The organism is Streptomyces sp. col6 (assembly GCF_008042035.1).
Classification (GTDB): domain Bacteria; phylum Actinomycetota; class Actinomycetes; order Streptomycetales; family Streptomycetaceae; genus Streptomyces.
Map to the genome: position 1 here is coordinate 1 of NZ_RDBL01000009.1, position 57,383 is coordinate 57,383.

At 72.7% G+C, this 57,383-nt stretch carries 48 protein-coding genes and 1 riboswitch (1 of these 49 running past the window's edge); of the genes, 13 read left to right on the top strand and 35 right to left on the bottom strand.

Annotated elements, in window-relative coordinates:
* Positions 1-35: 35 nt before the first annotated feature.
* From EAO73_RS12865 to EAO73_RS12895, 7 genes are all read right to left on the bottom strand, one after another.
* Positions 36-806, bottom strand: coding sequence for an SDR family NAD(P)-dependent oxidoreductase (locus tag EAO73_RS12865; protein WP_147971676.1), 771 nt, complete (start codon positions 804-806; stop codon positions 36-38).
* On the bottom strand, positions 803-1,480 hold the full coding sequence (locus EAO73_RS12870; RefSeq protein ID WP_147971677.1) for a TetR family transcriptional regulator: 678 nt from the start codon (positions 1,478-1,480) through the stop codon (positions 803-805). The genes EAO73_RS12865 and EAO73_RS12870 overlap by 4 nt, the downstream gene beginning before the upstream one ends.
* A gap of 77 nt (positions 1,481-1,557) precedes the next feature.
* Positions 1,558-2,775 carry a PP2C family protein-serine/threonine phosphatase gene (locus EAO73_RS12875; RefSeq protein ID WP_147971678.1) on the bottom strand — a complete coding sequence of 406 codons (1,218 nt, stop codon included), beginning with the start codon at positions 2,773-2,775 and terminating at the stop codon, positions 1,558-1,560.
* Positions 2,776-2,899: 124 nt separating this feature from the next.
* On the bottom strand, positions 2,900-3,616 hold the full coding sequence (locus EAO73_RS12880; protein ID WP_147971679.1) for a GNAT family N-acetyltransferase: 717 nt from the start codon (positions 3,614-3,616) through the stop codon (positions 2,900-2,902).
* Positions 3,613-4,530, bottom strand: coding sequence for an NADP-dependent oxidoreductase (locus tag EAO73_RS12885; RefSeq protein WP_147971680.1), 918 nt, complete (start codon positions 4,528-4,530; stop codon positions 3,613-3,615). Before EAO73_RS12885 ends, EAO73_RS12880 begins: the two co-directional genes overlap by 4 nt.
* Before the next feature lie 241 nt (positions 4,531-4,771).
* Entirely contained in the window at positions 4,772-5,677 is a 906-nt protein-coding gene (locus EAO73_RS12890; protein ID WP_147971681.1) for an NAD(P)-dependent oxidoreductase, read from the bottom strand.
* Positions 5,678-5,731: 54 nt separating this feature from the next.
* Positions 5,732-6,460 carry an adenosylcobinamide amidohydrolase gene (locus EAO73_RS12895; protein WP_412074589.1) on the bottom strand — a complete coding sequence of 243 codons (729 nt, stop codon included), beginning with the start codon at positions 6,458-6,460 and terminating at the stop codon, positions 5,732-5,734.
* Between the two features lie 268 nt (positions 6,461-6,728).
* Here EAO73_RS12895 and EAO73_RS12900 point away from each other — a divergent pair, with 268 nt between their 5' ends.
* Entirely contained in the window at positions 6,729-7,736 is a 1,008-nt protein-coding gene (locus EAO73_RS12900; protein WP_147971682.1) for a PRC and DUF2382 domain-containing protein, read from the top strand.
* A gap of 95 nt (positions 7,737-7,831) precedes the next feature.
* Here the strand turns inward: EAO73_RS12900 and EAO73_RS12905 are convergent, their stop codons facing one another.
* From EAO73_RS12905 to EAO73_RS12985, 18 genes are all read right to left on the bottom strand, one after another.
* Entirely contained in the window at positions 7,832-8,605 is a 774-nt protein-coding gene (locus EAO73_RS12905; protein ID WP_147971683.1) for an ABC transporter ATP-binding protein, read from the bottom strand.
* On the bottom strand, positions 8,602-9,687 hold the full coding sequence (locus EAO73_RS12910) for a FecCD family ABC transporter permease (RefSeq protein ID WP_412074590.1): 1,086 nt from the start codon (positions 9,685-9,687) through the stop codon (positions 8,602-8,604). Before EAO73_RS12910 ends, EAO73_RS12905 begins: the two co-directional genes overlap by 4 nt.
* Positions 9,684-10,721, bottom strand: a complete 1,038-nt coding sequence (locus EAO73_RS12915) for an ABC transporter substrate-binding protein (RefSeq protein ID WP_147971684.1) — start codon at positions 10,719-10,721, stop codon at positions 9,684-9,686. Before EAO73_RS12915 ends, EAO73_RS12910 begins: the two co-directional genes overlap by 4 nt.
* Positions 10,722-10,784: 63 nt before the next feature.
* Positions 10,785-10,972, bottom strand: a riboswitch (cobalamin riboswitch).
* Positions 10,973-11,032: 60 nt separating this feature from the next.
* A complete protein-coding gene (locus EAO73_RS12920) occupies positions 11,033-12,256 on the bottom strand; it encodes a beta-ketoacyl-[acyl-carrier-protein] synthase family protein (RefSeq protein WP_147971685.1) in 1,224 nt (407 codons plus the stop codon).
* Positions 12,253-12,495, bottom strand: coding sequence for an acyl carrier protein (locus EAO73_RS12925; protein ID WP_147971686.1), 243 nt, complete (start codon positions 12,493-12,495; stop codon positions 12,253-12,255). Before EAO73_RS12925 ends, EAO73_RS12920 begins: the two co-directional genes overlap by 4 nt.
* Positions 12,496-12,585: 90 nt before the next feature.
* Positions 12,586-12,741, bottom strand: a complete 156-nt coding sequence (locus EAO73_RS35895; RefSeq protein ID WP_191134041.1) for a hypothetical protein — start codon at positions 12,739-12,741, stop codon at positions 12,586-12,588.
* The gene (locus EAO73_RS12930) at positions 12,738-14,600 is read right to left on the bottom strand and encodes an acyl-CoA dehydrogenase (RefSeq protein WP_147971687.1); all 1,863 of its coding nucleotides are present in this window, start codon (positions 14,598-14,600) and stop codon (positions 12,738-12,740) included. The genes EAO73_RS35895 and EAO73_RS12930 overlap by 4 nt, the downstream gene beginning before the upstream one ends.
* Before the next feature lie 51 nt (positions 14,601-14,651).
* The gene (locus tag EAO73_RS12935; RefSeq protein WP_147971688.1) at positions 14,652-15,899 is read right to left on the bottom strand and encodes a beta-ketoacyl-[acyl-carrier-protein] synthase family protein; all 1,248 of its coding nucleotides are present in this window, start codon (positions 15,897-15,899) and stop codon (positions 14,652-14,654) included.
* 146 nt (positions 15,900-16,045) lie between these two features.
* Entirely contained in the window at positions 16,046-16,978 is a 933-nt protein-coding gene (locus EAO73_RS12940) for a carbohydrate kinase family protein (RefSeq protein WP_147971689.1), read from the bottom strand.
* A 206-nt stretch (positions 16,979-17,184) separates the two neighbouring features.
* The gene (locus EAO73_RS12945; protein WP_147971690.1) at positions 17,185-18,057 is read right to left on the bottom strand and encodes an ABC transporter substrate-binding protein; all 873 of its coding nucleotides are present in this window, start codon (positions 18,055-18,057) and stop codon (positions 17,185-17,187) included.
* A 119-nt stretch (positions 18,058-18,176) separates the two neighbouring features.
* Entirely contained in the window at positions 18,177-18,803 is a 627-nt protein-coding gene (locus tag EAO73_RS12950; protein WP_147971691.1) for a GNAT family N-acetyltransferase, read from the bottom strand.
* A 44-nt stretch (positions 18,804-18,847) separates the two neighbouring features.
* The gene (locus EAO73_RS12955) at positions 18,848-19,174 is read right to left on the bottom strand and encodes a cupin (protein WP_132902544.1); all 327 of its coding nucleotides are present in this window, start codon (positions 19,172-19,174) and stop codon (positions 18,848-18,850) included.
* Between the two features lie 112 nt (positions 19,175-19,286).
* Positions 19,287-20,912: a glycoside hydrolase family 13 protein gene (locus EAO73_RS12960; RefSeq protein ID WP_147971692.1), complete on the bottom strand. Its 1,626-nt coding sequence runs from the start codon at positions 20,910-20,912 to the stop codon at positions 19,287-19,289.
* Between the two features lie 110 nt (positions 20,913-21,022).
* Complete coding sequence (locus tag EAO73_RS12965; protein ID WP_191134042.1) at positions 21,023-21,982, bottom strand: carbohydrate ABC transporter permease; 960 nt, start codon at positions 21,980-21,982, stop codon at positions 21,023-21,025.
* Positions 21,983-21,997: 15 nt separating this feature from the next.
* The gene (locus EAO73_RS12970) at positions 21,998-22,957 is read right to left on the bottom strand and encodes a carbohydrate ABC transporter permease (protein ID WP_147971693.1); all 960 of its coding nucleotides are present in this window, start codon (positions 22,955-22,957) and stop codon (positions 21,998-22,000) included.
* A gap of 91 nt (positions 22,958-23,048) precedes the next feature.
* Entirely contained in the window at positions 23,049-24,473 is a 1,425-nt protein-coding gene (locus tag EAO73_RS12975; protein WP_147971694.1) for an extracellular solute-binding protein, read from the bottom strand.
* Positions 24,474-24,687: 214 nt separating this feature from the next.
* Entirely contained in the window at positions 24,688-28,965 is a 4,278-nt protein-coding gene (locus tag EAO73_RS12980) for a discoidin domain-containing protein (protein ID WP_147971695.1), read from the bottom strand.
* 400 nt (positions 28,966-29,365) lie between these two features.
* Complete coding sequence (locus EAO73_RS12985; protein WP_147971696.1) at positions 29,366-29,845, bottom strand: GNAT family N-acetyltransferase; 480 nt, start codon at positions 29,843-29,845, stop codon at positions 29,366-29,368.
* A 171-nt stretch (positions 29,846-30,016) separates the two neighbouring features.
* Here EAO73_RS12985 and EAO73_RS12990 point away from each other — a divergent pair, with 171 nt between their 5' ends.
* Positions 30,017-30,736, top strand: coding sequence for a 4'-phosphopantetheinyl transferase family protein (locus EAO73_RS12990; RefSeq protein WP_224756265.1), 720 nt, complete (start codon positions 30,017-30,019; stop codon positions 30,734-30,736).
* Positions 30,737-30,782: 46 nt separating this feature from the next.
* Positions 30,783-32,423 carry a phosphoglucomutase (alpha-D-glucose-1,6-bisphosphate-dependent) gene (gene pgm / locus EAO73_RS12995; RefSeq protein ID WP_147971698.1) on the top strand — a complete coding sequence of 547 codons (1,641 nt, stop codon included), beginning with the start codon at positions 30,783-30,785 and terminating at the stop codon, positions 32,421-32,423.
* Between the two features lie 53 nt (positions 32,424-32,476).
* Here pgm and EAO73_RS13000 read toward each other — a convergent pair whose 3' ends face one another.
* Complete coding sequence (locus EAO73_RS13000) at positions 32,477-34,366, bottom strand: rhamnogalacturonan lyase (RefSeq protein ID WP_147971699.1); 1,890 nt, start codon at positions 34,364-34,366, stop codon at positions 32,477-32,479.
* Positions 34,367-34,560: 194 nt separating this feature from the next.
* Between EAO73_RS13000 and EAO73_RS13005 the strand changes: the two genes are divergently transcribed.
* Positions 34,561-36,633 carry a SpoIIE family protein phosphatase gene (locus EAO73_RS13005; RefSeq protein ID WP_147971700.1) on the top strand — a complete coding sequence of 691 codons (2,073 nt, stop codon included), beginning with the start codon at positions 34,561-34,563 and terminating at the stop codon, positions 36,631-36,633.
* Positions 36,634-36,752: 119 nt separating this feature from the next.
* Here the strand turns inward: EAO73_RS13005 and EAO73_RS13010 are convergent, their stop codons facing one another.
* From EAO73_RS13010 to EAO73_RS13020, 3 genes are all read right to left on the bottom strand, one after another.
* Complete coding sequence (locus EAO73_RS13010) at positions 36,753-37,232, bottom strand: lamin tail domain-containing protein (RefSeq protein ID WP_147971701.1); 480 nt, start codon at positions 37,230-37,232, stop codon at positions 36,753-36,755.
* A 399-nt stretch (positions 37,233-37,631) separates the two neighbouring features.
* Positions 37,632-38,267 (bottom strand): DUF6629 family protein, encoded by a 636-nt coding sequence (locus tag EAO73_RS13015; protein ID WP_147971702.1) that lies wholly within the window; start codon positions 38,265-38,267, stop codon positions 37,632-37,634.
* 66 nt (positions 38,268-38,333) lie between these two features.
* On the bottom strand, positions 38,334-38,633 hold the full coding sequence (locus EAO73_RS13020; protein ID WP_147971703.1) for a dsRBD fold-containing protein: 300 nt from the start codon (positions 38,631-38,633) through the stop codon (positions 38,334-38,336).
* A gap of 228 nt (positions 38,634-38,861) precedes the next feature.
* Here EAO73_RS13020 and EAO73_RS13025 point away from each other — a divergent pair, with 228 nt between their 5' ends.
* Together EAO73_RS13025 and EAO73_RS13030 are read left to right on the top strand one after the other, a co-directional pair.
* Positions 38,862-39,695 carry a PP2C family protein-serine/threonine phosphatase gene (locus EAO73_RS13025; protein ID WP_147971704.1) on the top strand — a complete coding sequence of 278 codons (834 nt, stop codon included), beginning with the start codon at positions 38,862-38,864 and terminating at the stop codon, positions 39,693-39,695.
* A 61-nt stretch (positions 39,696-39,756) separates the two neighbouring features.
* Complete coding sequence (locus tag EAO73_RS13030) at positions 39,757-40,752, top strand: MASE1 domain-containing protein (protein ID WP_147971705.1); 996 nt, start codon at positions 39,757-39,759, stop codon at positions 40,750-40,752.
* A gap of 6 nt (positions 40,753-40,758) precedes the next feature.
* Here the strand turns inward: EAO73_RS13030 and EAO73_RS13035 are convergent, their stop codons facing one another.
* Entirely contained in the window at positions 40,759-42,018 is a 1,260-nt protein-coding gene (locus tag EAO73_RS13035) for a D-arabinono-1,4-lactone oxidase (protein ID WP_147971706.1), read from the bottom strand.
* A 423-nt stretch (positions 42,019-42,441) separates the two neighbouring features.
* On the opposite strand from EAO73_RS13035, the gene EAO73_RS13040 reads away from it, so the two are divergent.
* Complete coding sequence (locus tag EAO73_RS13040; RefSeq protein ID WP_147971707.1) at positions 42,442-43,938, top strand: sugar transferase; 1,497 nt, start codon at positions 42,442-42,444, stop codon at positions 43,936-43,938.
* An 88-nt stretch (positions 43,939-44,026) separates the two neighbouring features.
* Here EAO73_RS13040 and EAO73_RS13045 read toward each other — a convergent pair whose 3' ends face one another.
* A complete protein-coding gene (locus tag EAO73_RS13045) occupies positions 44,027-45,004 on the bottom strand; it encodes a GDP-L-fucose synthase family protein (RefSeq protein ID WP_147971708.1) in 978 nt (325 codons plus the stop codon).
* 112 nt (positions 45,005-45,116) lie between these two features.
* Here EAO73_RS13045 and gmd point away from each other — a divergent pair, with 112 nt between their 5' ends.
* The 4 genes from gmd to EAO73_RS13065 all read left to right on the top strand — a co-directional run bounded on the left by gmd (position 45,117) and on the right by EAO73_RS13065 (position 50,077).
* Positions 45,117-46,130: a GDP-mannose 4,6-dehydratase gene (gmd, locus tag EAO73_RS13050; protein ID WP_147971709.1), complete on the top strand. Its 1,014-nt coding sequence runs from the start codon at positions 45,117-45,119 to the stop codon at positions 46,128-46,130.
* 169 nt (positions 46,131-46,299) lie between these two features.
* The gene (locus EAO73_RS13055; protein WP_147971997.1) at positions 46,300-48,546 is read left to right on the top strand and encodes a LamG-like jellyroll fold domain-containing protein; all 2,247 of its coding nucleotides are present in this window, start codon (positions 46,300-46,302) and stop codon (positions 48,544-48,546) included.
* Positions 48,543-49,253 (top strand): hypothetical protein, encoded by a 711-nt coding sequence (locus EAO73_RS13060; RefSeq protein WP_147971710.1) that lies wholly within the window; start codon positions 48,543-48,545, stop codon positions 49,251-49,253. The genes EAO73_RS13055 and EAO73_RS13060 overlap by 4 nt, the downstream gene beginning before the upstream one ends.
* A complete protein-coding gene (locus EAO73_RS13065; protein ID WP_147971711.1) occupies positions 49,250-50,077 on the top strand; it encodes a glycosyltransferase family 2 protein in 828 nt (275 codons plus the stop codon). Before EAO73_RS13060 ends, EAO73_RS13065 begins: the two co-directional genes overlap by 4 nt.
* Here the strand turns inward: EAO73_RS13065 and EAO73_RS13070 are convergent.
* Complete coding sequence (locus EAO73_RS13070) at positions 50,049-51,239, bottom strand: glycosyltransferase (RefSeq protein ID WP_147971712.1); 1,191 nt, start codon at positions 51,237-51,239, stop codon at positions 50,049-50,051. The genes EAO73_RS13065 and EAO73_RS13070 overlap by 29 nt on opposite strands.
* Positions 51,240-51,352: 113 nt before the next feature.
* Here EAO73_RS13070 and EAO73_RS13075 point away from each other — a divergent pair, with 113 nt between their 5' ends.
* A complete protein-coding gene (locus EAO73_RS13075; RefSeq protein ID WP_191134043.1) occupies positions 51,353-52,846 on the top strand; it encodes a hypothetical protein in 1,494 nt (497 codons plus the stop codon).
* Here EAO73_RS13075 and EAO73_RS13080 read toward each other — a convergent pair.
* The 3 genes from EAO73_RS13080 to EAO73_RS13090 are packed head-to-tail and all read right to left on the bottom strand — an operon-like array spanning position 52,821 to position 57,048.
* Positions 52,821-54,059: a hypothetical protein gene (locus EAO73_RS13080; RefSeq protein WP_147971713.1), complete on the bottom strand. Its 1,239-nt coding sequence runs from the start codon at positions 54,057-54,059 to the stop codon at positions 52,821-52,823. The genes EAO73_RS13075 and EAO73_RS13080 overlap by 26 nt on opposite strands.
* Positions 54,056-55,789 carry a CpsD/CapB family tyrosine-protein kinase gene (locus EAO73_RS13085; protein WP_147971714.1) on the bottom strand — a complete coding sequence of 578 codons (1,734 nt, stop codon included), beginning with the start codon at positions 55,787-55,789 and terminating at the stop codon, positions 54,056-54,058. Before EAO73_RS13085 ends, EAO73_RS13080 begins: the two co-directional genes overlap by 4 nt.
* Positions 55,786-57,048: a glycosyltransferase gene (locus tag EAO73_RS13090; protein WP_147971715.1), complete on the bottom strand. Its 1,263-nt coding sequence runs from the start codon at positions 57,046-57,048 to the stop codon at positions 55,786-55,788. The genes EAO73_RS13085 and EAO73_RS13090 overlap by 4 nt, the downstream gene beginning before the upstream one ends.
* 224 nt (positions 57,049-57,272) lie before the next feature.
* Between EAO73_RS13090 and EAO73_RS13095 the strand changes: the two genes are divergently transcribed.
* Positions 57,273-57,383 carry the 5' end (the start) of an adenylyltransferase/cytidyltransferase family protein gene (locus EAO73_RS13095; protein WP_147971716.1) on the top strand. Its footprint extends 336 nt past the window's final position, so the window shows 111 of its 447 coding nt (coding positions 1-111); the start codon lies at positions 57,273-57,275; its stop codon lies beyond the right edge, outside the window.

The window sequence follows — 57,383 nt, forward strand, 5'->3', positions numbered from 1 at the left end:
CCGTTGTCCCCCGTCTCCCCCGTCCCTCTCCGGGCTCAGGCGGCGGAGTAGCCGCCGTCCACCAGGTGGTAGCTGCCGTGGATGAACGAGGCGCGGTCGGAGAGCAGGAACGCGGCCAGCTCCGCCACCTCCTCGGACGTGCCGAGGCGGCCCGCCGGGTGCAGCGAGATCAGGTGGTCGCGGGCCGGACCCTCCGTGTTGCGCAGCAGCGGCGTGTCGATGAAGCCGGGGCCCACCGCGTTGATCCGGATGTTCCGGGCGGCGTACTCGAGGGCCGCGGTCTTCGTGAGGCCGACGACGCCGTGCTTGGCGGCGACGTAGGCGGGCGAACCGGCGAAGCCGTTGGTGCCCAGGATCGAGGACATGTTGACGATCGCGCCGCCGCCCGCGGCGAGGATGGCGGGCAGTTCGTAGCGCATCGAGTAGAAGACGCCGCTGAGGTTGGTGGCGACGACGCGGTCCCAGTCCTCGACGGCGTACTCGCCGGTCGGGCTGCTGGGGCCGCCGATGCCCGCGTTGTTCACCGCGAGGTGCAGGGCGCCGAAGGTGTCGACGGCGAATCGCACGCCCGCCTCGACGGACGCGGGGTCGGTGACGTCCATGGCCACGGCGGCGGCCCGGCCGCCGGCGCTCTCCAGCGCGGTGGCCGCCTCGCGGGCGCTCGCCTCGTTGTAGTCGGCGACGACGACCGAGGCGCCCGCGCCGGCGAGCCGGTGGGCGAGGGCCAGTCCGATGCCGGAGGCCCCTCCGGTTACGAGGGCGGTGCGGCCGGCGAACTCCTGGTCGGCGGGGGTGGTGGTGCTCATGGTGTGCCGTTTCCTTCCGTGGTGCTGGTGGTGCTGTGCGGCGCCGGGACCGGGGGCCGGGTGAACAGCTCTCCGGACAGGGCGTCGAAGGCCCGCTCGACGAGCCGGGGCAGCTCGTCCGGGCGGTCGCCGCGGACCCAGGCGGCCTGGGCGGCGAGGAGGGCGCCGGCTCCCGCGGCGACCGTGACGGCGGGCCGCAGGTCGCTGAGGGGGTCGGTGCCGAGCCGGTCCGCGACGATGGCGACCGAGTCCGCCTGGGCGTCCACCCGGATGTGGTGGAACGCGGCATAGAGGGTCGGTTCGCGCTCGGCGAGGACGAGCAGCTCGTAGATCCGCGGGCGGCGGTGCCAGGCCGGCGTCCCGGGGTCGGCGAGCCAGTCCAGGACGGCCCGGCGGTAGGCGGTGAGCGGGGGCTCTTCGGCCGGCCGGGCGCGCAGGGCGTCGTTGATCCGGTCTCCGTCGCCCCGGACCGAGTCCAGGACGGCGTCCTCCTTGCTCGCGAAGTACCGGCTGAAGGTGCGGCGGTCGACGTCGGCGCGTTCGGCGATCTCCTCGACCGTGACCTCCCGGAGCCCCCGGTCGAGCACGAGCTCGAAGGCGGCCCCGGCCAGTGCGTCCCGGGTCCGGCGCGCCTTACGGCCACGCCGGTCCGGAGGCTTCTGTTCCGCTTGCATGTCTTTCACCGTACACCCGAAAATGTCCCGGCGCGACAGAAGTCTCGCCGGGACATGCAGGGCATGGTGTGCGCCTGCTACCGCCCGCTCAACGCCTCGATGGCCCGGGGCACCCCGTGCCCCGCGGGCCCGGCCGGGGCGGGCTCGTCGGAGGGGGCGGGGACCCGGCACAGGGCCAGTACGGCGATGTCGTCGCGCCGCACGCCGCCGGAGAACTCCTCCAGGTCGTGTGCGAGCGCGTCGAGCAGTTCGCGGGGACCCCGGCGCGCCCAGCGGCTCAGCCGGGCGTCCAGCGGATAGAAGTGCCCCTCGGCGTCGCGGGCCTCGGTCACCCCGTCGGTGAACATCAGCAGCGTCGCGCCGGGCGGGAAGTCGAGCCGTTCCGCGGTGCGGCCCTCGTTGCTGAGATCCGCCATGCCCAACGGTACCGACGTCCGGCGCAGCGGCACGGTGGCGGCGACCCCGTCGTGCACCAGGCGGGGCGGCAGGTGGCCGCAGTTGACGGCCTGCGCCCGGCCGTCCCCGTCGAACCCGAGGACGAGCGCGGTGACGAAGCGCTCCGTCTCGCCGGTCTGGGCGGAGAACGCGTTCTGCCGCGCGACGGCCTCCTCCAGGCGGTCGACGACGCCGACGAGGGACGGCTCACGGATGGCCGCCTCGCGGAAGGCGCCGAGAACGGCGAACCCCGCGCCGATGGCGGGGAGCCCCTTGCCCTGGACGTCACCGATGATCACACGGGTGCCGTAGGGCGACTGGACGACCTCGTAGATGTCCCCGCCGACGAGATGGTCCTCCTCGATCGGCGTGTACGAGCCGTGGGCGGTGATCTGGTCGGTGGGGATGGGCAGGGGGCGCAGGATCTGGCGCTGGAGCGCGACGGCGGCGGAGCGGAGCCTGGCGACCTCGATGGCGTGCCGGATACGCAGGACACAGGCGCCGATGCCGAGGAGACACGCCAGGACGGTGAAGACGACGCTGCTCCCGATGTCCCAGTAGCTCCCGCCGGCCACCAGGCGCGACGCGACGGCCACCACCGCGACGAAGGCGGCGACACCGGTGGTCTGGGCGATCGTGCCGAACACCGAGACAAAGGCCGGTACCACCACCAGCAGGGGCACCAGACGCAGATCCTGGCCCGACAGGACGTCCAGGCAGACGATCGCGGCGGTCAGCAGGGCCAGCGCTCCGAACAGCACCCCGTTCCCGACCCTGGGGGCGCGCACGGCGGCCTCTCCGAGGTCGGTGCCGGGAAGCGTCACGCGGGGCGCGGGCCGGCTCAGGAGTCCGAACGTCAAGGCCCTCTCCTTCCGGGATCTGCCGGCGGATGCCGGCGCTCACCTCCATTCGACCCGGTCAGCGGTGCGGCGCACACGAGGCTTACGGCCCCGAGGGCCCTGCCGAAGGTCCCGGAAGGGCCGCTCAGCGCGCCGCCGCGGGCACCCCGGCCGGTACGAGTGCGGCGAGGAAGGCGGTCCGGCGGCGGAGCACGAACCCCAGCGACTCGTAGAGGCGGACGGCCCCGGTGTTGGCGGCGGCCGCGTGCAGGAACGGGGTCTCGCCCCGCTGCCGGATCTCGTGGGCGACGGCGCGCACCAGCCCGCCGCCGAGGCCCTGGCCGCGTACCGACTCGTCGGTGCACACGGCGCTGATCTCGCTCCAGCCCGGCGGGTGCATGCGTTCACCCGCCATGGCGACGAGCACCCCGTCCCGGCGCACCCCGAGGTAGGTGCCGAGTTCGACGGTCCGCGGCTCGAAGGGGCCCGGCCGGGTGCGGGCGACCAGGTCGAGCATCTCGGGCACGTCGGCGGGGCCGAGCCGGACGGCTTCCGCGAGCGGGGCCGCGTCCACGCCGTCGTCCACGAGCTGGACGCCCTCGGCGTGGAAGGTGATCTCCCAGTCCTCCGGCGGGGGCTCCCGGAACGCGGTGATGGTGACGGCTCCCCCGGGGCCGGTGAGCGCCGCCACGTCGGCCCAGTCGTCGGGGCCCGGGTCCGGCGGGAGCGCGACCCAGGGGGCGACCGCGGCCGGGTAGCGCAGCACGCGGCCGCGGCGCTCGGCGAAGTGGGCGTGCGGGCCGCGCAGCGCGGTGCCCACCGGGTCGTCCAGCGGGTGGCCGGGGTCCAGGGGCGCGGTCACCCGGTCACCTCGATCACGATCTTGCCGAGCGCGTGGCCGTCCTCCACCGCGCGCAGCGCCTCGCCCGCCCGGCCGAGCGGGACGGTCCGGGTCACGTGGGTGTGCAGGACCCCGTCGACGACCAGCCGCGCCACCTCGTCGAGGACCGCCGCGGTGCGGGCCCGCCGGACGGGCTCGCCGCCCAGCTCGGTCACCAGGGGCTTGCCGCCGGCGCTGATGAGTGCGGCGGGGTCCACCAGGCCCGCCGCCTCGCGCAGGGTGTCGCCGCCGACCAGGTCGAAGACGGCGTCGACGCCCTCGGGCGCGGCTGCCCGCACCCGGCCGGCGAGGCCGGGTCCGGACGGGATGTGCTGCGCGCCCAGGGACTCCACGAAGTCCTTCTTGGCGTCGCTCGCGACCCCGAGGACCCGGACGCCCGCGTGGCGCGCGAGCTGGACGGCGGCGCTGCCGACACCGCCGCCGGCGCCGGTGACCAGGAGGGTGCTCCCGGGTGCGGGGTCCAGCTGGCGCACCCCGTCGTAGGCGGTGGCGGCGGCGACCGGCAGGACCGCCGCGTCGGTGAAGGACAGGGCGGCCGGCTTGTGGGCGGTGACCGCGACGGGCATCAGCGTGTACTCGGCGTACCCGCCGGTCAGCGGGTTGCCGAAGACCTCGTCGCCGGGCGCGAAGCCCTCGGCGCCGGGGCCGGCCACGACGACGACGCCGGCGGCCTCGCTGCCGAAGACGGTCGGGAACGGCAGCGGCTCGCTGCCGGGCCGGGTGTACCCCGTGCGCAGTTTCCAGTCCACCGGGTTGACGCCCGCCGCGCGGACGGCGACGAGCAGTTCGCCGGGGCCGGGTTCCGGCCGTTCCAGGTCGGTGAACCGCTCCGCCTCCGGACCGCCGTTGCGGGTGAACACGTACGCCTTCGGCATGAGCTCCTTCTCCCCTGTTCCCGTACTCCGGCGCCCGGCCGCGGGGCACCACAGCTGCGGCAAGGACGGGAGGCGCACGGGTATTCCCGTACCGTCGATTTCGACTCAACTACAGCCGTATATGAGCCGGTCGGTCCCTGCGGTGCGCCGTCGTGTGGCACGCTGGTGGCGGCCGTCCCACCGGGCTCCCCCGTACCGGTGGGGCGGTCTTCGCCGTACGGCGCCGACCGCCCCGGACCGGTCAGCCGTTGTCCCGCTCGGGGGCCCGGCCGGCGTAGTAGGTGGCGATCATGTCTTCTTCGCCGTGCCCGTCCGCCTCCGCGCGTTCGAAGCGGGCGGCCGAGGCGGCCGTCAGATCCAGCCGGACACCGGCCTGGCCGGCCGCGTCGAGGATGAGCCGGGTGTCCTTGAGGGCCGTGGACAGGGCGAAGCTCGGGGTGAGATCACCGTCCAGCACGGCCGCCGACTTGGTCCGCAGGTAGCCCGCGTCGAGCGGCCCGCCGGCGACGAGGTCGAGGAAGGCGCGCGGGTCGACGCCGAGCCCTTCGGCGAGGTTCAGGCACTCCGCGACCCCGCCCACCATGTTGATCACCCAGGCGTTGAGCACGAGCTTGAGCCGGGAGGCCTCGCCCGGCTCCTCCCCGGCCCAGATCGTGCGCTGCCCGATCGCGTCCAGCACGGGTTCGACCACCGCGCGGGCGGCGACGGGGCCGGAGACAAGGACGGTCAGCGCGCCCTGCTCCGCGGGCTGCCGGGTGCCCGCGACCGGGGCGTCGAGGTGGACGAGCCCCAGGTCTGCGGCGCGCTGGGCCAGTTCGACGGCCCCGTCCGGGCCGACGGTGGAGGTCTGGAGCAGCACCTGGCCCCGGTGCAGGCCCTCGGATGCGGCGGTGAGCGCGGCGGCGACGGCGGTCGTGTCGGTGAGCGCGGTGAGCACGACGTGGGCGCCGCGCACGGCCTCCTCCGCCGTCCCGGTGACGGTGGCGCCGTCGGCGGCGAGCGGGGCGGCCTTGGCCTGCGTGCGGTTCCAGGCCCGGACCTCCAGACCGGCGCGGAGCAGGCTGCGGGCCATCGCCGCGCCCATGATCCCGGTGCCGAGTACGGCGACGACCGGCCGCTGCGGTGCTGCGGGGACTGCTGAGGTCATGGGGTTCCCTTCGTCGGCCGCGCCCGGGGACCGGCGCGCGGCGGATTCGGCATGTCAGGGGTGCCGCAGCGCGCCTTCCAGCACGGCGGCGTGTACGGCTCTGGCGAGTCGCGCGCCCCAGCGGGAGCGCGGCCCGGCGAACGGTTCGGCGGCGCCGGTGTCCGGCGAGGGGGCGGGCGCGGCGACGCAGACGGCGTCGGTCGGGGTGCCGGAGCAGTCGAGCCCGGCGTCCAGGAGCGCCTGCACCTTGGCCTCCGTGGCGGTGGCCACGGCGTTGACCAGGGCCGCGTCGGACAGCGGCACCGGGAAGGTCACCACGATGTTGACCGTGCCGGGGCTCGGCGGTCCGCCGGTGCCCTCGCCCGGGACGGCTGCCCAGCCCCGTACGCCCAGACCGCAGGTGGCGGTCGCGTGGACGCCCTCGTCGGCGGCGGTGGTGTACGCCGTGACGTCGGCTGCGGTCATCAGGCCGGCACCGGGGCCGGTGAGGCGGGCACCGGCGGCGATCTCGGCCAGGTGGCGGTCCGGGTCCATGCGCGGATACCCGCCGGGCACCTGGGCGTTGAGGATCCAGTCACGCGGTCCGATGCCGCCGCCCAGGACGGCGCTGCTGCACACCCGCCACCCGGGCCCGAGCCGCCACACGAGATGGTGCAGGTCGGCCCCGTCCTCGCGCCGGACGAGCAGCTCTCCGCGCTGTTCGGGGAGCCGGATGCGTACGGAACGGATGGGGCACCCCCGGTGGAACGGCAGGACTTCGGTCGGCACGGACCGGTTGATCATATGTGCCGGGGCCGGGGCAGCCGGGAGCCGCCCCGGCCCCGGAGGCATCGGCCCGGACACCCGGCCCGTTCACCCGATTGGCGTAATGGGCGCAAGTGCCGCGCAGCCGTGCGGCACGGGGGCTGCGCCGGTCCGAGGCGGATGCCGCACGCCGGCCCCGGTGGCCGGGCGGTTGCAGCGTCCATCCGGGTGAGGCGCGATGGAATCCGGACGCGCCTTCTCTGCTGGACCCACCCACAGGACGCGCCCGAGCGAGGAGGAATCGGATATGGGAGCCGCTGACGGTTTCACGGATTCCGGAGAGCTCGACGGCCTGACGGTGTACGACACCGAGGGCGAGAAGATCGGCAACGTGGGCCGGGTGTATGTCGACGACAGCACCGGCCGCCCGGACTGGATCACGGTGAAGACCGGCCTGTTCGGCATGAAGGAGAGTTTCGTGCCTCTCGCCGGAGCCCGTCGAGTGGGCTCCGACCTGCACATCTCCCATGGCAAGGACCAGGTCAAGGAAGCTCCGAGGGTGGACGCGGACGCGCATCTGTCGGTGTCCGAGGAGGAGGAGCTGTACCGCCACTACGGCCTGACACGGAACACCAGGAGCAATCTCGGTGACCGCTCCGGGACCGGCGCACCGACCACCACGGGCACCGGGACCATGGGCGCGGCCGGGACCGGCGCGGCGGCCGGTGCCGGGGCCGGGTCCATGGGCGCCGCGGGCACGTCCGGCACGGACCGGACCCAGGCGGCCGGCACCGGTAAGCACCGGGACACCGAAACCGCGGGCACGGGCGCGGGCCGTCCGCTGGCCGGAGCCGGCGCGGGTGCCCAGCGGTCCGGCGCCGACCTGGGCGGCAAGGAGGAGATGATCCGCTCCGAGGAGCAGCTGCACGTCGGCACCGAGGAGTACGAGAGCGGCAGGGCGCGTCTGCACAAGTACGTCGTCACCGAGAACGTCACGCGCAGCGTGCCGGTCTCGCACGAGGAGGTACGGGTGGTCCGTGAGCCGCTGCAGCCCGGCGACAAGGCTGCGCGGGCGGGTGACCTGACGGAGCAGGACGTGGAGGTCACGCTGCACGCCGAGCGCGCCACGATGCGCAAGGAGACCGTCCCGGTCGAGCGCGTGCGGATGGAAACCCAGAGGGTGACCGAGCAGAAGGAGGTCTCCGCCGAACTGCGCAAGGAGCAGATCGACTACGCGGACGGCACCACCAAGGGCGGCAAGGACATGCCCGGCAAGGACACCGGCGGCGACATGGGCCGAGGACGCCACCGCTGACCCCCCGCCGGCATGACTGCCGCACCGCACCACAAGCGAGGGGCGGACCCGCCGACGGGTCCGCCCTCTCGTGTGCCCGGACGGCGCCGGGCCGGTCAGGGCAGGAAGCGTACGGAGGGCCGGCCCTGCGGCCCGTCCGGAGTCACGACGGCCCGCACCCGGTAGACCTCCTCGATCAGTTCCTCGGTGATCACCTGCTCCGGGGTCCCGCCCGCGACCGCCCGGCCGCCGCTCAGGACCACGATCCGGTCGCAGAACATGGCGGCCAGATTGAGGTCGTGGAGGGCGATGACGGCGGTCAGCGGCAGCGAGGCGACCAGGGAGAGCAGTTCCAGCTGGTGCTGGATGTCCAGGTGGTTGGTCGGTTCGTCGAGCAGGAGTTCGCGCGGCTGCTGGGCCAGTGCGCGGGCGATCTGGACGCGCTGGCGCTCCCCGCCGGAGAGCGTGTGCCAGGACCGCTCGCGCAGGCCGGTGAGGCCGGTGCGTTCCAGTGCCGCGTCCACCGCCGCCGCGTCCTCGCCCGTGGGGGCCGACCAGGCGCGGCGGTGCGGGATGCGGCCGAGGCGTACGACGTCCAGGACGCTCAGCTCGTCCTGGGTGACGGCGTGCTGGTCGACGACGGCGACCCGCCGGGCCACCTGGCGCCGGCCGGCCGCGGCCAGCGGCTCGCCGTCCAGGGTGACCGTGCCCGCGTGCGGGGCGAGGAGCCCGGCCAGGATGCGCAGCAGTGTGGACTTGCCGGAGCCGTTGGGGCCGATCAGCCCCACGGTGGTGCCCGGCTGCGGGGCGAGCGTCACGCCGTCCAGGAGGAGACGGCCGCCGGCCTCACGGCTGACGCGGGCGGCCCGCAGGCCGCCGGTCGCGGTCATGTCGCCCGCCTGGTGCGGTAGAGGACGAGGACGAAGGCGGGCACGCCGATCAGAGCGGTGACGACCCCCACCGGCACCTCCTGCGGGTCGAGGACGGTCCGGGCGAGCGTGTCGACCCAGACGAGGAAGACGGCCCCGGCGAGTGCGGTGACCGGCAGCAGCCTGCGGTGGCCGGAGCCGGTGAGCGCGCGGGCCGCGTGCGGCAGGACCAGGCCGACGAAGCCGATGGCACCGGCCGAGCTGACCAGCGCGGCGGTCAGCAGCGCGGTCGTGCAGAGCAGGACGGTACGGGTGCGTGCGACGTTCACGCCGAGGGCGGCGGCGGCGTCCTGGCCGAAGGCGAACGCGTCCAGCGTCCGGGCGTGGCCGAGGCAGATCAGCAGGCTGACGGCGAGGACGGCGGAGCAGATCCAGACATCGGTCCAGCCGACCCCGCCGAGCGAGCCGAGGAGCCAGAACAGCACTCCGCGGGTCTGCTCGGCATCGGCGGCCGTCATGACGACGAAGGAGGTGAGCGCCGAGAACAGCTGCATGGCGGCGACCCCGGAGAGCACGACGCGGTCGGTGGAGCCGCCGAGGGTGTGGCTGAGCAGCATCACCAGGGCGAAGGAGCAGAGCGCTCCGATGAACGCCCCGGCCGGCAGCGAGACCGCTCCCCCGCCGACGCCGAGCACGACGACCAGGACCGCACCGGTGGAGGCCCCGGAGGAGACGCCGAGGACGAACGGGTCGGCCAGCGGGTTGCGCAGCAGGGACTGCATGACGGTCCCGCAGACCGCGAGCCCCGCACCGCAGACGGCGGCGAGCAGGGTGCGCGGCATGCGCAGGTTCCAGATGATGCCGTCGCGGATCGGGCTGAGCCGTGCCTCGCCCATGCCGAGGTGCGCGGCGACGGCGGACCAGACGTCCGCGACGGAGATACGGGCCGGGCCGATGGTGACGGCGACCGCGATGGACAGGGCGAGCAGCAGGGCGCCGCCGGTCCACAGGAGCCCGCCGCTCAGGGCCCGCAGGCGGGGGCGGCGGCCGGGTGCCTGCGCCGGGTGTGCGACGGGCACCGCGGTCCGATGGGTGTCCGTCACCCCGCGAGCCCGAACTCGCGCAGTCCGGCGGCCAGTTGTTCCAGGCCCTCGACGGTGCGGATGGTCGGGTTCATGGCCTGGCCGCTGAGCAGGACGTAGCGCTTGTGGCGTACGGCGTCCATCTTCTTCGTGACGGGGTTCGACTCCAGGAAGGCGATCTTCCCGGCGGCGCTCTCCGCGGTCTGCGACTTGCGGGTGAGGTCGCCGATGACCAGGACGTCCGGGTTGCGGTCGGCGACGGTCTCCCAGTTGATCTGGGGCCACTCGTCGTGGGTGTCGTCGAAGGCGTTCTTCACACCGAGTTCCCGGGTGATGATGCCCGGTGCACCGCAGCAGCCCGCCAGGTACGGGGACTCGGAGTTGGCGAACCAGTACAGGACGGAGGTGCCGGAGGCGTCGATGCCGTCGGTGGCCTTGCGGATACGGGTGCGGAGCTGCCCGACGAGCTTCTCGCCGCGCTCGGGGACGCCGAAGACGCGGGCGAGGTCGCGTACTTCGTCGTAGACGCTGTCCATGGTGAGGGCGCCGGTGCGGACGCCGTCGCCGTCCTTGGTGTTGTCCTTGGCCGTGCAGTCGGCGGGGGCGACATAGGTGGAGACGCCCAGCTTCTCGAACTGCTCGCGCGGGGCGACTCCGCCCTTGGCGAGGGTCGACTCGAAGTCGGCGGCGACGAAGTCGGGTTCCTGGTCGAGGACCTTCTCGGACGAGGGCCGGTTGTCGGCGATCCGCTGCACGCCCGCGTTGGCCTTCTCCAGGCCCTTCATCACCGGGTCGGTCCAGGTGGCGGTGGCGGCGATCCGGTCCTGGAGGCCGAGCGAGAGCAGGATCTCGGTCGTGCCCTGGTCGACGGAGACGGCGCGCCGGGGCGGGGCGTCCACGGTCACGGTGCGCCCGCAGTTCTTCAGGGTGACCGGATAGCCGTCCGCCCTGCCCGGTGCGTCGGCCTTCCCGGACGGCGATCCGCCGCAGGCCGTCAGCAGCAGGAGGGCGGCGGTGAGCAGGGCGGCGGAACGGACACGGCCTATCGGGGGCACGGGGTACACCTCGGCGTCTCTGGGCCCATGCGCGGGGCCCGCTGTACGGAATCCGCCGCCCGGTCCCGGGCGGCGGTCGCCAGCAGGTCTTCGGACTCGGGTTCACGCGGACGGGACGCCTTCCCGGGAGACGGTGGTCTCCCAGTGGCCGTGGCCCCGCCCGTCCCCCTCACCGCTGCGCGTCAGTTCCGGATTCGCACCGGATTCCCTGACTCCACACGTGGAGTTCGACTGGCCCCGGCACGCTACCACGGGCGTCTGCGCAGCTCAGCGGCGCCTCCGGACCGCCCTCCCGCACCCGGGAGGCCGGCTCACGGGCGCTGGAGCGCGACCACCGCGTTGTGCCCGCCGAAGCCGAAGGAGTGGCTGACGGCCCGGCGGACGGGCCGCACCAGCGGCACCTTGGTGACGCAGTCGATCTCGAACCCGGGCGCGGGGGCGTCCAGGTTCGCGACGGGCGGGATCACCCCGCGCTGGAGCGTGAGGATCGTCAGCCCCGCCTCGATCGCCCCGGCCGCGCCCATGCAGTGGCCGAGCACGCCCTTCGGGGCGGTGACGGGCGGCCGGTGCGGGTACACCCGGCTGATCAGCGCGGCCTCGGCGGCGTCGTTGTGCACGGTCGCGGTGCCGTGCGCGTTGACGTGCTCGACCTCGTCGGCCCGCCAGCCCGCGTCGCGCAGGGCGGCCTCGACGGCGGCGCGGGCGATCCGGCCGTCGGGGTGCGGGCTGGTGGGGTGATGGGCGTCCGTGGTGGCGCCGGTGCCGGCGAGCAGGGCCCGGGGTGCGGCGCCCCTGGCCTCCGCGTCGGCGGCGCGTTCCAGCACCATGACGGCCGCGCCCTCGCCCATGACGAGTCCGGCCCGGTCGGCGGCGAAGGGCCGGCTGAGCCGGGACAGGTCGCCGTCCGCGCGGGCGCCGGCCCCGGACCGGGCGAACCCGGTCATGGCGATCGGGAACACGGTCGACTCGGTGGCCCCCGCGACGGCCACGTCGCACTGCCCGGTGACCAGCAGGTCCCGGGCGACGGACAGCGCGGTGACACCGGACGAACAGGCCGTGCAGGGGGCCATGCTGGGTCCGGTGGCCCGCATCTCGATCGCGATCTCGGCGGCGGGCATGTTGGGGATGGTCAGCAGGACACCGGCCGGCGAGGTCGCCTCCGGTCCCCGCCGCTCCAGGACCAGCGCCTGGTCGGTGAGGTGCGCGGAGCCGCCGCTGCTGGTGCCGACGACGACGGCGACCCGGCTCCCGTCCCAGCCCGCCGGGTCGAGCCCCGCGTCGGCGACGGCCTCCCGGGCCGCCAGCACGGCGAACTTGACGTACCTGCCCATCCGGAAGGCCGTACGGCGGCCGACCGCGGCGTCCAGGTCGATGCCGTCGACCACGCAGGCGAAGTCGATCGCGCACCCTTCGAGCGCGGGGACGCTACGGGCCGGGCTCACCGCGGCGCAGACTCCGTCCCAGGTGGACTCGGTGTCGTTGCCGACCGGGGTGATCATGCCCAGCCCGGTGACGGCGATGGCCGGTGTGTTCATCGGGCGGTGCTCACCGCCGCGTGGAGGTGCGCCGTGAGCTCGGCGAGGGTCGTCCCCCGGGACGGCGTTCCCGTGTCCAGCTCGACACCGGTGGCCTCCCGGAGGACGACGGCGAACTCCGCTGCGGCGAGGGAGTCCATGTCCAGGCTGTCCATGGTGGATCCCGGAAGGATCTCGGCCACCGGAACCTTGAAGGTACGGCTGAGTACGTCGGTGATCCGGGGGTCGATCGTGCTCATGGTCTTCCTTTCCTCATGGCCATCGCGTGCGGGTGTCCGGCGCCCGTGCGCACGTCCCGACGCCGGAACAACTGAGCAGCGTCAATCCGGTTACGCCTTGCGGCGAACCGATTCGGCATCGCTCGTCCGCGCGCCTCCGGTCCGGCGCGCGAGCAGCGCGACGGTGGTCCAGTACGCGAGGAGTACGGCCCCGGTCCCGAGTCCCTGCACGGCCTGCGCGGCGCGGCGCGCCCGCGTGCCCCTCATCGCCGCGCCTCCTGGTGCCAGTGGGCATCGGGATCGTCGTAGGCGTCGGCGTAGCGGGCGCCCGTGATCGGCCAGTCGGCGAGCACCTCGTCGGGGAGGGCGAAGGCGTCGGCGAGCTCGGGGAGATGGCCCGCCACCGCGGCGATGAGCTGTTCGGTGTGGTCCGTCAGCGCCTCGGCCTGACCGCCGCTCAGGTGGCCGGCCGCGAGGAGGTCGCCGCTGACCCGGGCGATCCGGCCGAGGGCGAACAGCCGGGCCAGCTCGTCCAGCCGGTCCCGGTCGGGCCCGGCGGGCAGCGCCTCGACCGCGTCGGCGTACGCCTCGGCCGCCTCCCGGCAGGCGTGCGCGTCGACCCCGCGCAGGGCGGGGCCCGATGCGGCGTTCCACCGCTCCAGCGGGCTGCCGTGGGCGACGGGAGCCATGCGGGCGGCGGCGCGCGCGAACCACAGCTCCTCCGCCCGGCCCAGGAGCCCGGCCAGGAACCGCAGGTCGGTGAGGTCACCGGTGACCGGATCGGCCGGCTCGTGCGAGGCGCCGGCCGCGAGCAGGGCGGCGGCGGCCCTGGCGTGGACCGCGAGGTTGTCGCCCTCGGCGGTGATGGCGCCCTCGACGCCGGTGACGAGCACGGACATCCCGTTGTTCTCCAGCAGGCCCTGGGCGCCGCAGCGTTCGCGTGACTCGACGATCACGGCGCGGGCCCGCCAGGTGATCCAGCCCTTGGCGATGTCGACCAGCCGTTCGGCCGCCTCGCGCTCGGCCTCGGGCCCCGCCCCGGCCGCTTCCCAGCGGTCCAGGACGCGCCGGTGCAACAGGCTCATGGCGAAGACGGTGGCCATGGCCTCGGCGAGCGGCCCGTGGTGGGTGCGGTACGCGAGCACCGGCAGCTGCGCCCCGCGGCCGGCGGAGACATGGCGGTGGCCGCCATAACGCACCGCGACGGCCAGCGTGGCGCGGGCGGAGCCGACGGCGCTGGCGCTCATGCAGATCCTGCCGGTGACGACCCGGGCGATGGAGGCGAGGAAGCGGCGCCTGCGGCCCTCGACTGCGCTGCGGAACACCCCGTCGTCGCCGATCCTCCCCTGCGGCCCCGTCAGCAGGGCGTCGCGTCCCACGAAGACGTGGTCGAAGGAGGTCAGGCAGTGGTCGACGGGGCTGCCCATGCGCGCCGGGAGCCTGCGCACGCGTACACCGGGCACGGGGCGGGTGCCGTCGGTGAGGGGCACCAGCAGCAGGAACACCCCGTGATCGGCTCCTCCGGCGATCAGGCGGGCCGCGACGAGGCCCGATTTGGGGCCGCCGGCGAGACCGGTGTTGGGCATGAACTTCTGCGCGCCGCAGCGCGGGGTGTGCAGGACGAACCCGTCGCGCACGGGGTCGTAGGTGGCGGTCGTCTCGACGGCCGCCGCGTCGTTCCCGTGCGCCACCTCCGTACACAGGAAGGTTCCGGTGCGCCGCAGTTCGAGGAAGTCGGACAGGTCGCGGGAGACGTCGCCCTCATGGTCGAGGAGGCTGCCGAGGAAGAGGTTGTAGTGGATGCCCGCGATGGTCGCGAAGGCCGGGTCGACGGGGGCGAGCCACTCGTGCAGCGCCGCCAGCGCCCGGAAGTCGGAGGCCGGGCGGGCCGCGCTGTCCAGGGCGTCGTTGAGGCTGCGCAGTCGGGCGTACGCGCGGGAGAGCCGTTCGTCCGGGGTACCCGCCTCGGGTCCGACGGGCAGGCGGAACGGCTCGGTGGCGGCGAGCCGTCGCCAGAAGCCGTGTTCGCGGCGGGCGTCGGAGCCCAGGAGTACGGAGGTGAGCGGGCGTTCAAGGGGCTCGGCGCCGGTCCCCGTGGCGCCGTCGCTGTCGAGCGTGGTGGTCATACAAAGCTGAACGACCGGCGCACGGTCAGGACACCGGGATCGCGCAGTTGTTCACCGGTCGGCGTGCCGGGCGCGTTCGAAGGCGAGCACGACGTTGTGGCCGCCGAAGCCGAAGGAGTGGCTGACCGCACGGCGGACCTCCTGGCGGCGCGGCCGCTTGGTCACGCAGTCGATGTCCCACTCGGCGGGCGGGGCATCCAGGTTGGCGACCGGCGGGACCAGCCCGTGTTCCAGGGTCAGTACGGTGGCGGCGGCCTCGATCGCCCCGCCGGCGGCGAGCGTGTGCCCGAGGACGCCCTTCGGGGCGGTGACCGAGGGGCGGTGCGGGAAGAGGCCGGAGATCAGCGCGGCCTCCATCGCGTCGTTGAGCGGGGTGGAGGTGCCGTGGGCGTTGACGTGATCGACCTGGTGCGCGGCCCAGCCCGCCGAGTCCAGGGCGGCCTCGGCGGCGCGCCGCGCACCGCGGCCCGACGGGTCGGGGGCGGTGGGGTGGTGGGCGTCGGTGGCGGACCCGGACCCGGCGAGCACGGCCCGTGCGCGGGCTCCCCGGGCCGCCGCGTGCGCCGCCCGCTCCAGGACCAGCACGCCGGCGCCCTCGCCCAGGACGAAGCCGTCGCGGTCGGGGGCGAAGGGGCGGGAGGCGCCGGCCGGGTCGCCAGTACGTGTCGACAGCGCGCCCAGCTGGGCGAAGGCGGCGACCACAAGGGGCGTCAGGACGGATTCCGCGCCGCCCGCGACCACGATGTCGCACCGGCCGGCGGCGAGGAGGTCGTGCGCGGTGGCGAGGGCGGTGGCGCCCGAGGCGCAGGCGGTGGCCGGGGCGAGGCCGGGGCCGTGGGCGCCCAGGTCGATGGCGATCTCACCGGCGGCCGCGTTGGGCATCATCATCGGTACGAGGAGCGGGGAGACGGCCTGCGGCCCGTTCGCGTCGAGCCGGCGGACGTTGTCCACGAGTACGGGGACCCCGCCCACGCCGACGCCCAGCACCACGCCGACCCGGCCGCCGTCCCAGCGCTCCGGGCGCAGTCCGGCGTCGGCGACGGCCCGGCGCGCGGCGACCAGGGCCATCTTCACGAACCGGGCCATGCGCCAGCCGGCGCGCCCGCCCACGGCCTCGTCCAGATCGGTCGCATCGGCCCGGCAGGCGAAGTCGGCGGGCAGGCCTGCCAGTTCCCCGCAGCGCCGGGCCGTCGGCCGGCCCGCGCACAGCCCCGCCCAGAAGGTGTCCTCGTCGTCGCCCACGGGGGTGACCAGGCCCAGCCCGGTCACCACGGTCGTCGTCCTCGCGTCCCGCGCCATGCCGGGGCCCTCCCCTTGTTCTCGTCCGGAACCCTGTCCCGTACGGCCCTTGTCCCGCCGGCCTTCGCAAGGGGAACGCGCGGGGGCCCGCCGAGGGTGCGGGCGCGGTGGGCCGGATGCGGGGCGACGGGCGGGTGCCGGCCCGTTCAGTGCCGGGCGAGGGCGGCGCGCAGTTCGGACTCGTCGGGCGGGTTGGCGCCGGCACGGGCGACGGTGACGGCCGCGGACGCCGCCGCGTGGCGCAGTACGTCGCTCACCGTGTCCCGGTCCGGTGCGCGCAGCCGTTCCCGGCCGGCCTCGCCGAGCAGGCCGTGGGCGGCGAGGGCATGCAGGGTGCCGGACATGAAGGCGTCCCCCGCGCCCACCGAGTCCACGACGTCGACGGGGAGCGCGCCGATGTCCACCCGTCCGCCGGGCAGCAGCGCCGTGGCCCCCTCGCCGCCCCGGGTGACGAGGACGAGGGCCGGTCCGGCGGCGAGCCACCGCTCGGCGGCGTCCTCCGGTTCCCGGCCCGGATACAGCCAGCCCAGGTCCTCGTCGCTCGCCTTGACGACGTCGCTGAGAGCGACGCACCGCTCGACCCGGCGCACGGCGGCCTCGTGCTCCCCCATCAGCGCGGGCCGCACGTTGGGGTCGTAGCTGACGGTGGCGGCCGTCCGCAGCGACTCTACGGCGGCTAGCACCGTGGCCGCCCCCGGTGCGGTCACCGCCGCGATCGACCCGGTGTGGACGTGCCGGGGCCGCCGGTCCAGGGCGACCGGACCCAGGGACCAGGTGATCTCGAACGCGTACGAGGCCCGGCCCTCGTCGTCCAGGGTCACGACGGCCGACGGCGTGGGGTCGGTCGCGTCGTCGTCGAGCACCTCGACCCCGGCCCCGGTGAGGTGTGCGCGGATCAGCCGCCCGTTGTCGTCCGCGCCCAGCTGCGTGAGCAGGGTCGCGTCGTGGCCGAGCCTGGCCAGGCCGTGGGCCACGTTGGCCGGGCTGCCCCCGGGGTGGACCCGGTCGGGGGCGCCCGGGAGCCGGACGATGTCGGCGACGCATTCACCGATGACCAGGAAGTCGGGGCGGTCGGGCATGGGCGCGGGATCTCCCGGGGTTCGGTGACGGGTGACGGGCGTCCGGCCTCCCGTACGGTCGCCGGGCACCCGGAAGCACCTTCGCACGCGGCGGCCCGCCGGCGCGCGGGAGGGCGGGCCCGGCGCGGCCCGGCTCGTCTCAGCGAGGTTCCGCCCGGCGCACGACGTCCGGCAGGCGAAGCCCGGCACGCGAAGCCCGGCACGCCCTACGCGTCCAGCGCGTCCGCCACCAGCTCCAGGAACCGGGCGTGGGCATGCGCGCTGCACACCGGCTCCGGGTTCCACGGGACCACCCGGGCGGCTCCGGCGACCGCCGCCCAGCCGGCGTTGTCGCGCAGCTCGTCCAGCGGTGTGGCGTTGACCCGGACATCGGCGAGGACGACGTCCGGGCGCAGGCCGCCGGCCTCGGCATAGGCGGTCGTGGACCAGTTGGCTCCGGGGCCTTCCGCCGGCTCCAGGAGGTCGACGCCCAGGTCGGCGAGGACGCGCAGTTCGGGCCACATGCGGGGGCGGGCGAGATGGGCCTGCTCCTGGCCGGCCGGTGACAGGGCGAGAACCCTCGCGCGGTCCGGGCCGGCGGTGAGCGCGCGCAGCCGGGACCGCGCGGCGTCCAGTTCCGCGGTCGCCGCCGCGGGCTCCTCGGCGCCGAGCGAACGGGCCAGCTCCGCGAACCGGTCGCCGATCTCGGCGAGGGTCCGCGCCTGGCCCACGTCGATGACGACGACCGGGACGCGGCCCTCCAGGTGCTTGGCCGTCTCCGGGTCGAGGCCGTACACCTGGCCACCGCCGTAGCTGACCGCGACGACGAGGTCCGGTGCGCAGGCCAGCAGGGCATCCTCGTCCAGGGTGGTGCCCGCACCGGCGTACGCGATCCCGTCCAGGGGCAGTGACCCGGTCTTCGCGAGGTCGGGCGCGGCCGGGTCGTCGTGGCCGGAGCCGAAGAGCCCGGCCGGGCGTATCCCGTGGTCCCACAGGGTCGCCCCGGCCTGGATGTACGCGAGCACCCGCTGCGGGCGCTCCCCGGTTGCCGACAACTGCCCCCGGTCGTCGGTGAATTGCCACTCGGTCCGCTCGTTCACGTCACACGCCTCCCACCCGGACCCGCCGCCCGGCCGGCGGCGGTCGACGAGTACCTGCCCAGCAAATGCGGGCGGCACCCGCCGGGGCGGAATCCCGCCGGAGACGGACGGGAGGCAGGCTAGAGATCCGGCCGGGTACCGCGTACGAGGTAGGTGACCGGGCCCGGGTCCGGGACGGCGGTCTCGGTGAAGCCGAGCCGGTCGTAGAAGGCCCTGGCCGGGGTGTTGGAGGTGAGCATGGAGAGGTGGACGCCCTGGACGCCCCGGGCGTCGAGCGCCGCGAGGAAGGTGTTCATCAGCACCCTCCCGTACCCCTTGCGCTGCCAGTCGGGCAGCAGGTCGATGTGCAGGTGGGCGGGGTGGTCCGCGAGTTCGGGCAGGACCATGCGCTCCGGGTCGTGCAGGAGGGTGGTCATCTCGTCGCTGGGGCTCTGCGGCGGACCATCGGGGAGCGGGTAGCGGTCGGCGACCAGCGGCAGCCAGCGCTCGCGGAACTCCTTGACGAAGCGCGGGGTGTCGGCGGTCCCGAGGATGTAGCCGACCGGGCGGCCCGTGCCGTCGTCGAGGACGAAGGTCAGCTCGGGTTCCAGGTATGCGTACGGCGTGGCGAAGATGGCCGGCACCAGCTCGTGGTCCGGGTAGAGGTCCCGGGCGTCGCTGCCGCCGGCGGCGGTGCGTATGCAGATGTCCGAGAGGGCGGCGCTGTCGTCGGGTCGGTAGGCCCGTGGGCCGGGAAGGATCGTCACGGGCTCATCCTGCCGACTCTGAGAGCGCTCCCACAAGAGTGGTCTCAGGGGTTGACGGCCGTGAGGAGGACGACGGCGTCCTCCAGGGCGAGCAGTCCGTGCCGCTCCTGCGGGATCGGGTGCAGCCGTCCGGGTGTCAGTTCCACGTCGCCGGACGCGGCGGTGAGGCGGACGGAGCCGCGCAGGACCTGGAGCGAGGCGGCGGGCGGGGCGTTGTGCTCGTCCAGCGCGGAGCCCGACGTGAGGGCGATGACGGTCTGCCGCAGCGGGTCCTGGTGGAGCAGGAGGTGGGCGCTGCGGCCGTGCGGGGCTTCGCGGGCGGCGGCCAGGTGCTCGGCGGCGAGGGCATTCAGATCGTTCGGAGCGTCCATATGCCCACTGTGCCGCAGCCCCCGCCCGCCCGCGAACCTGCCGCACGGGCCCGGTCGCGCTCCCACGCGGCCGGGCCCGTCCGCCGCCACCGCCGTGCGGCCGGTGGCGTCGTCAGGCGCGCAGCCACACCGCCGTGTCCTGCGGGAGGCGGCCGGTCTCGTCCAGGGGCGCGCTGGTGAGCAGCACCACGCTGTGCGGAGGCAGGTCCGCGGGCTCGGCGGCCAGGTTGACGACGCACAGGAGTCCGTCGGTCCGGGCGAAGGCGAGTACCCCGGGTGCGGCGTCCAGCCAGGTCAGCCGCTGGATGCCGGGCTCCCCCTCCGTACCGAAGCCCGGCTCGGTGCGCCGCAGCCGCAGGGCCTCGCGGTAGAGGCTGAGCATGGAGCCGGGGTCGCCGTTCTGGATGTCGGCGGCGTACCCGGACCAGCCGTCCGGCTGCGGGAGCCACGGTTCCGCGGTAGCACCGAATCCGGCGTACGGCTCGCCCGCCGCCCAGGGCATGGGCACGCGGCAGCCGTCCCGGCCCGGGTCGGTGCCGTTCTTGCGGAAGTGCATCGGGTCCTGGATGCGGTCCAGCGGGATGTCGGCCTCGGGCAGCCCGAGTTCTTCACCCTGGTAGAGGTAGGCGGCGCCGGGCAGGGCGAGCGACAGCAGGGCGGCGGCGCGGGCCCGGCGGGTGCCGAGGGCCAGGTCGGTGGGGGTGCCGAAGGCCTTGGCCGCGAAGTCGAACCCGGTCTCCTCGCGGCCGTAGCGGGTGACGGTCCTGGTCACGTCGTGGTTGCAGAGCACCCAGGTGGCTGGGGCGCCGACCGAGGCGTGCTCGGCGAGGGTGTCGTCGATGGCGCCGCGCAGCTTCTCCGGCTCCCAGGGGCAGGCGAGGAAGTTGAAGTTGAAGGCGGTGTGCAGCTCGTCGGGGCGCAGGTAGCGGGCGAAGCGCTCGGTGTCGGGGAGCCACACTTCACCGACGAAGACGCCGCCGTACTCGTCGGCGATGGCGCGCCAGGAGCGGTAGATGTCGTGGAGTTCGTCGCGGTCGACGAAGGGGTGCGGGTCGGTGCCGATGACGAAGTCGGGCAGTGCCGGGTCCTTGGCGAGCAGGGCGGCGGAGTCGATGCGTACGCCGGCGACGCCGCGTTCGAACCAGAAGCGCAGCACGTCCTCGTGTTCGCGGCGGACGGCGGGGTGGGCCCAGTTGAGGTCGGGCTGCTGGGTGGCGAAGAGGTGGAGGTACCACTCGCCGTCGTCGAGCCGGGTCCAGGGGGTGCCGCCGAATTCGGAGACCCAGTCGTTGGGCGGGATCTCGCCGTTGGCGCCACGGCCCTTGCGGAAGTGGAAGAGGTCGCGCTCGGGGCTGCCGGAGCCCGCTTCGAGGGCGGCGCGGAACCAGGCGTGCTGGTCGGAGACGTGGTTGGGCACGATGTCGACGATGGTGCGGATGCCCAGTTCGCCGGCCTCGGCGATGAGCTTCTCGGCTTCGGCGAGGGTGCCGAAGGCGGGGTCGATCGTGCGGTAGTCGGCCACGTCGTAGCCGCCGTCGGCCAGCGGCGAGAGGTACCAGGGGGTGAACCAGAGGGCGTCCACGCCCAGTTCGACGAGGTAGGGCAGCCTGGCCCGTACCCCTGCCAGATCGCCGGTGCCGTCGCCGTCGCCGTCGGCGAAGCTGCGTACGTAGATCTGGTAGATGGCGGCGTCGCGCCACCAGGGTGCGGTGGCCTCGGACGGACGGTTGGCTGCCACGTGGCGTTCCTTTCGGGCAGGTGGGACTCCGCCGCCGGCCCGGCAGGCGGGGCAGGATGGGTGGGCCGGCGGCGGAGTGCTGAGGGGAAGGCGGCTGCGGAGGGCGGGTGTCAGCCCTTGAGGCCGCCCGCGGTGAGACCGCTCATGATGTTGCGCTGGAAGAGCAGGAAGATCAGCAGTGTCGGGATCGACGCGATGGTGAGTGCGGCGATGAGCACGTTCTCCGGGACACCGCTGGCCAGGGAGTAGATGCCCACGTTGAGGGTCTGCTTGCCCGGGTCGGGCAGCGTGAGCATCGGCCAGAGGAAGTCCTTCCACACGCCGACGACGGCGAAGATGGAGACGACTCCGAGGATCGGCCGGGAGATGGGCAGGATGATCGAGCGCAGAGTGCGCAGGGGTGAGGCGCCGTCCATGGCCGCGGCGTCGAGGAGTTCGCCCGGGATGGAGTCGAAGAACCGCTTCAGCAGGAAGATGTTGAACGCGTTGGTGACCGACGGCAGCCAGATCGCCCAGGGCGAGTTGACGAGGTTGCGCTGGATCAGGGGCACGTCGAGCACCGTGAGGTACTGCGGGACGACGAGCACGGTGGCCGGGATCATCAGGGTGGCCAGCATCATGCCGAGGATGACCTTGCCGAAGATGGGCCGCAGCTTGGACAGCGAGTAGGCCGCGGCCACGTCGAAGATCAGCTGGAAGGCGAGCGCGCCGAAGGCGTAGTACAGGGTGTTGAACAGCAGCTTGGACAGGTCCATGACGGTCCATGCCTGGCTGTAGTTCTCGGTGTGGAGGGAGCTGGGGAAGGCCGTGGGCGGGCTCTGCACCACCTCCTGGGTGGTCTTCAGACCGCCGGTGACCATCCAGTACAGGGGGCCCAGGAAGACCGCCGTGAACAGGACCATCACCAGGCCGAAGACGATCCAGTAGACCGCCTTGCCGCGGGGGCGGCCGAGCTGGGCCGGCGAGATCAGGGTGCGCTGGCGGGCGCGCTCGGCGCCGCCCTCGGACCTGCGCCGTGCGGACTTGCGTGGGGTGCTCCCGCGCCGGGAGACAAGCGTGTTCGATGCCATGGTCGTGCTCCCGTCCTAGTCTTCGCTGCTGCGGCTCAGTCGTACGTACACCGCGGAGAATCCCGCGAGGACGACGAGCAGGACGAGGCCGAGTGCCGCCGCGCTGCCGTAGTTGTTGAAGTTGAAGGCGTACTGGTAGATGAGGTAGACGACGGTGGTGGTGGAGCCCTCGGGTCCGGCGCCGTTGGTGAGCAGGAACGGCTCGGTGAAGACCTGCATCGTCGCGATGATCTGCATGAGCAGCAGGAGCGAGAGGATGAGGCGGGTCTGCGGGATGGTGACGTGCCAGATCTTGCGCAGCAGCCCCGCGCCGTCGAGTTCGGCGGCCTCGTACAGCTCGCCGGGGATGCCCTGGAGCGCGGCGAGGTAGATGAGGGTGGCGCCGCCCATGTTCATCCAGGTCGCCGCGATGACGACGGAGAGCATGGAGGTGCTGGTGTCCTGGAGCCACTGCTGTTCGGGCAGGTGGAAGATGCCCAGGATGCGGTTGAAGAGGCCGTAGCCGGGGTCGTAGAAGTACTTGAAGAGCAGGACCGAGGCGACCGGCGGCAGCATCACGGGGAGGTAGACGAGCAGCCGCAGGTATCCCTGGCCGTGCCGGAACTCGTTGAGCACCACGGCGACGGCGAACGGGACGACGAAGCCGAGGAGCAGGGCGAGCACCGTGAACAGGAGGGTGTTGCGCCAGGCCTGCCAGAAGGCCGGGTCGTTGAAGACGTACGTGAGGTTGGACCAGCCGGCCCAGGTGGTGGTGCCGTCCTCGTTCTTCTGGAAGGCCAGGATGAATTCCCGGACCATCGGATACCAGGAGAAGAGCGAGAAGCAGAGCACCGCTCCGATCAGGAAGCCGTGCGCCGAGATGTTGCGGCGCAGGGCGCGCAGGAACTCCTCGCGGGCGGAGTCCGGGCGGGCGGTGCCTGGGTGTCCTGGGCGAGGCCTGGTCGCCTTGCGGGGGGACAGGGTTGGGGCCGACATGGTGTCTCCTCGGTGCCGGTGTGCTGCGAGCGCGGCAGCGGACGGGGGCGGATGCGGGGCCGGGTCCGCGTGACCCGGCCCCGCGCGTCCGTTACTGGTTCGCCAGGACCTGGTTGACCTGCTGCTCGGCGGTGGAGAGCAGCTTGTCGACGTCGGCGTTCTTGTTGGTCAGGACGCCCGACATCGCGTTGTCGAGGATCTTGTAGATCTCCTGGGCCTTCGGCGGCTCGGCCTTGCCGGGGACGGGGTTGTCCATGAAGGCCTTGAAGTTCTCGACGGGCATCGTCGCGTTCTCGGCGCGCGCGGCGTCGTCCTTGGTCTTGCTCTCACCGAGGAAGAAGTTCGGCTGCGGGAGGCCGACGGGGAGCTTGTCGGCCTTGGTGCGGGCCCAGTCGAACTGGCCCTTGCCGGGGGTGAGGTTCTTGAAGTTGAGCCAGGCGATGGCGGCCTTGATCTGGTCGGGCGAGCTGCCCTTCTTGATCAGGTAGTTGTTGCCGCCGAAGAGGGTGCCCTTGGCGCCGGGGATCGGGCCCAGGCCGAAGGTCTCGTACTGGGCGCCGAGCTGCTGCACCATGTAGGCGATGTCGTCGGGGGCGGCGAGGAACATGCCGAGCTTGTCGCTGGCTATCTGCTTCTGGAGGTCGCCCCACTTGAGCAGCTGGGTCTTGCCCATGCTGTCGTCCTCCCAGCGCATGTCGTGCAGCTGCTGGAGGACCTGCTTGCCGGTCTCGTTGTTGAAGGCGGCCTTCTTGCCGGAGGCGTCGACGACCTCTCCGCCGAGACCGAACTGGGTGGCGGCGAAGTGCCAGCCGCCGTTGTTGCCGGCGCTGTACTCGCCGTAGCCCGAGATGCCCTTGCCGAGGCCCGCGATCTTCTTCGCGGCGGCGCGGACCTCGTCCCAGGTGGCCGGCGGGGTGTTCGGGTCGAGACCGGCCTGCTTGAACAGCTTCCGGTTGATCATCAGGCCCATGGTGTAGTTGCTGGTCGGCAGGCCGTAGAGCTTGCCGTCCTTGCGGGCCACGTCGACGACCTGGGGCTGGATGTCCTTCAGCGCGGGGACCGTCTTGTCGGTGACGTACGCGGAGATGTCCTCGGCCCCGTCGTTGTCCAGGACCTGCTGGAGGTCGCTGAAGTAGGCGTAGAAGACGTCGGGCTGCGACTTCCCCTTCAGCATGGCCGTGAAGCGGGGCGGCTCGTTGCACTGGCCAGGGGTGGACTTCCCGTTGATCGTGACGTTCGGGTACTTCTCGTTGAACGTCTTGATGTCCTCCTTCCACTCACGCAGCTCCGCGGCCTTGGCCGCCGGCGGCATGCAGTCGATGGAGATCGTCACCTTGGTCTTCGGGTCCAGCGGAGCCGAAGGGTCGGACGAACCCTTGGACGAACTGCTCGAGTCGTCGTCCTTGCTGCTGCTCGTGCCGCAGGAGGCGAGCGAGGTCAGGGCAAGTGCGGTGACAAGGGCAGCCGCGGAGGCACGGCTGATACGGCGTGTGCGGCGCAACCCAGCACTTCTCATCGATGGTCCCCTTCGGGCATGAGCGTGGATGGCCCTCGGCCGACTGACTGCCGGGGCGTGGCACACTCAACCAGCGTCGACATGTGAACGCAATATCTCGCGCAGTTTTCGTAAAAGTTTGACAGCCATTCGTACGCCGCATGCGGAACACGGCGTGCGCACAGCACGGGGCGCCGCCCGGCGGACCGGACGGCGCCCCTGTGTGCGGTGGTTGCTACGGGTTGATGTTGATCTTCATGGTGGACGTCGTGTTCTTCACGTCCTGGGCGTTGTCACTGAACCTGAGCCCGTTGAAGGTGACCTCGCCGACGGCCGGCCCCTGGCCCGCTTCCGGCATCTCGTTGGCCCACAGCCCGAACCCGGACTTGGCGTCGAAGGCGTCGCCGCTCTTGTGCGCGCCGGAGATGGAGATGTCGGTCAGGATGGTGTCCTTGATCGGGAACTGCGGCTGGCCTCCCACGTAGTTGGTCTGGAACATGATGCCGCTGTACGTCGGGTCGACGATGTCGACGTGGTTGATCCGGATGCCCTGGAAGACCTTGGAGGCGGAGAACAGCCAGATGCCGGGGAAGGTCTGCGTACCCCAGAAATGACCGCCGGAGCGGACCACGGAGACGTTCTCGACCGTCGTCGGACCGGTCCCGAACCCGTTCATCGGGTAGCCGAAGTCCAGCGAGCTGACCGTGATCCCGGAGTACACCAGGGTGTCCGCGATGCGGATGTTGCGGAAGGTGTTGTCGTAGCCGCCGTAGACGGCCACACCGGCCGCACGCCAGGTCAGCAGGGAGGTGAGGTTCTCGTAGACGTTGTTCTTCATGTCCGCGCCGCCGGAGTCGATCGCCGAGAACAGCGCGAAGCTGTCGTCACCGGTGGCCCGCGACTCGTTGTTGACGACGTGGTTGTCCGTCGACCCGTTGGTCATGTTGATGCCGTCGGCGAACGTGTCGCGGATACGGGAGTTCTTGATGGTGATGCTGTCGGTGTTGGCGCCCCAGTAGAGGCACACCGTGTGCTCGTTCCAGACGTTGTCGATCACCATGTCCGAGACGTTGGAGAAGTCGAACACCTTGCCCGGCCCGTCGATGCGCGAGGTGTAGTTCCCGAAGTACGCGAAGTTCGCGAACGTGGACCCCTTGGCGCTGGCCTCGGCCCGGAAGCCGATGTCGGTGTTCTCCTGCGTCGAGGGCGCGTGGAACCTGGTGTACCAGGGCCCCGCACCGATGACCTTGACGGCCTTGCCGTACACCTGGAACTTGCTCGCGGTCTCGTAGTCGCCGGCCGGCAGGTAGACGCCCACCAGCTTGCCCGTGGTGTCCATCCGCACCTTGTCCAGGGCGTTCTGGACGTCCTGGTGGGTGAAACCGGCCGGAACGGCGTAGGCGGCCGGGTCCGGGTTGGCGACCTGGGTGGCCTGCTCCAGGCTGATGAAGTCGATCGCGTAGGTGCTGGTGTTCGCCGCGTCCTTCTGGAGCCGGATCTTGCTGCCCGCCGGGACGGTCTTCCCCAGCATCACGTTGGCCTCGTCGTAGATGTGCCGGGGTGAACCGGAGCCCGGGGAGTTGCCGGGGCCGGTCTCGGCGCCGTACAGCCAGGCGTACTTCGAGGTGAGGTCGATCGCCTTGAGGAAGGTGCCGTCCACGTAGATGTTGAGCTTGGAGTCGATACCGCCGCCGCCCGCCGAGTCCGGGATGGAGTAGCGGGTCACCAGGGTGTTGGTGCTGGCCCTGGTGGTGAACTCGACGTAGTTGCCGGTGTCGTTCAGCGTGACGGCCTTGCGGCCGGACGCCTCGCCCGCCACGTCGCCGACGGTCCTGTTGGGCCCGACGACCTTCGCGCCGCCGCCGGTGACGCCGTCCTCCGCCTCGTAGGTGTCGTACGGCATGTTGGCGCCGCGCCCGACGAAGAAGGAGCTGCTGACGGTGTTGTTCTCGCGCTTGACCGGGAGTTCCTGGGCGTCGTCCGCGACGACCGTCCTCACGGTGTACGAGCCGTTGGCCGCCGTCCAGGAGCCCAGGTTCACCGGGGAGCTGGTGGCACCCGCGGCGATCGAGCCGTTGTAGCTGCCGGTGAGGGTCTTCACCGTGGCGCCCTTGGCGTCGAGCAGGGTCACGGTGACGGCGTGCCCGCCCGAGGCCGAGGCGACCGTGCCCTGGTTCCGGATGGCGACGGAGAAGGCGACGTTGTCACCCTGGGCCGGGGCGGACGGCGAGGTGGCGACCGCGGGCACCAGGTCGGAGCTGGCGACCGGCTTCACGACCAGGCCGGAGGCGCTGGTGTACGTGTTGTCGGTCTCGTTCTGCTCGATGATCTGGTTGTCCGGGTCGACGACCGCGCTCAGCGTGTACGTGCCCGCGTCGCGCGCCCCGATGTCCGCGCCGACCTGCGAGGAGGCCCCGGCGGCGAGAGCGCCCACGTTGGCGGTCGCGACCTTGGTGCCGCCGAGCCGGAATTCCAGCTTGCCGGCCGGAGCGGCGACGGCGCCGGTGTTGCGCACCGTCGCGGTGAGCGTGACCGGGTCCGACTCGACGGGCGCGGCCGGGCTCACCGTCAACGCGCTGACCTGGAGGTTCGGGTTGGGTGCCGGAGCGCCCAGCACCTGGAACTCCGCGACCTGCCCGGCGGGCGCACCGGTGTTGGAGGTGAACTTCAGCTGGACGTCGGCGACCCGCGCGTCGACCGGGATGGTCACCGTGTTGCCACCGCTCGGACTGAACGCGTAGTCCTTGGCGGCGACCAGGCTGGTGAAGGACGAGGCACTCTGCTCACGGCCGAGGACCTGGATGTTCTGGGTCCTGGCTCCCCAGCTGCTGTCCGGGTTGAGCTTCACGACGACGCTCTGGGTGTCGGCGTTGGCGCCCAGCTTCACCGTGAGGGTGTTGGGGTAGCTGCCGCCCGCGCCCTCCCAGTAGGTGGAGACCTGGTTGTCGTTGGCGTTCTCCGCGACGAAGGTGTGCACCACGGAGGAGGCGGTGATGGGCTTGCCGACGGCGAGGTTGGAGGCCGCGCCGGTGGAGCCGTTGCGGGTGACGGTGTTGCTGTCGCCGGAGACGTTGCCCGCCGCGTCCTTGGCCCGTACGACGTACGACACGGTGGTGCCGGCGGGCTGGGTGTCGGTGTACGTGGTGACATCGCCGGCCACGCTCTTGCGCAGCACGTTGTTGGCGTAGATGTCGTACCCGGTGACGCCCTTGTTGTCGCTGGACGCCGTCCAGACCAGCTTGATCTGTCCGGAGGCGGGCTCGGTGAAGCTCAGGTTCGCCGGTGCGGTGGGCGCCTGGGTGTCCCCGGTGCTCCCGCCGCGGGTCACGGTGTTGCTGTTGCCCGAGACGTTGCCCGCGGCGTCCCTGGCCCGGACGTAGTACGAGACGGTGGTGCCGGCCGGGCGGGTGTCGGTGTAGGTGGTGACACCACCGGCGACGCTGGTCAGCAGGGTGTTGTCGGCGTAGATGTCGTACCCGGTGACGGCGGTGTCGTCGGTCGACGCCTTCCAGGTCAGCTTGATCTGCCCGGTGGCCGGTTCGGTGTACGCCAGCTGCGTCGGGGCGCTCGGCGCCTGCGTGTCACCGGACTCGGGGCCGTAGACCTCCAGCTCGGAGACCTGGGCGCCGGGCTGGACGGTGTTGGCGCTGACCAGGACGCGGACGTAGCGGGTGGTGGTGGCGTCGAAGGTGATCGTCGCCGTCTCGCCGGAGCCGGGGCTGAAGGTGTACGCCGTGGCCTGGGTGAGGTCGGTGAAGTCCGAGCCGTTGGCACTGCCCTGGATCTTCAGCGTCTGGCTGCGGGTCTCCCAGCCGTCGGGGAGCCGCAGCACCACGCGGTCGACCCGTACGGACGAGCCGAGGTCGGCCTGGAGCCACTGCGGCAGCTCGTTGTTGCGGCTCTCCCAGTAGCTGGCCCGGTTGCCGTCGTTGGCGTTGGCCGCGATGTACGTCTGGGTGTAGCTGCTGGCCGTGAGCGGGCGCCCGGCGGCGAGGTTCACCGAGGACTCGGCGGCCGCCCGGACCTCGAGCTCGGCGAGCTGGCCGTTGTCGGAGGCGGTGTTCTTGGTGATGTCGGCCCGTACGAAACGGGCCTGGGTGGCCGGGAAGCTGATGGTGACCTTGTTGGAGCTGCCCGGTGCGAAGGAGTAGGAGGCCGAGGTCTTCAGCGTGGAGAAGCTGGTGCCGTCGACGCTGCCCTGGAGGGAGAGCGTCTGGCGGCGGGCCGACCAGTCGGCGGGGAGCTTCAGGGTGACCTGGTCGATGCGGGTGACCTTGCCCAGGTCGCTCTGCACCCACTGGGGCAGGGACTTGCCCGACCCCTCCCAGTACGTCGACTGCTGTCCGTCGGCGATGTTCCCGGCGGACTTCCCGCTGCTCGCGGCGGCGCGGTGGCCGGCGGCGATGTTCGGGCCACCGGCGGCCGAGGCGTTCAGCGCCGGCCAGGCGACCATCATCAGGCTGGTGGAGACGGTCGCGGAAAGAATCCGCCATCTCCAGCGTCGCGTTCTCATCTGTCCCCGATCTGCTGCCTCGGCGCGAGGTGGCCGAGGCGCGGCTCAGTCTGCGAAACCTGCCCGTACATGAATTCCTGCACCGACAGGATGACCTTTTGCGTTTTGCGGTCAGAGAGTTGCAGAGAATTGACATGGAGTCCACCGTTCCGGCAGAAGTCGGCATCCACACAGGTCGGATGCACTGGCGTCAACTGTCGTGACATTAAGGGCAATTACTGGCGCACTGATCAGGCCCTCCAGAGCCGGTCGCCGGTGCAAGGAATTTGCGCGTCCGCGCAAGCCGCTGAAAGGTGCCAGTTGGGAGGGGTGAACGCGCGGGGCGCTCCGGGCACGGCGAAGGGCGGGCCCGCCTCCGCGGACCCGCCCTTCGCTCTCTTCGTTCGTCAGCCGGAAAGGCTCACCCGGCGGGGCTCCACCGGTACCGGACGTCCGGCTCCTTCTCCTCGTTGCGGCTGCCGTCGTCGAAGGCGACCGCGGTGAAGCCGTGGCGCTCGTAGAAGGCCCGCGCCCCGGAGTTGCGCTGGAAGGTGTACAGGGTCAGCCCCTCCGGGCCGGCCTCCTTGGCCGCCTCCAGCAGGAGGGTGCCGATGCCGCGGCGGCGCAGGCCGGGGGCGATGTAGAGGTGCTCCAGCTCCGTGCCGTCCAGCGAGACGAAGCCGGCGATCCGGGTCTGCCCGTCCTCGCTCGTCTCGGCCACCCGGACATCGGTGCCGGGCAGCACCACATGCGTCATCCAGGCGAGGGTCGCCTCGTCGCTGTGCACCCGCGCCAGGTATGGCATGGCGGCGGCGCGGGAGGCGAGAAAGAGCCGGGTCAGCGGGCCGGCGTCGTCCGGGCGGGCCTTGCGGAGCACGGTGGAGGGGCTGTCCGACGGCATGGGTTCTCTCCTGTCCGAGTGGCCGCCGCCCAGGTGCGGGGCGCACGGTGATCGAACTTACGTCGGGCCCGTCGCGGATCTCCATAGGATAAGAGCGCCCCTGTACCGCCGGTGCCCGCGCGCGGTGCCCGTCCCTGCCGAGGAAACGACGTAACGGTGTACCAGCCCCACGTGTTCACACTGACCGAGGACGGCTACCGGGGGCCCGTCCCCTCCTGGCGTCCGGGCGAAGCCTCCGTGTGGCTGGTGGACACGGACCGGGCCGCCGGAGCCGCGCGGTCGCTCGCGCCCGGCATCCTCGATGCCTCGGAACTCGCCCGGGTGGAGAAGCTGGTCTTCCCGGCCGACCGCGACTGCTACACCGCGGCGCATGTGGCGCTGCGCCTGCTGCTCGGCGCGCACCAGGGCGTCGCGCCGGATGCCGTACGGCTGACCCGGGAGCGCTGCCCGTCCTGCGGGGGCCCGCACGGGCGGCCGGCGACCGGCGGCGGGACGCACTTCTCGCTCTCGCACACCCGGGGCGTCGCACTGCTGGCGTTCGCGGACGCACCGGTGGGGGTGGACGTGGAGCGCGTCCCCGAGGCGCGGGTCGTGGCGGAGATCTCGGGACAGCTGCACCCGGCCGAGGCCGCCGAACTGTCCGCGCTGCCGCAGCCGGAGCGGCTGGCCGCCTTCGCCCGGGTGTGGACCCGCAAGGAGGCCTATCTCAAGGGTGAGGGGGTAGGCCTCGCCGGCGGACTGAACCACGAGCACGTGGGCACCGGCCCGCTCCCCCTGGACCCGCCGGGCTGGTCCGTCACCGATGTCGCCGTCCCCGGCGGGTACGCGGCGGCGGTGGCCGTCGGCACGGCGGGGCGGGCGCCCGCCGAAGGTCACGACCCGCGAAAATGACCGCACGGGCAGATCGCACCGACCGACCGATACGGAGGAGTGGCAGATGCCGCACGCACGAGCCGGACAGCAGGCGCGCCCCGAGGACCTGACCGATGTGGCACGGCTGGTGACGGCGTACTACACGCTGCATCCCGATCCGGCCGAGCCCGGCCAGCGGGTGGCGTTCGGTACCTCCGGGCACCGCGGTTCGTCGACCGCCACCGCGTTCAACGAGGACCACATCGCGGCGACGAGCCAGGCCATCTGCGAGTACCGGGCCCAGCAGGGCACGGACGGGCCGCTGTTCCTGGGGGCGGACACCCACGCCCTCTCGGAGCCGGCCCGGGTCACGGCCCTCGAGGTGTTCGCCGCCAACGACGTGCGGGTCCTGATCGACACCGAGGACGGGTACACCCCGACGCCCGCGGTCTCGCACGCCATCCTCACGTACAACAAGGGCCGCACCTCCGGTCTCGCGGACGGGGTGGTGGTCACCCCGTCGCACAACCCGCCGGGGGACGGCGGTTTCAAGTACAACCCGCCGAGCGGCGGTCCGGCCGGGTCGGAGGCGACCGGCTGGATCCAGGACCGGGCCAACGAGATCATCACCGGCGGACTCAAGGACGTCCGCCGGGTGCCGTACACCCGGGCGCTCGCCGCCCCGACGACCGGCAGGTACGACTTCCTCGGCACCTATGTGTCGGACCTGCCCTCCGTCCTGGACCTGGACGCGGTGCGCGAGGCCGGCGTACGGATCGGCGCCGACCCGCTGGGCGGGGCTTCGGTCGCGTACTGGGGGCGGATCGCGGAGCAGCACCGCCTCGACCTGACCGTGGTCAACCCGCTGACCGATCCCACCTGGCGGTTCATGACGCTGGACTGGGACGGGAAGATCCGGATGGACTGCTCGTCGCCGCACGCGATGGCCTCGCTGATCGCTCAGCGCGACCGCTACCAGATCGCCACCGGCAACGACGCCGACGCCGACCGGCACGGCATCGTCACCCCGGACGCCGGGCTGATGAACCCGAACCACTACCTCGCCGTGGCCATCAACTACCTGTACGCCCACCGGGAGAACTGGCCGTCCGGGGCGGGCGTCGGCAAGACCCTGGTGTCCTCCGGCATGATCGACCGGGTCGCCGCCGGCCTCGGCCGCCGGCTCGTCGAGGTGCCGGTCGGCTTCAAGTGGTTCGTGGACGGGCTGGCCGACGGCTCGCTGGGCTTCGGCGGCGAGGAGTCGGCCGGGGCGTCGTTCCTGCGCCGGGACGGCTCGGTGTGGACGACCGACAAGGACGGCATCCTGCTCGCCCTGCTGGCCTCCGAGATCCAGGCGGTCACCGGCGAGTCCCCGTCCCAGCATTACGCCGCGCTGACCTCCCGGTTCGGTGAGCCCGCGTACGCGCGGATCGACGCGCCGGCGGACCGTGAGCAGAAGGCGGTGCTGGCGCGCCTCTCCCCCGGGCAGGTCGGTGCGGACACCCTCGCGGGCGAGCCGGTGACCGCCGTGCTGACCTCGGCGCCGGGCAACGGCGCCGCGATCGGCGGCATCAAGGTGACCACGGAGAACGCCTGGTTCGCGGCCCGCCCCTCCGGCACCGAGGACGTGTACAAGGTCTACGCGGAGTCGTTCCGGGGCGCCGAGCACCTGGCCCAGGTCCAGGAGGAGGCCAAGGCCGTGGTCTCTCAGGCGCTGAAGGCCTGACCCGGTGTGTGCCCGGCCCTCCCCGCACGGCTGCGGGGAGGGCCGGGTCGCGCTCAGGGGGTGAACACCGTGGGCCTCGGGGCGGTCGCCATACCGCTGCCGATGAAGAAGCCGGGGTGCGGCGGCTGGTTGTAGGCGGTGTTCTGCCAGGCCAGCGCGGTGCGGTAGGTGGTGTCGTGGAGCAGTGTGGTGATCCTGGTACCGGTCTCGTACGGCGTGGAGTAGATCCGCAGCGCGGTGTTGTTCGTCGTCGCCCAGACCACCTCCTCGCGCCAGTCGCCGAACAGGTCGCCGGAGATGACCGGGGTGGCCTTGGTGCTGTTGTTGGAGTGGACCGAGGCTCCCGTCAGCAGCCGGGTGTCGCCGGAGGTGCCGTACTTGTCGATGTGGGTGCCGTCCAGCAGCTCCCGGGTGGTGTCACCGTCCCACCAGGCAAGGAAGTTGGTGCTGGAGGGCTTGCGGCTCGCGACCACCGTGCCGTGCGGGTCGCGTATTCCGGAGGCCGCGGACGACCAGGACTCGGCGCCCGCGCTGCCCGCCCAGATGTCGTCGCTGACGCCGCGCCCGTTGTCGCCTCCGGCGGGCGTGGACCAGATGATCTGGCCGGTCTTCGCGTCCGCCATCCAGGACGAGGGCTTCGAGCCGTCCTCGTCGACCTTGAACTCCTCCAGGCCCGGCCGCGACGGGTCCAGGTCGCCGACGTGCATGGCGTCGCCGTGGCCGTTCTTCGTGGTCCACAGGGAGCTGCCGTTGTCGTCGACGGCCATGGCCCCGTAGACGATCTCGTCCCTGCCGTCGCCGTCGACGTCGGCCACCGACAGCTGGTGGTTGCCCTGTCCGTCGTAACCCCGGCCGCTGTTGGTCGAGCTGTTGGTGTCGAACGTCCAGCGCCGGGTGAAGGCCCCGCCGCGCCAGTCCCAGGCGGCGATCACCGTACGCGTGTAGTAGCCGCGGGCCATGATCAGTGAGGGCCGGGTGCCGTCGAGATAGGCGGTGCCGGCGAGGAAGCGGTCGACGCGGTTGCCGTAACTGTCGCCCCAGGAGGAGACGGTGCCGCGCGCGGGGACGTAGTCGACGGTGCCCATGGCGGCGCCCGTCAGGCCGTTGAACATGGTGAGGTACTCCGGGCCGGACAGGACGTAGCCGGAGGAGTTGCGGTGGTCGGCCGAGGCACTGCCGATCACGGTGCCCCGGCCGTCGACGCTGCCGTCGGCGGTCTTCATCGCCACCTCGGCCCGGCCGTCGCCGTCGTAGTCGTACACCTGGAACTGGGTGTAGTGCGCGCCGGAGCGGATGTTGCGGCCCAGGTCGATCCGCCACAGCCGGGTGCCGTCGAGCTTGATGCCGTCGACGACGGTGTTGCCCGTGTAGCCGGACTGGGAATTGTCCTTGGCGTTGGTGGGCTGCCACTTCAGTACGAAGTCGAGTGCGCCGTCCCCGTCGAGGTCGCCGACGGAGGCGTCGTTGGCCTCGTAGGTGTAGGCGACGCCGTCCGGGGTCGTGCCGCCAGGAGGCGGGCTGATGGGTACGTCCTTGTAGCCGGCGCGGAACTGGATCGCGTGCACGGAGTCGCCCTGCTCGACGCCGCCGACCACCGCGCGCACGGTGTAGTCGGCGGAGTCGGGGGCGCCGGCGTGGAAGTAGTTGGTCGAGCCGGTGACCGGCGAGGCGTTCACCTTCGTACCGGCGCGGTAGACGTTGAAGGCGACGGAGCCGGCGTCGGTGGCGAGCCAGCGCCAGCTGACGAGGTTGCCGGCGTCGGTGTGGACACTGACGACGCCCCGGTCCAGCGCCTCGGCCTGGCGCGCGGTCGCGGCGTGCGAGGTCTGGCCGCTGACGACCAGTCCGGCGGCGGCGAGGATTCCGGCGGTGACGGCGCCGAGCAGGGTGCGGGTCCGGGTGGTACGGCGTCTGCGGGATGTGCGGGGATGCGCGAGAGCCACGGTACGTGCCTTCCGGAGTGGTGGTGGGCGGGTACTCCTCAGTGGCCGCCGCGCGCGGAAAGGTTGCCGCCCCGCGCGGTTCCCCGGTGCTCACCCGTTCGGCGCCGCTCGGTGGCGGGCGCGGACCGGGGGCGCGCAGGCTGTCCGGAGAGCTGCCGATCGACAGGGGTGGCGGAGCCCGTTGGGGGTGCGACGTGTCGGACACCGGTACCGCGGACCCGGGCGGGGACACGGACGACGCCATGGCACACGCGCTGCTGGACACCCTCTTCAGCCAGTCCGCGGTCGGCCTGCACGTCCTGGACACGGATCTGCGGGTGGTCCGGGTCAACGCCCTCACCGAGGCGGTGGACCCCGAGCGGATCGTCGGCCTGCACTTCACCGAGGCCTACCGGCTCGACGATCCCGAGGGGGCGCGGCAGCTGCTGCGCCAGGTCCTGGAGACGGGCGCTCCCCTGGTCAACAGGCCGGTCCGCGGACGCCTCGCCCTGTCCACCGGGCCCGCCCGCAGCCTCAACGTCACCCTGCACCGCCTGGACTCCGACGAAGGCCGTCCGCTCGGTGTGCTGGCGGCAGTCGTCGACGTCAGCGAACGGGACAAGGCGCACGTGAGGGCGGACGTCCTGACAGCGGTACGCAGAGGGGCGGGCCACTCCCTCGATGTGGCGGCGACCTGCGAGGGGCTTGTGTCGGCACTGGTCCCCGAGTTCGCCGACCTGGCCGTGGTCGAGGTGGTGGACGAGGTCCTGCGCGGCGCCGATCCGCCGCTGAGCCCGCTGGACCGGGACGTCCCGTTGCGCCGGGCGGCGGTGCGGGGCACGGTGACGGCGCCGGACAGCCTGGTCGGTGAGCTGCGCCGGCTGCCCGAGGCGACCCCGTTCGCGCTGGCCGTCACCGATCTGCGGCCCCGGCTCGTCGCGCTGGGCCCGGACACGCCGTGGCTGGACGCGGATCCGGCGACGCGGCGGATGATCGAGGCGACCGGGGCCCACTCCCTGATCGTGGCCCCGCTGAAGCTGCACGGCTCCGTCCTCGGCCTGGTGAGCCTGTACCGGCAGCGGCGCGATGCGTTCAACGAGCGCGACCTCACCCTCGCGCTGACCGCCGCCGCCCATACGGCGCTGAGCATCGAGAACGCGCTGCGCTACGCCCGGGAGCACGTGATCGCCACGACCGTGCAGCGCCGGCTCCTCCCCCAGCACGACGGCGAGCGGATCGCGATCGAGTCCGCACACGTCCTGCTGCCGGGCCGCAACAGCGGCTGCTGGTTCGACACCATCGGGCTGTCCGGCGCCCGGACCGCGCTGATCATCGGCAATGTGGCCGGTCACGGACTGCAGACCGCGATCACGATGGGGCAGCTGCGCACCGTCATCCACGCCCTGGCGGGACTCGACCTGGAGCCCGACGAGGTGCTGGCCCGGCTCAACGACACGGCCGACCGGCTGACGGACGAGCGCCGGTCGCTGCCGCCAGGCGACGCGCTGCACCGCCAGCCGCTGACCGCGACCTGCCTGTACGCGGTCTACGACCCGTTCACCCAGGTGTGCACGGTGGCACGCGCCGGGCATCCCGCACCGGTCGCCGTCGGGCCGGACGGCCGACCGCTGGAGCTGGACGTGCCGGAGGGGCCCGCCCTCTTCTCGGAGGACAGTGCGCCCTTCGCGACCGGCTCCGTGCGGCTCGACGAGGGCAGTGTGCTGGCGTTCCTGACCGGGTCCCTGCTGCCGGAGGAGCGGTCGGTGGAGCGGGTGCGCGAGGCCCTGGCCTTTCCGGAGCGCCCGCTGCGGGAGCTGTGCGACGCCATCGTGTACAACCTGCCGGCCGAGGCCGATCCGGACGGGGCCGCGCTGCTGCTCGCCCGGACCGGTGTGGTGCCGCCGGACCGGGTGGCGACGTGGGAGCTGGCGCACGACCGGACGACGCCCGCGATGGCCCGCACCCTGGTCCGGGACCGGCTGGAGGGCTGGAACCTCGACGAGGACACCATCGAGGCGACCGAACTGATCGTCAGCGAGTTGATCACCAACGCCGTCCGGTACGGGACACCGCCCGTGCAGTTGCGGGTGATGCTGGACCGCACCCTCACCTGCGAGGTCCACGACACCAGTCCGGTGGCCCCGCACCTGCGCCACGCGCGTACGGTCGACGAGGGCGGGCGCGGTCTGTTCATCGTCTCGCAGCTGGCCAACCACTGGGGCACCCGGTACAGCACCGGCGGCAAGGCCCTGTGGACGGAGCAGGAGATCCCGGAGGAGGACACCTGACGGCCGGCGCCGCATGTGCCGGTCATACGGGTGCGGCGCACCCCGGCCTGGTGGGCCGGGATGCGCCGCGGGGAGAGGACACGGCGGCGGCCCGGGTTCAGCGGGCCGCCGCCGGCGGGTCAGCGTCGGGGACCGTGGTGGTGGCGGCCCCAGGACTTGGAGTCGACCTGGTGGCCGCGCGCGTCGCGCAGGGTGGCCGTGTCGCTGTTGTCCCAGACGTAGTTGTGCCGGTCCTGGTAGACGTCGTGGCGGGTGTCGCGGCCGACGCCGGTGTGGACGCGCACCGAGGAGCGGCCGGGCAGACGCAGGTCGAACTCGTAGGTGCGGTGGCTCGCGTCACTGAGCGTCCAGCCGCGCAGGTTCACCGCGTGCCGGCCGGTGTTGGTGACGGTGACCCATTCACCGTTCAGGCTCCGGTTCGAGCCGTTGTCGCGACCGGGGCTGTCGTACTGGATCTTGCCCAGGACGACGGTCGGACGCGGGGCGTGGTGGCCCCGGCCGTGGTCGTGGCCGTCGGCGACCGCCGGGAGGGCGGCGGCGGCGACCAGTGCGCCGGAAGCGAGGACGGCGGCGGTGATCCGCCGTGCGGTACGGGACATGAAAACCCCTCAGGTGCAGGCCCGGACCGGTCGGGTCCGGGCGGTTGTTCGTTCCCGGCGTCATGCCGGGAGCCACACCTTGGCCCCGTCGGCGACGGCGTGGTGAACGCATCGGGGCCTGTTACGAAGTACAGACATTTCCGTCACACACGACTGTAGGCGGCATGTAGGGAAACCTGCGGGTACCTGTCAATCCCTGTCCGCTGCACCCAGCCGCACGCGCCGGGTTGACGGGGTCCGTCGTACGGGCGATGCCGTTCGGTGGCCCGTTCATGGACCCGGCGTGTGGGGCCTGCGGGTCCGTAACAAACAGGCCGAACGGGCTGTTGAATGCCTGTTCCGTTACCGCCGGAACGGGCGCACAGGCGTTCCCACGAACTCCGGGCGAGGTGCGCCCAACTACCGCCCCGGCTCTCGCCCGGCGCTCACGTCGGGCCGCCCGGACCAGGCGAGCAGGACGACGGAGCACACGGCGGCGAACGCACACCACGTGGAGATGAACTCGTAGCGCCACAGGGCCGCGCACACCGCCGCCCCGCCCGCGACAAGTCCCCCGAGCCAGGCAAGGCGGCGGTCGCCGGACAGGAGCAGCGAGCCGATGGTGGCCACCAGGTAGCCCGCGATCAGCAGCCGGGAATGCGGCAGGTCCACCGCATAGCCGAGGGTGTGGCCGCGTACGTGCGCGGTCACCGGACGGGTCGCCAGGCAGTACGCGAGAACGGCACTGGTCACCAGCCCGACGACGACGGGCACCGCGAGGCGGCGCCGCGCGCGCTCCGGCGCCGCGCACAGCACCCCCAGGGGAACCCAGAGGGGAAGCAGGGGCAGGGCCATCACCGCCCAGGCGAGGGTCGCGGGACCGCTCCCGCCGTCCGCCCGCCAGACCGCTGACTCGATGATCTGGTGCGCGCCGAGGAGAAGGGGCAGCGCCGCGAGCGGCAGGTCGCGGGCCCGTCGCGCACGTGCGACGCAGGCGACGCCGATCGCCGTCACCGCGCCGCCTGCGACGAGGTCGGCGGTCGCGCTCCAGCACATGGGGCCACGCTACGGGCCGCCGGGAGCGCGCGCCGAAGAGGACACACCCGGGCGCGGCCGGGCCTGTCAGGCCGTGGCGTCGGACCAGGCGTAGGGCGGCTCCACCCGGCCGTCCGTCCGGCCCGCGCCGGACCGGCCGATGGCACGGTCGGCCACGCTCATCAGCTGTCCGGCGACATCGTGCATCGCACGGCTCGCCGCGACCTCGTCGCCGATCGTGGGGACGTCGGAATCCTGGGGGCTGCACCGGGCGATTCCCTGGCCGGTGAGTTTCGCGGTGCCGGTGTCCAGCACCGCCTCGGCCATGGTCGTCCCGTCGTCCTCGGACAGTTCGACGCGCACGGTCCATTCCAGCGTGCGGTTCATCGCATACCTCCCGCCCGCGCCGGCCGGCGGGCGCGGGCCGCCGCACGGGTCCACCTCCAGCATCCACCCAACCGGCCGCCGCCGCCCGTCCGCCGTCCCGGCCTGCGTACGAGCCCCCGCCGAAATAGGATGCGGGGACAGCGACGACCGGGCAGCCGTGTCGCGGCGGCCCCCCGACCGACCGGGCCGGAGATGCGGCTCGCCACCCCCTGCACCGCGGAGCGGCCCATGAACCGGCGTCGTCCTCCCCGGTCGGCCAGCTCCGACGAACTGCTCACCGCGCTCCACGACCTCACCTCCCGGGCCCGCCGTGAGGTGGAACTGCACCAGGCGCGGGTGGAGCTGGCCGAGGCGTTGCAACGGGAGATGCTGCCCGCCGACCTGCCCTCGCTGCCCGGTCTGCGGAGCGCCGCCCGGTACACCCCCGCGCGCAGCGGCCTGGACATCGGCGGCGACTGGTACGACGGGTTCGCGCTCCCCGACGGCTCCCTGGCGTTCGCCATCGGGGACGTCCAGGGACACGACGTCGAGGCGGCAGCCTTCATGGGGCAGATCCGCATCGCGATGCGCGCCCTCGCGCTGGCTGCGGCCGGTCCGGGCGAGGTCATGAGCCGCACCAACGACCTGCTGCTCGCCGAGGACTCCGGGCTGCTCGCCACCAGTACCTTCGTCCACTTCGACCCCGCCACCCGGGAACTGCGGAGCGCGCGCGCCGGGCATGTGGCCGGGGTGTGGGCCACCGCCGACGGCCGGGCGGGCGTCACGGACGACGAGGGCGGGCTGCCGCTCGGCGTGCAGTCCGGCGAGGACTACCCGGTCACCACCCGCCGGCTTGCCGGCGAGGGTGTGTTCGTGCTGCTGACGGACGGCGTGGTGGAGGGTCCCTCGTACTCCCTGGACGACGGGCTGGACGCGGTGATGCGGCTCGTGCGCGCCCGGCCGGCCGAGGACGCGGACGTGCTGGCCGACGCGATCCTGGGCTCCGCCGAGCACACCGGGCACGAGGACGACGCGGCGGTGCTCGTCCTGCGTCACGGGCCCGGTGTGCCCGGCGGAGGATGAGGCGGGCGCCCGGGGGCGTGTCACACCGCCGCGCGCGGCGGGCCGGTGTCTGATGAGAACCGTGATCCGCAGCGAGAGGACCCGCCGGTACCTGCTGGCGGCCCTGCGTGTCGTGGCCGTCGCCGCCGCCTACTACGGGGCTGCCCGCCTGGGGCTGCTGCGGCAGGTGACCGTCCACGGGGCCGTGGTCACACCGTTGTGGCCGCCGACCGGAATCGCCCTGGGGTGCCTGCTGTACCTGGGACTGCGGGCCTGGCCGGGGATCGCGCTCGGCTCGCTGGCCGCCGTCGCCATGCTGGGCGGTGCGGTCACCCCCTCCACCCTCGTCGTCGCGGCGGGCAACACCGTCGCCCCCGTGTGCGCGTATCTGCTGCTGCGCCGGGCCGGTTTCCACAAGGAGCTGGACCGGCTGCGCGATGGGGTCGTCCTGGTGTTCCTCGGTGCGATGGCCGCCATGGTGGTCAGCGCGACCGCGGGAACCGGGATGCTCGTGGTGGACGGCAAGCTGCCTCTCGGCGACTTCGGGTCCGTCTGGGCGTCCTGGTGGGCCGGCGACGTCATGGGGGTCCTGGTGGTCACGCCTGTGCTGCTGGTGCTCGAACGGGTGCGGCTGCCCCGGCTCACGGACCGCTGGATGGAGGCCGGGGCGCTGTCGGTCGTCGCGGTCGCCGGCACCCTGATGGCCACCCGGAGCTCGCTGTCGATGCTCTACCTGGTCTTCCCGATCCTCATCTGGGCCGCCCTGCGCTTCCAGCTCCCGGGCAGCGCGCCCTGCGCCATGCTGGTGTCCGTCCTCGCGATCGTGGCGGGAACGGACGGGGCCGGCCCGTTCGCGGATCACACCATCGTGGAGGTGATGATCAACCTCACGGTGCTGAACGGGGCTGTGGCCCTCACCGCCCTGCTGCTGGCCGCCGTCGTCGCGGAGCAGCAGAACATCCGGCACCGCATCGAGCACGCCTGCGAGGAGCTGGCCGAGGTTGTGGACCAGCTGGCCCCGGGCAGGTCGACGGGCGCCTGGCCGTTCCGGGCACGGGACGAGCGCGGCAGCCGCTGAACCGGGTCAGCGCCGGAAGCAGCGGTCCAGGAACGGGTTGCGGAAGGTGCCCTCCGGGTCGTACCGGAGCATCAGCGCCTCGAAGTCCGCGTAGCGCGGGTACAGCGTGCGCAGGACCTCGGGAGCGGTGGAGAAGACCTTGCCCCAGTGCGGGCGGGCGCCGAACGGGGCCAGGGCCTCCTCGATCCCCGCGACCACCGGCGCGACGGCCGCCGCGTCCGGCACCCAGGTGAAGTGGAAGGCCACCGAGGCCCTGCCGTGGGCGGGGCTCAGCCACAGGTCGTCGGCGGCGACGGTGCGGATCTCGGAGATCTGGAGCACCGGGGCGATCCGGTCCCGCAGCCGGGCCAGGGCCTCGTACGCCGCCACCGCGTCCGCGCGGGCCACGAAGTACTCCGACTGGAGCTCGTCGCCGTTGCTCGGGGTGAACTCCATCCGGAAGTGCGGCAGCCGCTGGTACCAGGGACCGGGCACACCCCGCTGCTCCGTGCAGTTCACGGCCGGCACACCGGGGATCGGGTGCCGGGGGCCGTCGGCGAGCCGGGCACCCAGCCACTCGGCGGGCATCCCGGCCGCACCCTCACCGCCCACCCGCTGCTTCAGCCACACCTGGCCGACGGGACCGGGGCTCCAGTCGGTGAAGACGCTGACGCTGTAGGCGGCGGACATCACCTCGTCGAACCGCGCGGTCAGCGTGGCCTCGGGCAGGTCCTCGTACACCCACTGCCGCACATCGAAGGCGCGCACGAGGTCCAGCTCCAGCGAGGTCACCACACCGAGCGCGCCCAGGGACACCACCGCGCCGGCGAAGTCCTCGTCCGTGCGCGTCAGGGTCCGCGTCCCGCCGTCGGCCGTCACCAGGGAGAGTGTGCGTACGGAAGCCGCCAGGGAGCGGTTGCCCACACCCGAGCCGTGGGTGCCGGTCGCGACGGCACCGGCTGCCGAGATGTGCGGGAGCGAGCCCAGGTTGGCCAGGGCGAATCCGCGCTCGTGCAGTTCCGCGGCGAACTCGCCGTAGCGGAGCCCCGCGGAAAGGGTGAGGGTCCGGCGCGCGACGTCGATGTCCGCGACGCGTGGGAGACCTGCGAGGGAGATGTGGTCGCCGGTGGTGTCGGCGATCGTGTTGAAGGAGTGCCGGGTGCCCAGGGGGCGCACCGCGTCGGAGGCGGCCACCATGTCCCGCAGTTCGCGGACCGATCGCGGTACGCACAACCGCCTCGCGCCGAAGGTGATGTTGCCGGCCCAGTTCTTCTCCGCGGGGGTCACCGTACGTCCCTCTTCCACTCGTGGCCGGGTGCGTGCTCCCGGCACCGCATTCTCCCAGAGGGGGTGACGGGTCCGGAGGCGAGCAGTCCGAATATCGCCCGCGCAACCGCGCGAGCACGTACGGTAGTTGGCGGACCGAGGTACATATCCGCACACCAACCGATTGAGGCACGTGACACATACCAACAGGTGCGCACAGAACCTGAGATCCGGTACGGATCGGGACGAGTCCCGGATCACCGAGACTGTCTGAACTTCACCGGAACTCCAGCGAAATGCCATGTGTGTGGATATCGTGCACCGAGCGAGGGCGCATCCGTCAGTCCACAGGATCGGCGGATGCGCCCCGTTTGTGGCGATGCAACTGTGACTGGGGGGTTCATGGGGCATGTCGAGCTACCCGAATCCGATATACCGAGGCCCGTGGGACTGGCGGGGGCGCCACGACCACGGACCTCGTCCGGCCTTCCGCGCGGCCAGAACCTCGGCCGCCCGCGGCAGGTCCCGGCCGTACGGCGCGAGCGCGGTGCCGGCGCACCGGGCAGCGGCCCCGGCCTGCTGTCCCTGGTGGTGTGCGTCGAATCCGCCGGCCTGGGGTTACCCGCCTGGCTGGTGCTCCGCGCCGACGGACAGCCCGGGGCCCCGGCCGGGGCGCTCGCGGCCACCCTGGTGTGGTGCGGGGTCCGGGCCGCGCGGGGGCGGTACGCGTTACATGTGCCGGGCCGCCCGCCGGGGGCGCTGACCACGCCCGCGGACTGGTTACTGCTCATCGGTGCGCTGGCGGTGCTGTGGACCGTCGTCGACCCGTCCATCGACCCGGCGGCGGCCGTGGTGGCGCTGGTCCCCGGCCTCCTGACGGCGGCGGGCACCTCGTGGGCGCGCCGGCTGTCCTGGTCCGGGCGGCGCCGGACGGCGCGCCGGGTGCTGGTGGTCGGCGAGGCCTCGGGAGTGGACCGGGCGGTGCGGCTGCTCACCTCGCGGGAAGACCACGGCTATCGCGTGGTGGCGGCCCTGCCCGTCGGGCCGGCGGCGCTGGCCTGCGAGGTCGCGGTGCCGGGGCGGCTGGCTCCGGCGCCGGCGGACGACGACGCGTCGACGGTGCTGGGGGCGGCCTTCGCCCACGATGCGGACCTGGCGCTGGTGGTCCCGGGCCCGGGGCTCGCCGAGGAGCGATTACGGCGGCTGTCCTGGGGGCTGCACGACGGCGGGCTCGAACTGTCCGTGCTCTCGCACCTCTCGGAGACGGCGCCCGACCGCATCCGCCCCTCGACCGCGGCCGGGCTGACCCTGCTGCACATCGTGCCGCCGCTGCGCCGGGGGCTCCAGCCGGCCCTGAAGGCGGCGGTGGACCGGGCGGGCGCGGCCTGCGGCCTGATCGCCCTGTCCCCGCTGCTGCTGCTGATCGCGGCGGCCGTCCGGCTCACCTCCAAGGGGCCCGTCTTTCACCGGCAGATCCGCCAGGGCCGGCACAACCACCCGTTCGTCATGTGGAAGTTCCGCACGATGGTGGTGGACGCGGAACAGCGCAAGGCGCGGCTCGCCACGGCGAACGAGAACGACGGCCCGATGTTCAAGATGCGCCGCGACCCGCGGGTCACCCGGCTGGGCCGTCTGCTGCGCCGCTCGTCTCTGGACGAACTGCCCCAGCTCATCAACGTACTGCTGGGTGACATGTCCCTGGTCGGCCCCCGCCCGCCGCTGCCGGACGAGGTGTCCCGCTACGACGAGCGCGAGCTGCGGCGGCTCGCGGTGAAACCCGGACTGACGGGCCTGTGGCAGGTCAGCGGCCGGTCCGACCTCTCCTGGCAGGAGACGGTCTCGCTCGACCTCTGGTACGTCGACAACTGGTCGGTGGCCACGGACATGGGGCTCATGGCCCGTACGCTGCGGGCCGTCACCGACGGCCGCGGGGCCTACTGAGAGCGGGGGACGGATGCGCGCCGGAGGAGAGGGCCGGGTCGTCCGCCCGTCGTGGACGGGAGCGGGCCACCCGGCCGGGCGGCCGGGGTTACGGGGTCTGCTGCCGGAGCCACCAGGTGTACGTCTCCGCGATGCCCTCCCGCAGGGGGATGCGCGGTGCGAAGCCGAGGGAGGCCAGCCGGGAGACGTCCAGGAGTTTGCGCGGAGTGCCGTCGGGTTTGCCGGTGTCCCAGACGATCTCTCCCTGGTACGACGTCACCTCTGCCACCAGCTGGGCGAGTTCACGGACAGTGAGGTCCTCGCCGCAGCCGACGTTGACGGGCGCGTCGTCGTCGTAGCGCTCCAGCAGGAGCACACAGGCGGCGGCGAGGTCGTCGACGTGCAGGAACTCGCGCCGGGGGTTTCCCGACCCCCAGAGCGTGACGGCCGGTGCGCCGGATGCGCGGGCCTCGTGGAAACGGCGGATCAGGGCGGGCAGGACGTGCGAGGTCTCCAGGTCGAAGCTGTCACCGGGTCCGTAGAGATTGGTCGGCATGGCGCTGATGTAGGAGGCGCCGTACTGGCGCCGGTAGGACTGCGTCTGCACGATGCCGGCGATCTTCGCCAGTGCGTACGCCTCGTTGGTGGGCTCCAGGGGGCCGGTGAGCAGGGCCTCCTCGGGGATCGGCTGCGGAGCCCGCTTCGGGTAGATGCAGGACGAGCCGAGGAAGAGCAGCCGCTCGGTGCCGGCCGCGTGCGCGCCGGCGATCACGCTCAGCTGGATGCGCAGGTTGTCCTCGATGAACTGCACGGGATACGTGCTGTTGGCCATGATCCCGCCGACCCGGGCGGCGGCCAGCACCACGGCGTCCGGGCGTATGTCCCGCAGAAAGGCGCCGGTCCGCTCGGCGTCCCGCAGATCGAGGCGGTCACGGCCGCGCGTGATCACTTCATGGCCGTCGGCGGCGAGGCTGCGGGCCACCGCCGAACCCACCAGGCCCCGGTGGCCCGCCACGAACACACGGGCGCCGGGGCGTAACAGGGACGGGACACGTTCCCGGGAGGAGCCGGGGAGATCAGTCGTCATGCTGACGGATTGTGCCAGTAGCCGGGTGAAACGGTGACGTTTTATCGCGGATCACTCATACCTTGAGATTCCATGACCAACTGCCTTACGGGCGACCGCAGAAGGGGGAAACGTGGCGAAGACCGCACTCATCACCGGGGTGACCGGACAGGACGGTTCGTACCTGTCCGAGCTCCTGCTCCAGAAGGGGTACACGGTCCACGGTCTGATCCGCCGTTCGTCGAGCTTCAACACCGAGCGGATCGACCACATCTACCAGGGCCCGGAGCAGGAGAACCGGTCGTTCGTGTTACACCACGCCGACCTGGCCGACGGCGTCGCGCTGGTGAACCTGCTGCGGGACATCCGGCCCGACGAGGTGTACAACCTGGGCGCCCAGTCGCATGTGCGGGTCTCCTTCGACGCGCCGCTGTACACCGGGGACGTCACCGGGCTCGGCACGATCCGGCTGCTCGAAGCGGTACGGGCCAGTGGCATCGACACCCGGATCTATCAGGCGTCCTCGTCCGAGATGTTCGGGGCCAGTCCGCCCCCGCAGAACGAGATGACCCCGTTCCACCCGCGCAGCCCGTACAGCGTCGCCAAGGTCTACTCGTACTGGGCGACGGTCAACTACCGCGAGGCGTACGGGATGTTCGCGGTGAACGGCATCCTGTTCAACCATGAGTCGCCCCGGCGCGGGGAGACCTTCGTGACCCGGAAGATCACCCGTGGTGTCGCCCGGATCAAGGCCGGGCTGCAGACCCGGCTGCACCTGGGCAACCTGGACGCGGTGCGCGACTGGGGTTACGCCCCCGAGTACGTGGACGCGATGTGGCGGATGCTCCAGTGCGACACCCCGGACGACTACGTGGTGGCCACCGGTGAGGGGGTCAGCGTCCGGCAGTTCCTGGAGTACGCCTTCACGCACGCGGGCCTCGACTGGCGCGAGCACGTCCGCTACGACGCGAAGTACGAGCGTCCCAGCGAGGTCGACGCGCTGATCGGGGACGCCTCGAAGGCCGGGCAGCTGCTGGGCTGGAAACCGGCCGTACGGGCACGGGAGCTGGCCCGGATCATGGTCGACGCCGATGTGCGCCGGCTCGCCGACGAACTCGCCGGGGCCGCCGTGCGGGTGGACCGGTAACGGACTCCGGCGCGCACCCCCACCCCCACCGGTGACGCGGTGGGGCAGAACGCGCCGGTACGGGCGGGGCTCCCGGGCCGCGCCTCCTCACCCGCCCTCGGCGGCAGCCGGGCGGGGCAGCAACCGCGGCCCACGGGCCGCAGCTCGTTCTCACCTTCGGAGCTGAATGATGAAAGCAACCACGGGGCGCCGGCGCGGCCGGACGCGGGCCACGGCCGCGGCGCTCTGCCTGCTCGCCGGCGCCCTGGGCGCCGCGGCGTCGGCGGGTCCCCCGGCCGCCGCGCTCACCGCACCCGTCTCGATCACCGCGGACGACCTGTCCACCTGGCAGACCAACGGCATCGTGTGGTCGATGGCCGCGTCGGCGGACGGTGTGGTGTACGCGGGCGGCACCTTCTCCACCGTACGGCCGCCCGGTGCCGCGTCCGGGACCTCGGAGGAGCCCGCGGTGAACTTCGCCGCGTTCGACACCGCGACCGGGGCACCCACCGACTGCTCCCTGTCGTTCACGCTCTCCTCGGGCACCGCGACCGTACGCTCGCTCGTTCTCTCCCCGGACGGCGAAACCCTGTACGCGGGCGGCCGGTTCGGGGCGGTGAACGGCGTGGGCGTCAGCAACATCGCGGCGATCGACACCGCCACCTGCACCCCGCGCCAGGACTTCAAGGTCGCCGTCTCCGCCACCGTGCGGGCGCTCGCGGTCACCGACGACACGGTGTACCTCGGGGGCGACTTCAAGTCGGTGGCCGGGCAGACCCGCAACTACTTCGCGGCCGTCACCACCGGCGCGACGCTGAAGCCGTGGACGGCGAACGCGGACGAGGTGGGCCGGGCGGTGGAGCTCACGCCCGACGGGCGGCACGTGGTGCTCGGCGGTGACTTCTTCACAGTGAACGGCACGTCCTCGCACGCGCTCGCGGTGGTGAACACGACCACCGGGGCGCTGGACAGGAGCTACCCGGGTTTCATCCCGAACACCTCCACGGTGCAGGACCTGACCAGCGACGCCAAGCAGTTCTACACCGCCAACGAGGGCACCGGCGGCGGGGTGTTCGACGGCCGGATCGCCCTTGATCTCACCACCCTCAACCAGGTCTGGCGCGACACCTGCCTGGGGGCCACCCAGGCCGTTCTCGTGCACAACGGCGTTCTCTACAGCGGCAGTCACGCACACGACTGCGCCTCCATGGGCGAGTTCCCCGACCAGCCGCGCAAGCATCTGCTGGCCCAGTCGGTGGACGACCCGAAGCTGCTGCCGTGGTTCCCGGACACCAACGACGGGATCGGGGAGCCGGTCGGCCCGCGCGTGATGGCGCAGACCGACAAGGGCGGCCGCCACTACCTCTGGGTGGGCGGCGAGTTCACCACGGTCAACAGCAAGGCGCAGCAGGGCCTCACCCGGTTCGCCGACGGCCCCGACACCGGGGCGCCCTGGGTGCCGAATGTCAGTGTGTCCACGGTCGCCCCCGGCAAGGTGGACGTGAACTGGCAGACGAGCTTCGACACGGACGACGGGACGCTCACGTACCGGATCTACAAGGACGGGGCGAGTACCCCCGTCCACACGACGACGGGCTACTCCGTGTTCTGGGACCGTCCGCAGCTGCGGTGGACGGACACCGACGTCGAGCCCGGTGAGACGCACACGTACCGGATCACCGCGAGCGACGGCACGAACACCAGCGCCAAGTCGCCAGCCGTGAGCGCCACCGTGGCGGACAAGGCCGAGAGCTATCCCGCCAGGGTGCTCTCCGACGGGGCGAGCCTGTACTGGCGCTACGACGAGGGCACGTCCACCTTCGCGGCCGACACGGGGGCGGGGCTCGACAACGGCTTCCTGCGCAACACACCCTCCTACCGGCAGACCCCGGCGGCGGTGTCCGGGCCCTCGACCGCCATCGGGTTCAACGGCTCCACGCAGTACGCGTACAGCAACCGGGGCCGGTCCGACACCACGAGGTTCTCCGTGGAGACCTGGATCAGGACGACGACGACCAAGGGAGGGAAGATCATCGGCTTCGGCAGCAACACCATGGAGCTGAGCGGCAAGTACGACAAGCATGTGTACATGCTCAACAACGGCCGTCTGACGTTCGGCACCTCCAACAACGGCGGCCAGACCGTCAGCACCACCGGGGCGTACAACGACGGTGCCTGGCACCATGTCGTCGCCACCCAGGGGTCCGGGGGCATGGCCCTGTACGTGGACGGGCAACTGCGCGCGGTGAACCCGCTCTACACCAAGAACCAGAGCTACACCGGCTACTGGCGGGTGGGCGGGGACAACCTCGCGTCCTGGCCGAACCGTCCGACGAGCAACTTCTTCGCCGGCCAGATCGACGAGACCGCCGTGTACCCGACCGCGCTGACCGCCGCCCAGGTCAGTGCCCACTACGCGCTGAGGAACAGCGGATGAGGAACGCTTTCCTGGCCGGCGCCGCCGTCGTTCTCGCGACGGCGGCGCTGGCCGCCTGCGGCTCGGCCCCGGAGGGCGGGGACGGGCCGCAGGCGGCCGGCCCCGCGGCTGCCGGCAGCGCGGTCCCTTCCGGGCCCGCGGCCGGGGCGGAGGCGGACCCCCGGGGCTCCGCGCCCGCCGGTCCGCACGCCGCCCGAAGCAGCGAGCCGCCCAAGATCCCCGCCGACCGGCTGAAGCCCGCCACGGGCACGTTCAGCAAGAAGCAGAAGGAGTATCTGACCGACCGGGTGCCCGTGGGCATGGACCCGGCGGCGGTGCTCCAGACGGGGCAGGAGACCTGCGACCGGCTGACCTATCTCGTCAAGGTCGACCGGGACACGGCGGTCGGTGCCGTGGTGGCCGGTGAGATCACAGGTGCCGGGCCCGCCGTCGCCCATCTGTGCACCCGGCACAAGGACGTGGTGGAGCGCGCCTCGCACGGGTACGCCGACGGTGTGCACCGGGGCAAGGCGCTGCGGCCCGGTCACTACCGGGACGTCTCCCCCACCCCGAACTGCGTCTGGGAGGTGACCGGGCCCGGCGGCAAGGTTCTGGCCTCGGGCTCCTCCGGCGACGGGAAGCGGACCGCGCTCACGATTCCGGAGGCGGCCGTCGCCTTCACCTCCACAGGCTGCTACGCCTGGCTGCCCGAAGGGGACAACGGATGAGGAAACTGCCGATAGCCGTGGCCATCCCCACGAAGAACGAAGGGCTCAACATCGCGGAAGCCGTCCGGTCGGTCATCGACCACTTCGAGGCGGTCGTCGTCGTCGACTCGCACAGCTCCGACGAGACGGCGAAGATCGCCGAGGAGTACGGCGCCGAGGTCGTCCCGTACACCTGGGACGGCGGGCACCCGCGCAAGAAGCAGTGGTGCCTGGACCACGTCCGCACCGATCTGGACTGGATTCTGCTGCTCGACGGGGACGAGCGGCTGAGCCCCGGGCTGCTGGGCGAGCTGCGACAGATCTTCGCCGATCCGCAGGCGCCGAAGCCCGCGGCGTACGACATCCCGCTCGGTTACTGGTTCTCCGGGAAGCGGCTGCGGCACGGCTACACCATCCGCAAACGTTCCCTGACCGACCGCACCCGCTGCCACTACCCGGAGGTGGGCGACCTGGACGCCCCGGGTATCGGCGAGGTGGAGGGGCACTACCAGCCGGTCGCACCGAGCACGGCGGCACTGCGCCACCCCATCGAGCACCAGGACCTGGACCCGGTGTCCGCCTGGTTCGAGCGGCACAACCGGTACGCGGACTGGGAGGCGTGGCTGAACCACCACCCGGAGGTCAAGGAGCAGGTGCGCCGGGCCAAGTCGCGGCAGGGGCAGCTGTTCCACAAGGCGCCGTTCAAACCGCTGGTGTCGTTCCTCTACATGTACGTCTACCGGCGGGGCTTCCTCGACGGGCGCGCCGGTTTCGACTTCGCCCTGGCGATGAGCTTCTACCGGTGGCAGATCGCCCTCAAGTCGCGCGAGAAACCGGCTGCTTGAGACCGTCACTCCTCCGGCGGACCACGTCCTCGTAGGTCTGCCGGAGGGTGCGGGTGACGACCTCGATGGTGAAGTGCTGGTTCACCAGTTCCCAGGCGGCCTTCCCCGCCTGCGCGTTGGCGTCCGGCTCCAGCAGTTCCAGGACGGCCCGCGCGACCTTGTCCGCGTTGGCCGCGTCCTCGCCGACCCGGCTGTCGATGACGCGGCCCGCCCCGGCGCGTGCCACATCGGGCCCGAGGCCGCAGGTGCGGGTGATGACGGCCGGGGTACCGACGGACATCGCTTCGAGGACCGAGACGCCCAGGGGTTCCTCGATCGACGGCAGGACGTACACATCGGCCTCGCGCCCGGCCGCCAGCACCTCCTCGTGCCCGAGCGGCCCGACGTGGTCGAGCGAGGCCGTCACGCCGAGGGCGCGGGCCAGTTCGAGGGTGCCGGGCAGCGCGCCGGTGTCGGGTCCCGCGAGCACGAACCGGGCGTCGGGGTGTTCGGCCAGGACGGCGGGCATCGCGGCCACGAAGTCCTCCGGGCGCTTGCGCGCCTGGATGCGGGCGAGGAACAGCACGGTCGGCGGGCGGCCGGGCTCACGGGCGGGCTTGAACGGCTGCGGCCGCACGCCGTTGACCAGGCGCACGGTCCGGGTGAGGGGCACGGGGGCGGCGACGGCGTTGACGTCGACGCGCTCGGCCTCGGTGAGGTGGAGCACCGCGTCGGCGCCGCGCAGCACCCTGCGTACACCCAGCAGGTCGGTCAGCTGGGCGACCCGTTTCTCGGTCGGGTCGACCATGCCGTGGGTCTGCACGACCAGAGGCGTGCCGGAGGCCAGGGCGAGCAGGGCGGCGGGCAGGGTGACCAGGTCGCGCATCAGATGGACGTGGACGAGGTCGGCGCCGCGCATCATCCGGCGCGCGGTCCTGAGCAGGGCGCCGGAGGTGATCCCGCTGACCTCGAACATGGGCAGCAGGTGGCGGGCCTGGAAGAGGTGGACGGGCACGCCCTCCACCTCGCGCGGCAGCGGGCCGTCGAAGCCGTCGCCGAGCGCCATGATCCTGGCGTCGTCGCCCCCGGCGCGCTGGACCTTGGAGAGGTTCAGGGCCACCCGGGTCGGACCGCCGAAGGCATGGTCCGGAGTGTGCAGCGTGACGATGTGCAGGATCTTCACCAGGGTCCCCCTCGCCCTCGTCCGGCTCTGCCCAGACTAGTCGTCACATCTCCTCACGTGTGGTGATTCGTTAATGTGTGGCTACACAACCGTGCTTTACGGAAGGGGAGTTGATGGCGTCCGTGCATGAGAGCGCGCCGGCCGCACCCCCTCGGGCGCCGGGCGAGGCCCCCGCCGCGCCGCTGTCCTGGGCGATGCTGTCCCGGGCGCTGGCCGTGCCGCTCATCCTCGGCCTGGTGTGCTTCCTGCCCGCACTGATCGCCGCCCAGCCCGGCACCGGGGTGCGGGACACGGGGTACTGGTTGCAGCTCGTCCTGACCTGTTACTCGGGGGCGCGGCTGGCGACGATGATCCTGTCCACGCGGCGGCGGCTGCTGCAGGGCGTCTTCTGGATGTTCGTGTACATCGCGATGGGGGTGGCGCCGTTCGCCCAGGCGGTCATCGGGCAGACGCCGACGCCGGTGGTGGGCCCGCGCGCGGACCTGGTGACGGCGGTCGCGCTGGTGCTGGTGGGGTGCGCGGCCTTCGACCTGGGGGCGCTGCTGGCGTCGCGGCGCCCGCTGCGCCGTCGCCGCACGGCGCGCGGCGACGGCCGGGGCGCCACCGCGCACCCGTTGCGGCTGCGGCTGCTGGTGCTGGTGGCCCTCGCGGCGAGCGGGTACTACGTGCTGAAGCTGGGCGGGCCCGCGGTCTTCTTCTCCAGCCGGCAGGAGATCAGCGCCTCGGTGGCCGAGAGCGGGGTGGCGTCGGGCGAGTCCAATGTGGGCTCGGCGTTCCTGAAGGGCTTCGGCACGGTGCCGGCGCTGCTGGCGCTGCTGTTCTACACGCGCAGGCTGGTCACCTCGCGCCGTTCCCGGCGCTCCCCCTCCACCGTCCTGGTCTGGTGCACCCTCGCCGTCGTCAACCTGATTGTGAACAACCCTGTCTCCAACGCCCGTTACTGGTTCCTCACGGTGCTGGTCTCCCTGCTGTTCACGGCGTTCCCGCGCAGTGCGGCGATGTACCGGTCGGTGCTGGCGCTCGGGGTGATCGGGGCGCTGGTGCTGTTCCCGTACGCGGACCGGTTCCGCTACGACGACGAGGGGTACCGGCCGGTCCAGTCGTCGTCGGTGTTCGAGCCGCTGGCCACCAAGGACTACGACCAGACGGTGATGTTCGCCAACACCATCTCCTGGGTCGATACCCGTGGCCACACCTATGGGCGGCAACTCGCGGGCTCCGCCTTCTTCTTCGTGCCGCGGGCGGCGTGGAGCGGGAAGCCGGAGGACACCGGGGTGCGCGTCGGGCAGTGGATGGGGATGAACATGACCAACCTCTCCGCGCCGCTGTGGACGGAGCTGTGGGTGGACTTCGGGGCGGCCGGAGTGATCGGCGGTCTGGCGCTGACGGGGTACGGGGCCGCCCGCGCCGACCGGCGCTATGTGCGGGCGGTCTCGCGGGACGGGCCGGGGCCGGGCAGCGTGCCGGCGATCGCGGTGCCGCTGATCGCCGGGTACACCTTCATCCTGCTGCGCGGCCCGTTGTTGCAGGCCGCCGGAAAACTGGCGATCGCGGTCCTGTGCCTGGCCCTGGTGACCAGCTTCAGGTCCGGGCGGCGTCCGCGCTGACCGGCGCACCGGTCCGCGCACCCTCCCGGGACAGCCGGACCACGCGGGTCCAGGTGGCGACCGCCTTGCAGACGGAGCCCAGGCACAGGCCCCAGGCAGCCCCCGTCACCCCGCCGAGCGCATAACCGCCGCCGAGGAGGACGACCGCGGCGAGCGAGAAGACCACCTGGATGGAGAGCGTGGTGCGCGGGTCGAGGAGCCGGAGCGCCAGCAGCCCGCAGGTGCCCGCCGCCATCGCCGCGTACTGGCTGCCGGTGGCCGGGAGCAGCGCCGCCGCCGTCGGCCAGGTGGCGCCGAGCAGATGACGGCCCACGGAGCCGGGCAGCAGGGCGAGGACGGTGGCCCAGGAGGCGGCCGTCAGGGCCAGGACGGCGGCCAGCGCGGCGGTGGCCCGCACCCGGAGCCGGTCGTCGGCGAGCCGTCCCAGGAGCGGGGGGCCGAAGCCGGTAGCGGAGGTGAACAGCACGTTGAGCGGGCCGAAGAGGGTGGTGGCGCCGCGCAGGGCGCCGACGACGAGCGGGTTGCCGACGGCGCCGAGGCCGAGCACGGAGAGCTGCGAGGTGGCGTTGCCGACGCCGAACTCGACGACGAAGCGCCGGCCGAGGTGCCCCTTGGCGAGCATCGGCTTCAGCAGCACCGGGGCGCCCGTGGTCCTGCGGTGCAGGGCGGCGGCCGACAGCAGCAGCGCGGGCAGCGCGGAGAGCCCCCAGACAGCGACCAGCCGGGCGGCCGGTGCCCCGTGCGGCTGTACGGCCAGCGCGCCGGTGACGCAGACCAGCCGGAGAGTGTCCGCGGCCAGGGCAAGGTGCTGGGCGTGCAGCGTGGCGAAGGCGTACCGGGCGATGTCCTGTCCGAGCACCACCGGCAGTACCAGACCCAGTGCCATCAGGGCCCGCGCCGTGGAGCCGGGCAGCAGGGCGCAGACGGCGGCGAGCAGGCCGCCGAGCGCGGTGGCGGCGAGCAGGGTGAAGCACGCGGCGGACCGGCACGCGCCGCGGGTGTCCTCGCCGGCACCCCGGCGCAGGACGAGCGGCTGGCCGGTGTAGGCGCCCGAGACACCGAGCAGCACGGTGAAGACGAGGTAGACGGCGGAGAAGCGGGCGAAGCCGGAGACGGTGGAGAGCCGGGCTGCGGCCACCAGGACCAGGATGTTGGTGAGGGCGGCCACCCCCTGGTCCGCGACCGAGCAGGCAATCGCGGTGCGGGCCCTCACCTGTGTCCGGCCGCGCTGCTGTGACCACCGCGTCCTGGGCCGCCGTCCAGGGTGCGCAGGCCGAGCGTCTCGGCGGGGTCGCCGGTGCGGGCGGCCGCGTCCGGGTCGCCGTACCCGCTCCGCTCGGCCGGGTTCTGCGCGGCCCGGCCCCGGTCCCTCGCGCGGGTCGCGGCGGCCTTCCGGTGGGCCCGCTGTTCCAGCCGGCCGTATCCGGGGTGCAGCAGGGTGCCGAGGACCGAGCCGCCCGCCGCGCCGATGATCTCGCGGATGCGTTCGAGGTCGCTGCGGTGCACCTCGCGCGGCCGGCAGACGATGACGACGCCTTCGACGCGGTCGACGAGGGCGACCGCGTCTGCGTACGAGAGGACGGGCGGGGCGAGCACGATGACGACCGCCCCGGGTCTGCCGCCCTCGGCGAGGATGCGGCTGACGGGGGTGGAGGTCAGGGCGCGCGGCACGTTGTCGGTGCGGCGGCCGGCGACCAGCGTGAAGGCGCCCGAGCCGGGCACGTCCACGTTGCCCAGGCTGTCGGCGGGCCAGTTGCGGCCCTCGTTGCCGGTCGCCCAGCGGGGCCCGCGCTTGGGTGCGGCGGCGCCGAGGTCGCCGGCCAGGGACGGGGTCCGCAGATCGGCCTCGACGAGCAGGACGTCCCGGCCCATCTCGGCGAAGGCGGCGGCGAGGTTGGCGGCGGCGGCCCGTGCCATGTCGTTGTCGCCCCGGGGCGCGGTGACCAGCAGGCGGCGGCGTTCGGCGAAGGACGGGTCGTAGGCGAGCCGGAAGGCGACCGCCCGGTACTCCTCGGCGAGCCGGCTGCCGGGGCGGCCGATCGCGAGCAGGGTGCGGGCCCCCGCGCGCTCCCTGGGCAGGGTGCCGAGCAGCGGGGCACCGAGGGAGCGTACGAGTTCCCGGGTGGAGCGGACGGCCGGGTCGAAGACGAGCCGGACCCAGGACATGAGCAGGCCGAGAGCGAGTCCGACGACCCCACCGAGCCCGAGCAGCAGCGGCAGCCCCGCCCCGGTGGGGTGGTGCGGGGCGACGGGCTTCTTGTTGAGGTAGCCGGGTGTGGTGTCCAGGGCGCGGAGTTCGGAGATCTTCTGGTTGAGCGTGGAGATGGCGACGATGAGGTTGGCCCGTGCGCTCGTGACGTCGTCGCCGCCGGTGCCGGTCTCCTGCTCGGCGAGGCGGTCGCGCTGTTCGGTGAGCGGTTTGAGCTGGGCGCGGTAGCCGTCGACCATGTTGTCGATGCTGTCCTCGGTGCGCTCGCGGCGTATCTCCAGGTAGGCCTCGGCGAGCGCCTGGGCCCTGGCCCTGGCCTGCTCCGGGGTGCGGCCGGTGTAGGAGAACTTGAGGACGAGGGTGTTGGGCGGGTTGGTGACCTGGAGCCCGGAGAGCAGGGCGCCGACCTCCACGGTGTCGCCCTTCTTGGCGAGGGTGCCGGCCGCGATGGTGCCCACGGCGTCGCTGACGGCGGTCTGGCGCTCGGAGCCGATGTTGATGCCCTTGTCGGCGGAGGCGCCGGCGGCGAAGGGGTCGGAGGTGGCGGAGCGCACGGACACCTCGCCGGTGGCGGCGTAGGTGTCCTCGCCGCTCAGGGCGAGCCATCCGCTGCCCAGCAGGCCGACGAGGACCCCGGTGACGAGGAGGGTCCGGTAGCGCAGGAGCTGGCGGAACTGGTCCCTGAGCAGGGCGGGTTCGTCCTGCTCGTCCAGCGCGCGGATCGCTTCGCTCATCGGCGTGGTCCCTCCCGGCCGTCCTCCAGGACCTCGGCGAGCAGGGTGTCGAACCGGGCGAGCGCGGCCTCCCGCCCCAGATGGCGTGCCACGTAGCCCGGTCCGTGGGCGCCGAGCGCGTCGGCCTCGGCGGGTGACTCGGTGAGCTTGCGGACGGCGCCGAGCACCGCGGCCGGGTCCTCCGGTGCGACGAGGAGCCCGGCCCCGGAGCGCCGCACCTCCTCGGCGGTGCCGCCCTCCTCGGCCACGGAGGCGACAACGGGACGCCCCGACACGAAGTACGAGGTGAGTTTGGACGGCACACTCATGTCGAGCACCGAGGCGCGCTGGGTGACGGCGAGGACGTCGGCGGCCGCCAGGATGTCGGTGAACTCCTCGGCGCCGGCCGGCGGCAGGAAGTCGAGGTTGGGCAGCCCGGCGGCGCGGGCCCGCAGCGCGTCGCGCTGGTTGCCGTCGCCCATCAGGACGATGCGGATCTCGGGGGCGAGCCGCGCGGCGTCGACCAGGACCTCCAGGCCCTGTTTGAGGCCCATGTTCCCGGAGTGCAGGACGACGGGCGTGCCCTCGCGCCAGCCGAGCCGGGCCCTGGTCGCGGCGCGGTCGCCCGAAGGGGTCGCCACATGGCTCCAGTTGGGGACGATCCGGATGCGGCCGGGGTCCACCCCGTACGCGGTGACACGGGGGACGAAGCTCTCGTGGATGACACCGACGAGGGCGGCGGCTCCCAGCGCGTACCGCTCGGCCCTCGACGCGAGGGCCGCCGCCCTGTCCCCGCCCCGGATACCGCTCTGGGCGGCGGCCGCTCCCATCAGGTCCTGGACGACCGGGATGTACGGCACCCGGTGGCGGCGGGCGATGCGGGCACCGATGACCCCGCCGGCCAGGCTCGGCATCTGGGAGATCACCGCGTCGGGCCGCGTCCTGGGCGGCGCGACGAGGCCGTGCGCCAGGATGCTCGCTTCGAAGGCGGCTCGGCGTAACGCGCTCTGCCGGGGCGGCACGTAGTGGCGCCTGCGGTGGACGGTGACGCCCGCGCGCCGCTCCTCGGTGCGCCACATCCCCCGGTAGGCCGCGTCGGTCCGCCAGGCCGGGTAGTGCGGCATGCCCGTCAGCACATGGGTGTCGGCCCCGGACGCGGCCCAGTGCTCGGCGAGCTGGGCGGCGTACGGGCCGATGCCGGTCACCTCCGGCGCGTAGTTCGTGGAGACCACCAGCAGGCGGCGGTGCTCGAACGGTCTGCCGTGCTCTTCGTCTGCCATCGGACGGTCGCCCTTCCCCCGGAGCCCTCTGTGTTCCACCGAGGAACAGCCCCAAAAGCGAGCTTATCCGTTCACGAGATGAGCAAGTGGTCTTCACAGTAAGGTCGTTGGAACATCAAGACCGATACCGACATCCCACCGGACCGGGTGCCATGTCCGGAAACCTTCCGATGGGACCGGACATCACCGGCGGACATCGCGTTCACCGTGGGGGGAGAGCACGGATGGTGCACAGGGTCGGCTACGCACCGGGGGTCTACGACCTGTTCCATGTGGGACACCTCAACATCCTCAGGAATGCCCGCAGCCAGTGCGACTACCTGGTCGCGGGGGTC

Excerpts from the sequence above, each read along its gene's own strand:
- EAO73_RS12865 (WP_147971676.1), bottom strand. The coding sequence starts at position 806 with ATGAGCACCACCACCCCCGCCGACCAGGAGTTCGCCGGCCGCACCGCC.
- EAO73_RS12870 (WP_147971677.1), bottom strand. The coding sequence starts at position 1,480 with ATGCAAGCGGAACAGAAGCCTCCGGACCGGCGTGGCCGTAAGGCGCGC.
- EAO73_RS12885 (WP_147971680.1), bottom strand. The coding sequence starts at position 4,530 with ATGCCGAAGGCGTACGTGTTCACCCGCAACGGCGGTCCGGAGGCGGAG.
- EAO73_RS12890 (WP_147971681.1), bottom strand. The coding sequence starts at position 5,677 with ATGACCTCAGCAGTCCCCGCAGCACCGCAGCGGCCGGTCGTCGCCGTA.
- EAO73_RS12895 (WP_412074589.1), bottom strand. The coding sequence starts at position 6,460 with ATGATCAACCGGTCCGTGCCGACCGAAGTCCTGCCGTTCCACCGGGGG.
- EAO73_RS12900 (WP_147971682.1), top strand. The coding sequence starts at position 6,729 with ATGGGAGCCGCTGACGGTTTCACGGATTCCGGAGAGCTCGACGGCCTG.
- EAO73_RS12905 (WP_147971683.1), bottom strand. The coding sequence starts at position 8,605 with ATGACCGCGACCGGCGGCCTGCGGGCCGCCCGCGTCAGCCGTGAGGCC.
- EAO73_RS12920 (WP_147971685.1), bottom strand. The coding sequence starts at position 12,256 with ATGAACACACCGGCCATCGCCGTCACCGGGCTGGGCATGATCACCCCG.
- EAO73_RS12925 (WP_147971686.1), bottom strand. The coding sequence starts at position 12,495 with ATGAGCACGATCGACCCCCGGATCACCGACGTACTCAGCCGTACCTTC.
- EAO73_RS35895 (WP_191134041.1), bottom strand. The coding sequence starts at position 12,741 with ATGAGGGGCACGCGGGCGCGCCGCGCCGCGCAGGCCGTGCAGGGACTC.
- EAO73_RS12930 (WP_147971687.1), bottom strand. The coding sequence starts at position 14,600 with ATGACCACCACGCTCGACAGCGACGGCGCCACGGGGACCGGCGCCGAG.
- EAO73_RS12935 (WP_147971688.1), bottom strand. The coding sequence starts at position 15,899 with ATGGCGCGGGACGCGAGGACGACGACCGTGGTGACCGGGCTGGGCCTG.
- EAO73_RS12940 (WP_147971689.1), bottom strand. The coding sequence starts at position 16,978 with ATGCCCGACCGCCCCGACTTCCTGGTCATCGGTGAATGCGTCGCCGAC.
- EAO73_RS12955 (WP_132902544.1), bottom strand. The coding sequence starts at position 19,174 with ATGGACGCTCCGAACGATCTGAATGCCCTCGCCGCCGAGCACCTGGCC.
- EAO73_RS12965 (WP_191134042.1), bottom strand. The coding sequence starts at position 21,982 with ATGGCATCGAACACGCTTGTCTCCCGGCGCGGGAGCACCCCACGCAAG.
- EAO73_RS12970 (WP_147971693.1), bottom strand. The coding sequence starts at position 22,957 with ATGTCGGCCCCAACCCTGTCCCCCCGCAAGGCGACCAGGCCTCGCCCA.
- EAO73_RS12975 (WP_147971694.1), bottom strand. The coding sequence starts at position 24,473 with ATGAGAAGTGCTGGGTTGCGCCGCACACGCCGTATCAGCCGTGCCTCC.
- EAO73_RS12980 (WP_147971695.1), bottom strand. The coding sequence starts at position 28,965 with ATGAGAACGCGACGCTGGAGATGGCGGATTCTTTCCGCGACCGTCTCC.
- EAO73_RS12985 (WP_147971696.1), bottom strand. The coding sequence starts at position 29,845 with ATGCCGTCGGACAGCCCCTCCACCGTGCTCCGCAAGGCCCGCCCGGAC.
- pgm (WP_147971698.1), top strand. The coding sequence starts at position 30,783 with ATGCCGCACGCACGAGCCGGACAGCAGGCGCGCCCCGAGGACCTGACC.
- EAO73_RS13010 (WP_147971701.1), bottom strand. The coding sequence starts at position 37,232 with ATGTCCCGTACCGCACGGCGGATCACCGCCGCCGTCCTCGCTTCCGGC.
- EAO73_RS13015 (WP_147971702.1), bottom strand. The coding sequence starts at position 38,267 with ATGTGCTGGAGCGCGACCGCCGACCTCGTCGCAGGCGGCGCGGTGACG.
- EAO73_RS13020 (WP_147971703.1), bottom strand. The coding sequence starts at position 38,633 with ATGAACCGCACGCTGGAATGGACCGTGCGCGTCGAACTGTCCGAGGAC.
- EAO73_RS13025 (WP_147971704.1), top strand. The coding sequence starts at position 38,862 with ATGAACCGGCGTCGTCCTCCCCGGTCGGCCAGCTCCGACGAACTGCTC.
- EAO73_RS13045 (WP_147971708.1), bottom strand. The coding sequence starts at position 45,004 with ATGACGACTGATCTCCCCGGCTCCTCCCGGGAACGTGTCCCGTCCCTG.
- EAO73_RS13055 (WP_147971997.1), top strand. The coding sequence starts at position 46,300 with ATGAAAGCAACCACGGGGCGCCGGCGCGGCCGGACGCGGGCCACGGCC.
- EAO73_RS13060 (WP_147971710.1), top strand. The coding sequence starts at position 48,543 with ATGAGGAACGCTTTCCTGGCCGGCGCCGCCGTCGTTCTCGCGACGGCG.
- EAO73_RS13065 (WP_147971711.1), top strand. The coding sequence starts at position 49,250 with ATGAGGAAACTGCCGATAGCCGTGGCCATCCCCACGAAGAACGAAGGG.
- EAO73_RS13075 (WP_191134043.1), top strand. The coding sequence starts at position 51,353 with ATGGCGTCCGTGCATGAGAGCGCGCCGGCCGCACCCCCTCGGGCGCCG.
- EAO73_RS13085 (WP_147971714.1), bottom strand. The coding sequence starts at position 55,789 with ATGAGCGAAGCGATCCGCGCGCTGGACGAGCAGGACGAACCCGCCCTG.
- EAO73_RS13090 (WP_147971715.1), bottom strand. The coding sequence starts at position 57,048 with ATGGCAGACGAAGAGCACGGCAGACCGTTCGAGCACCGCCGCCTGCTG.